Genomic DNA, 57,671 nt, shown 5'->3' with positions numbered 1-57,671 from the left:
TGATTTGCGTGTACAAAAATGTAAACTCAGGAAATCCATTTGATATTGGTGAAAAATACATAGGATTAGGTCAGGATATATTCTTTGCGGGTTATCCATATGGAATGATACCTGACATATCGGTCGACAATTCTTATACTAAGCCACTGCCATTTGTAAAAAAAGCTTCTTTATCTGCTCTTGAATATAAAGATAGTACTCTTATTATATGGGGCGATGGACATAATAATCCAGGATTCTCAGGTGGTCCTGTGTTTAATATGATCCTAAAAGACGGTCAACTTAGGACTCAGTTAATTGGAGTTATATCTGGATATAGAATCCAGCAAGATGTGGTTCATATTAATGAGGCAAAGACCCAATACTATACAAAAGAAAACTCTGGGATTCTGAAAGCCACCAGCATATCAAGTCTAGAGAGAATCGTTGATATGATAGAATAAGTTATCAAGTTCTGAAGATTTTATATGTCGTTAATATCTAGTTAATTAAACTATGGCTAATTTGAACCAATCCGATAATAACAGTTCAAAATGGAAATTTAATGTTCCCAGACTTCTTCGCCGTAAAAGAAAAAAACGTGACAAATTTCTTGAAGCATTTGAGGAATGGAACAATTTAAGTTCCGGTGAACAGGAAGAAAGGCGGCAATTAGCTGATTTAATTGAACGAAATAGTTTTAAATGGTATAAAGTATCGCCTGATACAAAAGCCACAATCAGGGCAAATGGATTATTATCTATCTTGTTAATCGTAATTACCTCCATTACCGTTATACAGCAATGCTCAACAAATAACCTTCAAAAGGAGAGTATTCATGTAATGTTGAAGCAAGATTCTACTAATCAACAAAACCTGAAGCTATTGCAAAAAGAGTTTGATTTAAATTATCGCCCATTTTTAAACATTGTCGCTTTTGCAATGAGTTCTGATACAACGGTTTATTTTGGAGTTAATAATTATGGTAAACTACCTGCCTATTACGTGATTAAATCAATAAGATTTATTTCTGATAAAGCAAAAAAAATTAGTAATATAAATGTTGATACAAGTGGCTCAATTATTTATCCAACTACAGAGAAAACTCCTTTTTTGGTATACATTGATAAAGATCTTTCAAAACAATTTTATTTTAACAATGATTGGATATGTGAAATAGTAATTGAATACAATTCTCTTCATGCAAAAAATGACGAATTAACTTACTATTATAAACATACCTTATATGTTCAGAAAAGTATAAACTCCAAAGAATCATTTTTCTTTCCGATAAAATCGATTGACGCTAACTGATCTTTTTATTTTCCTTTCAATCATTTTCTCTTTTCCATCATTATTTTGTCCTATAATACCTATTTATGTGAACTACATCATCTGTTCAATTCTTTTGTACATTTGAGGTAATAAAATAACCATCCTGTAAAATCACATCAGATTTCAACTAATGAACAAGCAATCTTCCTTTCAAATTCCAGAAAATGTATATAACCGAATCATACTCGTCGGAAATGGCTTTGATCTTGCACTTGGGTTAAATACTCGGTACTCAGATTTCTTACTTTACTACCTGAAAAAAAATTGTGAAACTCAGTTGCTTGATTATCCGTCAGGTAATGAATTATTCTCAATAGACGAACGATTTACCAATGCTCCAGGTTATTATGGCAGCTTATACAATCATATTAAAGATGAAGAAAACATTGATTCTGTTGTTAAGTTTTTACAAGATCATCTTGCAGTTTCATTTCACAGTGAACTACTAAGAACTTTAATTAAACACCATCAAAGAGGGAGATGGGTTGATATTGAAAGTGTTTATTATACATTGCTAAATAAATATCATTCTGGAACTGGAAGAGATAAAATAAGGCAACTTAATCAATCAATGGATGTATTATTAGAACATCTTAATGCATATATTATAGAGGTTCAAAAAGGAGTAACAGAAGATCATTATGATCACTTTCGGAATTTGGCTATTGCATTGAGTGGATCAATACCAATTAGTCTTCGAAATCTTATAAAAATTCAGAAGAATAACACTTTACCGTCATCGATACTGTTTTTAAATTTTAACTATACTAATACGATTACTAAATTTATAAATATCGCTGGATATCAATTTCGGAACATTGATACTTATGAAATCTTTATCCACGGTTCGGTTGGAAGTGATGATAATCCAATAATATTTGGATATGGTGATGATACCGGAGAAGAATACAAAGCTTTGGAAAACTCTAATAATCCGGAATATCTTAGAATGATAAAATCTTTCAAATATCCGCAGACAAATAACTACCATAATCTACTAAATTTTCTTGAACAAAGTGATTTCGAAGTCTTTGTACTTGGTCACTCCTGTGGATTGTCTGATCGGACATTATTAAAAACAATTTTCGAACATGAGAATTGCATCGCAATTCAGCTATATAATTACAATGGGAAAGATGAGTTCTTTTATAAAAGTATCGAAGTTTCACGACATTTTGATAACAAGATGTTGATGCGTGAGCGACTGCTCCCATATTCAGAATTAGCCAAAATACCTCAGAATACCTAGTTGTGAAAATTAATCAAAAAGTGTTCTATGTTAAACTGGACATTTTGTGGACCTTTCAGACAAAAGTAGACAAGGTAGACAAGTTTAAACTATTAGTATTTATTGATAGTTCAGCTATGCTTGAGAGTCCTGCTCTTCCCACACCTTACTTAAAATCGCGACTGATCTTTATCGGTTGCGATTTTTTTGTCTCCATGCAAAACATCCGACGCAAATTTCCCGTAGTGCGCATGAATACCGGCAGATATTCTAATACTGGGCTCTTTAATCATTTGTACTGTTTAATAAACAACTTTCTGGATTTCATAACTATCATTTGTTTTAATCGTATACAAAGCGCTGAATTGTCAACTGACTCCGTGTTTATTTGAATTTTTCGAGAGTACAAACTATAATAACATTCATTATGAAAAAGATTGTTTACCTGGTGATTGTTCTGTTGTTAAGTATAAACACAATGGCGCAGGAAGCAGATAGAAAAGGCTATATCGGAATAATGATTGGCCCTTCGTTTCCTTATGGTGACTTTGCGGGTAGTGGACAGTTTTATGAGGGGTATGCTAAAACGGGTGCGAACGTCAGTCTTTTAAATTTTGGATATAAACTTTGGAACAATCTGGGGATTACGGCGGGGTGGTTCGGTATTGCCAATCCGATCGATTATTTTGGTACAGACGGAATGTGGGGCGCTGGAGCATTAATGGTCGGCCCGCTTTATTCTATCCCGCTAAACGAAAAATTTGAACTTGATTTTAAAGGTATGTTTGGTTATGTTCTGTTAACCCGGAAATTTGATTATTCCGAAAGAGACGAAGCTACCGGCACGGGCTTTGAAGCCGGAATAATGTTGCGGTACAATTTTGCCCAAAACTGGAGTTTTATGACAAATTTGGAAACGTTTAACACGAAGCTTGATATTCAGCCGGACAAGGATCCCGGAGTATCGCTCCTTAATTTATCGTTTGGTATTGCTTACCGGTTAAGGTAAAGCATTTGTGACCCTAATTTGCCAGCTCAAACAGCAGCTTAACTTCCGGATCGAGTTCCAGTTTTGTCACTTTTTTTTGAACCGGAATTGAGATAAAATTTCATTTTAAATTGAGGTTCACCCGAACCTTTCCGTGGAATTTTAAAATCGTTTTCCACTCGAAAAACGTAATGGTATCAATTTAATCAGATTTCACGATATCCGACACCACAGGATGCAGTTTTGTATAAGTTCCATAGTTTTGATGTTCTCAAAAAGCTAACAGCCATGCTATCAGACCGAAAGTTGTGGGAGAGTTTTTTATCCGGTGATGGGAATTCCTTTAAAATGATCTATGAAAGATCGATTCAGGATCTGTTTGCCTATGGAAGGAGTTTTTGTTCGGATGAAGAAATTGTGAAGGATTGTATTCATGATTTGTTTATTGAAATTTACAATACACGAACCAGACTTAGTTCAACGGATAAGATATTGCCCTATTTAATGGTTGTGCTCAAAAGGATTATTATTCGAAAGCTGCGCAAAGATGCACCAAGTAATAGTCTGAATATTGAGTATTTACCTTTTGTCCTGGAAATACGCGAAGAGGAGGAAGATATCGCTGTGGAGGAAACTCTGCAAAGTCTTAGAAATGCCCTTCGAGAGTTGACTCCCAGACAAAGAGAAGCCATTCATTTAAAATACGTAGCAGGATTAAGTTACGATGAATTGGCAAAGGTGATGGATTTGAATTATCAAACTTCACGAAATTTAGTATCCAGAGCTATCCTAAAGTTGAGGGTAATATTAAATAAGGAAGAGTTAGTGGTTCTTCTCGTTTTAACCATCGGTGGCGGCAAAAAGAGGTAAGCGCCGTGCAATTATTAGATTCTCTTTTTATTTCCCAACTCTACACCCGATAGTATTCATTTCCTGATTATTTCAGTAGCCCGATTCTCCTCTCGAAAAAAAAATCAATTTAAATGGTTACAAAATTGATTATTTCTCCATTGTATTATAAAACTAGCTTGATGGAAACTAAACTGCCTGGAAATTTTCAAGAATTAATTACTAACTCATACTTTATTGAATGGGTTAAGAATCCAACTCCCGAATCAGATCAATTTTGGCAGCATTTTTTGATGAGGAATCCTTTGATTAACAATGAATTCGAAAAAGCCCGGTTAGTTATATCTAAATTTCAGCGGCAAAAAAAGGTGATTGATGAAGACAGTGTTCGTGAGATTTGGAATAACATCGAAGCTGATTTGGATAAAAAGCCGCTTAGAAAGAAGCTGATTAATTCGTGGACAATAGCTGCTACAATAATCCTGATTCTCGGTCTGGCAGGTATATTTTACCTGGAGACAAAAACAAGCGAAATAGATTATGAACAACTTGCAGCAAAGGTGCTAAGTCAGGATGGTGTAACCTTGTTTTTGTCGGATGGGCAAACCAAAATGTTCACCAGCAAACAACCGTCTTTTGACTGCTTGGAAACCGGGGCTATCAGAGTCGATTCTTCATTGGTAATGGAAGAACTTTCTGGCAGCACAGAAGGATCAACCCAGCGGTTTAACCAGTTGGCAGTTCCTTATGGAAAGCGATCAAAGCTATTTTTATCGGATGGAACGAAGGTTATTCTGAACTCCGGAAGCCACATAATATTTCCTGTTGTTTTTTCAGGAGAAAAACGTGAGGTATATCTGAAAGGCGAAGCTTATTTTATGGTGGCTCATAATCAGGAACTCCCTTTTTATGTAAAAACCGACCAAATGTCGGTAAAAGTGCTGGGTACCGAGTTTAATGTTAGTGCTTATCCTGAGGAGAATAACCATGCAGTTGTTCTGGTGACGGGAAGTGTTGAAACCCAAATTAAGAAAGACAGACTTACGATGGAGAAGGGGGAGAAACTGACACTCAATAAATCCGGAAATTACATAGAACGAGAATTTGTCGATGTCCGTGAATTTATTTCGTGGAAAGACGAATGGTTGTATTGCAACAACGAGTCTATTGATCGAATTGCCGCCAAACTCTCAAGATATTATAACTTAACTATTTCCTTTCATGATAAGAAAGCAAAAATGCTGACAATGACTGGTAAGCTGGACTTGAGGTCTGATTATCATCGTGTTTTGGATGTTATTTGTTTTTCAGCTCCGGTGAGTTATTCCGACGAAAATGAAGAAATAATCATTAAACTAAAATAAACCTAAATGAGAAAAACCTAGAAAAATAGGGCAGGTTTACTGGTACTATTCCTGCCCTTGTTTTAACCCGACTTTAGAATTGAAATTAAAGCTAATTAAAACTACAAGCAAACTTATGAAAAAAAACAAGCATTGGATTTCCTGTATAGGAAGCCAAAGAAAATTATTGCTGGCTATGAAACTATGTCTGCTATTTCTCCTGATTTCAACATCAACACTTCTGGGGAAAAGTGTGTATTCACAAAGTACGACTTTGTCTTTGCATCTGAAAGATGCATCGTTTAAAGATTTTGTGGATGCAGTTGAAAGTCAAAGTGAATTTATCTTCGTTTATTACGATGGAATTTCTGATTTTAACGGAATAACCATCAGTGCAAAAAACAAGTCGATTGAAAAAATTCTCGACGAGGTTTTTGAATCCACGAATAAAACCTACAAAATACTTGACCGGCAAATTGTTATCGGAAAGAAAGAAACAAATGACAAGTTGACAACTCCTACCGTATTTCCACAGGAAAAAGCGGTTAAGGGAAAGGTGGTTGACAGTGAAAATAGACCATTGCCGGGCGTTACAATAACCATTGTAGGAACAACTAAAGGTGTGATTACCGATAGCGATGGTACCTTCTCAATAGAAGTTAAGCCAACCGATAAACTGGTCTTTTCATTTATTGGAATGGAAAGCCAGATTATTGAGGTTGGTGATCAAACAAAGATAGATATAGTATTGAAAGACACATCCCAGGAACTTGAAGATGTTACTGTGGTTGCTTTCGGAAGGCAAAAGAAGGAGAGCGTAATCGGCGCCATTTCTACTGTGAACCCAAAAGATTTAAAAGTACCTTCGAGTAACCTGACCACGGCGCTCGCCGGTAATATGGCAGGGGTAATCGCCTATCAGCGGAGCGGCGAACCCGGACAGGATAATGCCGACTTCTTTGTACGTGGTATCACAACTTTTGGTACCAATACCAACCCATTAATATTAATTGACGGCGTAGAACTCACATCAACCGATCTCGCCCGCCTGCGTCCTGACGACATTGAAAGTTTTTCAATACTGAAAGATGCTACCGCAACTGCATTATACGGCGCCCGCGGTGCGAATGGAGTTATTTTGGTAACAACTAAACAGGGAAAGGTTGGGCCCGCAAAAATTTCATTCCGTGCCGAAAATTCTCTGTCAGCTCCCACGCAAACCGTTAAAATAGCCGACCCGGTAACCTACATGAAAATGCATAACGAAGCGATCCTTACCCGGGATCCTTTAGGGACCATCTTGTATTCGCAGGAAAAGATAGAGAATACTGAGGCCGGCAAGTATCCGCTTATTTATCCCGCAAACGACTGGAAAGAAATGTTGTTTAAAAATTATACCATGAACCAGCGTTTTAACCTGAATGTCAGTGGCGGCGGCGGGGTTGCGCGTTATTATGTTGCCGGGTCGTTTAACCGCGACAACGGGATACTGAAAGTTGATCAACGCAATAATTTCAACAACAACATAGCCATTAATAATTACGATTTGCGTTCGAATGTAAATATTGACGTAACCAAAACTACAGAATTGATTTTACGTTTGAGTGCTAATTTCGAAGATTACAGGGGCCCCTTGCAGGGAGGGACCGAGATGTACAATTTAATGGTGCATTCCAATCCGGTGCTTTTCCCTGCTTATTACCCTGCTGATGATGAATTCCAGTATGCAAAACATATTTTATTCGGTAACTATAACAATAGTAAAACCAATCCCTATGCTGAAATGGTTCGTGGGTACAAGGAAAAGTCGCGCTCGCAGATATTGGCACAGGTAGAACTGAAACAGGATTTGGCTTTCATTACCCAGGGGCTGTCTGCCAGGGGTATGTTGAATGTCAGCCGTTTATCTCAATTTGCTGTCAACAGGTCATATAATCCGTTTTATTATGAAATCAGGAACTATAACCGACTGACCGGGGATTACAAATTGATTGAAACACACATAGGTACCGAATATTTAGGATACTCTGAATTGCCCGGGGACAGAGAACAAAATTCCTCGTTTTATTTTGAAGGAAGTTTGAACCATGTGCGTGATTTCGGGAAACATAACATCAGCAATCTATTGGTATTCCAGGCGCGGGAGACCTTAAACGCAAACACAGGTTCGTTACAATTGTCGCTCCCCTCCAGGAATTTAGGTTTGTCTGGGCGTTCAACCTATTCGTACAACTCCCGTTATTTTGCCGAATTTAACTTTGGATATAACGGAAGCGAACGTTTTGATAAAAAAAACCGTTTCGGCTTTTTCCCGTCGGTAGGCGCTGCGTGGCTCATATCCAACGAAGAATTCTGGGAAAATATGAAACCCGTTGTCAACAACCTGAAACTGCGCTATTCCTACGGTTTAATCGGGAACGACCAGATAGGCAGCGCTTACGACCGGTTCTTTTATCTCTCGGAAGTGAATATGGATGATAGCGGAAGGGCAGCTGTTTTCGGAGAGGAATACAACACGAGATATAACGGAATCACTATAAACCGTTATGCCAATCCGTATATATCATGGGAAAAATCGTATAAACAAAATTTTGCCCTCGAAATAGGTTTGTGGAACGAACTGAATATTATTGCCGAGTATTTTACGGAGAAAAGAGACAATATTTTGATGACCAGGTCAAGTATTCCCAACACAATGGGTCTGACGGCAACCCCAAGGGCAAATGTAGGCGAAGCGTCGGGCAAAGGTGTAGATATGACATTGGAATACCAGAAAAGCTGGAACAACAGTTTTTGGACATCGGCACGTGCAAATTTTACTTACGCCGCCAGCCGGTATGATGTGTATGAAGAACCGGAATACAACGAACCCTGGCGCTCAAGGGTGGGCATGTCGTTAAACCAGGTAACCGGGTATATTGCCGAAAGGCTTTTTGTGGACGATGAAGAAGCGGCCAGTGCGCCACCGCAATTAATAGGTACTTCACAATATGGCGGAGGCGACATCAAATACCTGGATGTAAACCGCGATGGTAAAATTACCGAAGCCGACAGGGTTCCTTTAGGCTATCCTACAGTTCCTGAAATTGTTTATGGATTTGGGGTTTCAACGGGATTTAAAGGATTTGATTTTTCGGTATTTTTCCAGGGGGCGGCCCGACAATCGTTTTGGATTAGTGCCGGCAGTACGGCGCCCTTTATCAATGACGCCCAAATTCTCCAGGACTATGCCGACAGCTATTGGTCTGAAGAAAATCAAGATGTGTATGCGCTATGGCCAAGGTTAAGCCCGACATTAAACTCAAATAATATTGCAACAAGTACCTGGTTTATGCGCAATGGCAGTTTTCTGCGCCTTAAACAGATGGAGCTTGGTTATACAGTACCCAAACGAGTCACTGAAAAAATAAAAATGGAAAATCTCAGGTTCTATGTCAGCGGAACCAATCTGCTTCTTTTCAGCAAATTTAAAATGTGGGACGTGGAAATGGCCGGTAACGGATTGGGATATCCTAACCAGAGAGTGTTTAGCTTTGGAGTAAACCTTTCTTTTAACTAACTAAGAATAAGTAACATGAAAAAAATAAAGATAATATTAGTTGTTGCAATAATGAGCTTAACGGCTTGCAGTGATTGGTTGGACGTGGTGCCTGACGGTGTTGCTACCCTGGATATGGCATTCAATTCGAGAGCGCAAGCCATTAAATATTTGTCAACCTGCTATTCGTACATGCCGAAAAATGGAGGCTCGAGCGACCCTGCCACATTAGGTGGCGACGATATATGGACCAGGAGGACCACTCATTTTTCCAACCGTTTCTCCCTTGCCGGTCTTGACATAAGCGAGGGTAACCAAAACGCTACCAGCCCGGTGCTTTCGAGATGGGCAAATATGTACCAGGCGTTACGCGTTTGCAATACTTTTTTGGAAAATGTCGATTTGGTCCCCGACCTGCAAGCCTGGGAGCGTGAACAGTGGACTGCCGAGGTAAAAGTTTTAAAGGCTTATTACCATTTCAGCCTGGTACAGATGTATGGCCCGGTACCCCTGATCCGTGAAAATATGTCGGTGGATGCGGATGTATATTCTGTAAAGGTAGAACGCGAACCGGTTGACGAATGTTTCGATTATATTGTGCAGTTACTGGACGAAGCCTGCGAAGGCGACATACTTCCCACGATTGTGCTCGATCCGGCAAGCGATTATGGGCGCATTACCAAGCCCATTGCCCTTTCGCTGAAGGCAAAAGTACTGGTAACGGCAGCAAGTCCTTTGTTCAACGGTAATAACGATCAGGCAACATTGATGAATCATGACGGCACCCCCCTGTTTAATACAACATTCATACCCGAAAAATGGGATTCGGCAATGGCCGCATGCAAAGCAGCCATTGATATTTGCCAAGAGGCAGGAATCATGCTATATACATATGAAGACGCGGCCGGCAGGTTCAACGATACAACCGTGCTGAACGTAACCCTTCGGAATGCTTTTAACCTGCGTTCGAACAGTGAAATAATCTGGGCAAACACGCAAATGATTTCAATTCCTTCCAGTGGTGGAATGATACATGCATCAATGCCTAAGTTGAACCCGAGTTATATCAATAGCAATGACATTTGTAAATGGTTGGGTATGCCAATCAAAATTGCTGAAATGTTTTATACTGCGAATGGAGTACCGTTTGAAGAAGATAAGACGCGAAATATTGGAGATAAATACAATTTAAGAACGGCACAGGCAAAGGACAGGCTTTATATTCGGCAGGGAAGAACCACTGTAGATATGCATTTCGACCGTGAACCCCGTTTTTATGCATGGGTAGGATTCGATGGTGGTGTGTGGTTCGGTGCAGGTCAATATAATGATAAGGACGCTTCATCGTTGAGATATCTTGGATTTAAAATAGGTGAAACAGATGGTACCGAAGGACAGGGTCTCTGGACAGGCTATATTCCTAAAAAATTCATTCCTTATGAAGCCCAACTTAACGCGATTAACAGTATTTCTTCACCAAGTTATGCATGGCCTGTCATGCGGTTAAGCGATCTATACCTTTTATATGCCGAAGCAATAAACGAAGCCGAAGGACCTAACGGGGCCAATAGTGCCGAACTGTTCCAGTATATCGACCTGGTTCGCGCCCGAGCCGGTTTAAAAGGAGTGAAGGAATCGTGGGATACATATACCAACAACCAAAAGTATAATACCCAGGCTGGTATGCGTGAAATTGTACAAAAGGAACGCTTGATTGAACTTTCATTCGAAGGACAACGGTTCTGGGATATACGTCGGTGGAAAACTGCCCCAACGGAGTACCATACCCCCCTGCAAGGATGGAACATGATGGTATCCATTATTGATGGAACAGAAGAAGAAGTTAACAGAATGATGTACCAACCGCAGCTTTTGTTAGAACAGACGTTCGGCATTCGTGATTATTTCTGGCCTATCAGGACCAGCGATATTGAAACGAATCCAAACTTAGTACAAAATATTGGATGGTAACAATTAAAATATTACATCATGAAAAAGAGAATTATATATATCATTATTTTACTAATGTCGATTATCGGGATTAGTTGCGAGGAAGAGGGACGTATTGATTTTATTGACGATACCGCACCTGCACCCGGTCAGGTAACAAATGTAACCGTAGACAACAAACCGGGAGGGGCAGTATTGAGATATACATTACCTTTAGATAAGAACTTGCTTTATGTAAGAGCCGAATATGAAATAAAACCGGGTGTGGTACGCGAAACAAAATCGTCGTATGTAAAAGATTCCTTAGTTTTAGAAGGGTTCGGCGCCCCGGATATTTATGATGTTAAACTGTATTCTGTAGGAAAAAACGAAAAAGCCTCTGAACCACTTGTCGTGCAAATCAACCCAACGACAGCGCCTGTGCAACTGGCAACCAAAAAGTTCAGAGATACTTTCGGAGGAGTAGCTATCGATTTCGAAAATCCGGAAAAAGCAAACCTGGCAATAGTATTGATGGCAGATACGGCGAATTTGGGTTATATGAGTGAGTTAATTACCTATTATACCGCCATGCCAAAAGGAACTTTCACTTATCGCGGTATTGATGGATTAGATCCCGTAGAACAAGAATTTTCGATGTATATTCGGGACAGATGGGGTAATTACTCCGATACCATAACTGCGAAGGTGACACCGTGGTTTGAAGAGTATATTCCTAAAAGCACCTGGAGCAATTATACCCTGACCGGCGATATACCTCCGGTGAATTCTAGTTACCCAATAACAAGAATATGGGATGAAAATTACGATCAGGATGGATTTCATGGTATGGAAACCCAAATGCTTCCTCATACCCTCACCTGGGATTTGAGGAAAACCGTCAAATTAAGTCGTTTAAAATATTGGCCTCGCAATCATTCAGATGACAGATGGAAGAGAGGACATGCTAAGGTATTTGAAATATGGGGCTCTAATTCGCCCAATCCAACCGGAGAGATGGACGACAGTTGGATACCACTCGGACGATTTGAGAGTCTGAAACCGTCCGGCTCCGGAACCCAAATTACCCAGGAAGACATTGCTTTTGCACAGGAAGGTATTGAATTTGAATTTGGCGTGAGCGATTTTGCCCCGAACCCTTTTACTCCTGTCAGGTATATCAGGTTCAGGACCATATCCACCTATGCCAATGCCTCATTTTCAACTGTTCATATTTTGGAATTGAGTTTCTGGGGAGAATTAGTTAATTAAAAATTACATTATTAAAATAATTTATGATGAAGAATATAATATTTGTCATTCTTATTGGGGTCATTTTAGGATTCTCTTCATGCGATAGCCAGACGGATATTTACGAAAAATATATCGTTCCCAACGGATTGATATACCCGGGGCCTGCACAGGATCCGATTGTATATCCCGGTGATAATCGTATCAAAATATCGTGGTTGAGAGGTACCGATCCCAGGGTCCAGAAAGCAAGAATATTCTGGAATAATTACACCGACTCGGTTGAATTGTCTGTAGCTGCAGACATTGACACTGTCAATTATGTTATTGCCCCGATTGCTGAAAATACCTATTCATTTATGATTCACACTTATGACGATGAAGGAAATAAGTCTATTCCGGTTGAAGTGTTGGGTACGGTGTATGGCGATAATTACAGAGGCATGTTGGCAAACCGTTTGTTGAAAAGTACATATTACGACGGACAAGATCTTAAACTGAACTGGGGAACAGCAGAAAGTTCTGAAGTAGGCATCCATGTGAACTGGACTGATACAGATGGCGCCAGTCAAAGCGTGGATGCCGGGCCATCGGATACCGAAACGCTGCTTCCATACTTCGACATTGACGAGCCCTTGTCTTACAGCACTACGTATAAACCCGACACGCTGGCAATAGATGTATTTCAGGCAACTACGGTTCAAACAATGATTGACCCGGAAGTAGAAGTTCCCAAAGCTACCTGGGCTTCCAATATGCTGCCGGGGGATATGGGAATGAACAATAGTTTTCCTCTAACAAATTTTTGGGACGGAAACACAACCAATTTCATGCACTCGGAAAATCCAGTAACCCTGCCTTGTACGTTTACATGGGATTTAGGTTTAATGGTAAAGCTGAGCAAGATGAAGCTGTGGCCGCGTAACAATAATGACGACCGTTGGAGCAAAGGGCATCCGAGGATATTTGAAATATACGGCTCATTAAACCCAAATCCGGATGGCAGCCTGGATGATAGCTGGACACTTTTGGGCAAATTTGAATGTGTGCAACCGTCAGGAAACGGGATTAAAGATCCTTGGGAAGCCCCTACTTCGGAAGACATAGCGCTATCCGACAGAGGGTTAGATTTTGAATTTGTGCCGGGCGACGGGGTTGATCCCGATGCAACGGTAAGGTATATCCGGTTCAGAAGCCTCGAAAACTTCAATCCGACCCAGCCCCCACGTGTTTTGCTTGCCGAAATCAGTTTTTGGGGAACGTTAGTGAAGTAAACAGTTTTATGAATTTTCTCCTATAATAGCCTGGTTTCTCAAATATGTAGGTGTGTCAGGCGCTGTAAATAATATGGTATTAGGAGGAATTAATATCTACGGATTTTAGATGATTGGTTTTAGTGATAGTGATTTTTTAAATTCGGTTGATGTTCGTAAAACGCCTTGATTATATACCAACTATTACCTTTACAATAAAGGTAGAACAACTCTACTGATTAATTAAAAGCGCCTAAGTTCAGGCGCTTTTTTTGCCCTTTTCAATGGGGTTTCTCAGTCGTTGGAGAGTCTTTCCAACTTGTTCAGCCAATTTGATATAGACGAGTGTGGATTTTGATTATAACATATGGTTCGCTTATCCGCAGAAATGTAAATAGCTCTAATTTGCCCGATCAAACAGCAGCTTAACTTCCGGATCGAGTTCCAGTTTTGTCACTTTTTTTTGAACCGGAATTAAGAACGAATTTGATTTCTTGTCGACGTTTACCTGGACAATCTCCTGGGTGTTGTCTTTATAAACAACCCGTACTTCCAGCGGAAATACGAACACTGCCTGTTGCTCTATTTGTGCAACCTTAAGTTCAACTGAGCGGTTATTCTCCTGGTGCCAGCTCCATTTTATCTCCGGATGTCCGGCCTGCCGCAACCATTGGTCAAAAAAATGCTGAAGATTTTCTCCGGAAACCTCTTCCATTACTTTTCTGAAATCGGAAGTAAGGGCAGTTTTGTTTTGATATTCTCCGTAGTATTTTTTTAGTCCGGCAAAAAAGACATCATTGCCCAGTTTGTGGCGCAGCATGTGTAAAAACCAACCTGCTTTTTGGTACGAATTGGCATTTAACAGCTTTATGTATTCGGTAACCGTGGTGTCGATGATTGGTGCCGGAGAACGGTGAAAATAGGCGATCACCCGCTCCCTGTCCTTTTTCAATCCCTCCCGAAACATTTCATCCCCATAAAAGTGCTGATTATAAACATGGGTGAGGTATGTGGCAAAACCTTCGCTCAGCCAGACGTGGTGCCAGTTCTGTTCGGTGGCAGAATTACCAAACCACTGATGTGCCAATTCGTGTGCAAACAGGTCTTCCTGGCTTCTGTCGGAGATGGCGCTATTTTCGTTGTAAAAAATACAACTGGCATTTTCCATTCCTCCGTACCGTGTTTTGGATTGAACATGTGCGAGTTTTTCATACGAATAAGGTCCGATCAATTCAGAGAAGTATTCGAGCGCTTTTGTTCCGTAGCGGTAGTTTGCAAAACCTTTTTCCTTGTTTTCCCTGAAAACCCACGAACTAACCGGGATTTGGTTCCAGATGGTGTCGTTACCCACTGCAAAATCGGCTGCTCCAAATACCATCACTTTTGTCGACAAAGGGATACTTTCTTTCCAGTGGGTGAGTTTTTGCTGATTACCGAGTTCTTTCTCCTCAAACAGATAACCATTAGAGACAACTTTGTAATGATCGGGGGCATTTACAAGAAACTCGAGTGTTGCTTTATCTGAAGGATGATCGATGGTTGGCAGCCAGAAGTGGGCACGGTTGGGCCAGTTATCACCAAAAAAAGTGCGGTCTCCGTACCGATTTTGAGCAATGATCAGTCCGTCGGCAGGTACTCCCGAATATTCAATGGTCAATTCAAACGATTCTCCGGCTTTTATTGCTTTTCCGGTTTTAATGATCAGTTGCTGTGTGGTTTGTGAAAATTCAAGTCCTTCCGTTTTAGAATAGACTTTTTTCACTTTCATGCCTTTCCCGGTGGCGGGATCAAATGCATTCAGATCGAGTTCAATTTCGTTGGCCGCTTTAAGAAAATGAATGAGAACAGTTGTTTTTCCAATTATTTCGTCGTTATCATCATTAATCGAAATTTCAAAACGATAGTGTTGCACGTCGAGACTTTCAAATCGTTGCTGATGATTTTGAGCCTTTGCAACAAAAAAACAAAAGGCAAAACAGAGCGAAATCAGGGTCGATAAAGTACGCATGTTACCAGACTGTTTTTAAAATTCCTCCATCCACAGCAAGACTTACCCCGGTGATGTACGAGGCAGCCGGAGAAAGCAGAAAAGCGCCTGCTTTGCCAAATTCTTCGATGGTTCCATATCTTCCGAGTGGGATACTGGCTTCAAACTTTTGTTTTATTTCGTGAACTGCGACTCCCGATTTTTCCGAAATATTTTGATCGAGAGCTTTTACACGGTCAGTATCAATTCGACCGGGAACGAGGTTGTTTACCCGGATATTTTCATGCGCCAGTTCGTTGGCCAGACTTTTTACCAAGCTCGTTACTCCCGAGCGAAAAACATTGGAAAGCAGCAGTCCGTTGATGGGTTCTTTTACTGATAGCGAAGTAATAGTGAGAATTGAACCGCCACTGCCCACGCGCATAGTTGGAAGTACGCCGCGAATCAAACGCACCGCACTCATGAGCGTCAGGTTAAAAGCGGCTTCCCAGTGTTGGTCGTCAAAATCGTCAAAATTTCCGGGAGGCGGACCACCTGCATTTGCCACCAGTCCGTCGATTCGTTCAAAAGCTGCTGCAACATCTAATACCCAGTTCCGAATCGAATCCGGATTGGCCATGTCTGCCACAGAAGTATAAACGTTGGCATCTGTTTCAGAACGGAGCTTTTCAGCTGCTTTTTCCACATCAGCTTTCGTGCGGCTGGCAATGCAAACCGTGGCTCCGTTTCGTGCCAACTCGCGGGCAATCCCAAATCCAAGACCTTTGCTCGAAGCAGCCACCATAAAAACTTTATCTTGTATCTGTAAATCCATTTTTGTGAGTTTAAAGTTCAGATTTCAATGTTCAAAGAAAGTTGACAGTCTCAGTCTCAATTTTTTTAATTTCAGTCATTCAATCCTAAAAATAGGTAAAAAGCAAAAAGCGATAGGCAACACAGTTTAAAGTAAAAAAAGGCTTGCAGCTAATTAAAGCATTTTAGCATTCAGTCCCTCAGTCCTTCATTCTTTCATACTTTGTTAACGCATACGTCGCAAAAGAGGCCAGCCAGTGTGCCCCGGCATATTCTCCCGAATCCATTTTTTCGTAACTGTAATTAAAGTGCGAAACGCCCAGATCAATCATTTTTTGATTGTTTAAGCCTTTCCCCATTTCAAAAAGGCACCAGGCACGGCTAAAATTTAAGCCGTCGAGATGAGCCAGTTTGCCATCGCTGCGGTCGGTTACTTCTGCGATTTGCAAGTATTTGGCCGGATTCTTTTCAAAACCGGGAAGAAACTTTTTCATCCATTTCTCAAAATCCTTTTTGGGCATTATTTTCTGCATAAGTGAGGCCTCCTGCAGACAGGGCGACAGAAAATCGAAACCACCGGGTTCCCAGGTAAGCGGACATTCGCAATCGTCGCTGTAATATTCCATCGCTTTTTTCCGGATCTCTTCAGCCAGCTGCGGATGATATTTTTGTGCCCAATCGTAAGCGAACGACATTCCGAAGGCAATGTTGCTGTGTTCGCCAATACGGATCGGATATCTCAGTTTATCAAGGAATTCAACAAATTTGTCTGCTAATAAGTCTACAAGAGGAGAGAGGTTTTCCTGCATTTCTTTGGCCTCAGGGGTATCCCAGTTTCGTAATGCCTCGTCGAGTTTTAGTAGCCAGGCCCAGCCGTAAGTGCGCTCATAGGTTGCATTTTGCCCGTCGTTGAAATATTCAATTTCTTTCAGAATATTGTCGCGGGTAAGGTTTTTCTGAAGTTTTCCGATGATTTCATCCCGGTACTCAAAATCGGGAAAACGGGAGAGGAGCGTAACCAGTGTCCAGTGTCCGTGAACCGAAGAATGCCAGTCGAAACACCCGTAAAAGGCCGGGTGAATTTCGCGCGGCGGCAGCAAAAAACTATCGTCACCCAACACACCGTTGGGTTTATTCGGATATTCCTGATCGATGCATTCGTAAGCGAAATGATACAGGTATTCGGCTTTCTTTTTGTCGAATTCAAGAGATGATTGTGCCGCCATTGTCAATGTAAAAAACGTGAGAATAATACAGGAAATATAGAATTTCATGGGCATTTAAATTTGCCATTGAAAATAGGACTAATTCGCGAAAACCGAAATCATTTCCTGTATTTGTGATTCATTCTGGTTTTACGGCCCCAATGGCCTTTATTTCTTCCGGGTAAAAATGGCAACAATGGCGGATGTAAACAAGCCCATAAGCGGAGCGGACATAACACTTTGTATCATATAAGATCGCAGGTTAAAGGCAGCTTCCGCTTGTTCCCGGCTCATTTCCCCTTTTTCAATCACATAGGCGATCATGTTTTTGAAATAATCCGGAGTGATAACTTCCACCGTAATGTATTGAGCAAAGGGAGTGAGTATGATGATTCCCAGAGTAAGAATCAGGCCCGAGATAAAACCCTGAATCCAGTTCATTTTTCCGCCGAAGTCTTTCTTGCGTTTCTCGAGCAAGGCAAAGACGTAAACCAAAACAGCTACGATAACAAAAAAATTGGTAACGATGTAGTGATATTCAATGTTTGTACTGTGAAGTCCAGTGAATCGTTCGGCCACCATCCACAGCAACATGACGAGCGTAAAAATGATGGACCATTTTATTTCGGTTCTGAAATTTTCCATAAGAATCCGTTTTTGTTTGTGTTGAACCTGTCTTAAAATTAATCAATGCGTGGCATAAATTGCATAATTCTTTTGTTTACGACTGACTCTCCCTCTTTTCCCTCGTTTTACAAAGAGAGGGACGATTGTGTCCGTCAGCTGACGGATCGCAATCAGGGTGAGTATTTTAAAGAATACAATAAATGCCAACTTTTGGCACCTGATTAAACCACGGTACAAATTACAACAGAAATGTTCAGAAACATCAGTATTTGTTCTTTTTATGCTCTTTCAGCACCGCTTTGATCATTTTCCCAAACTCTTTTCCTTTTTGTCTTTTTTCATGAATAGTGCTCGAGAAATGCTGCTGTTCACGTTTTAGTTTCAGATAATTTTGATAGGTTTCTTCCGAAAGATCACCGTTTTCAACCGCATCAAGAACGGCACATCTCTTTTCGCTGGTGTGCGTGCAATCGCTGTATCTGCACGAATCTGACAATTCAGTAATCTGATCATAGGTGAGGTCGATCCCCGAACTTTCGTCGGTCATACCCAATTCCCGCATTCCCGGCGTATCAATTACAATACTTCCGTTGTCAAGCACAAACAATTCGCGGTGCGTGGTGGTGTGCCTTCCTTTTTGTGTAGATGTACTAATAGCAGCAGTTTGCAGTTTCTCTTCGTTGGAAAGATGATTGATGATGGTCGATTTCCCAACACCCGAAGAGCCAACAAAACAGTACGTGACATTGGGTTGCATGGTTTCTTCCAGGATGTTGTAACCCGTCCCATTTTCACTGCTGATGGTTATCATCTTCACATTTGGCAGGCGTTTCCTGATCAAATCAGTGAGTGAATCGATTTCTGTTTGGGAAATCAGGTCGACCTTGGTCAGAAGAATCATCGGTTCAATTTTACCTGCGTAGCAAAGGGCAAGGTATCGTTCAAGACGATTGATGTTGAAATCGTGGCCCACCGACTGCACAATAAAAGCCACATCGATGTTGCTTGCGATAAATTGTATGTCGGCTTGTTTGCCCACTGCCTGCCTTGAAAGCGACGAATACCTTGGAAATACTTCAAGGATGATTGCGTTCTGTGCATCCATTGGGGTAATTCTCACCCAATCACCAACGGCAGGGAAGTCGGCGCGCGACCGGGCAGAAAAACGGATGTTTCCCGTAATCTCAGCCTGGTACACGCCAGTTTCAGTTTGAACGATGTAACGTTCTTTGTGTTCTATAATCACACGTGCCAGTTCTGATGGATCAATGTTCCCGATTAAACCGGCAACTTTTTCTGAAAAGCCAGGTAATTTCATGATTTTGCCTCCTATACTTTTCTGAGTTTCCATTTACCTCTTCTAAACAGGATCAAAGCTAAAACCGTCAGGAACGATTCGGCAATGACAATAGACCAGCTGGCACCGGTTAAACCCAGGTTTAAGGTTATTGCCAGGAAATAAGCCAGTGGAATTTCAAACAGCCAAAAGCTGAAGAAATTAACTTTCGTGGGTGTTAAAGTGTCGCCGCTTCCATTAAAAGCCTGTGTAAGAACCATCCCCAGTGCATAAAACAGGAATCCAAAACTAATGATTCTCAGAGACATGGTTCCGTTTTCGAATACCGCTCCTGCATCGACAAATACCGATATCCAGAAACTTGGAAACAGGGCAAACAAAGTTCCGATGGCTCCCATAAAAATCATGTTTACATAGCCGGTAATCCATACCGAACGTTCTGCTCTTTCCGGATGTTCAGCACCGAGGTTTTGGCCAACAAGCGTTGATGCCGCGTTGCTTAAACCCCAGGCCAGTAAAATTGGGAAGACTACAATGCGAATGGCAATGGTGTATCCGGCAATTGCTTCCGGGCCTGAAACGGCAATAATCCGCATCAGCAAAACCCAGCTCGAAGTGGCAATCAGGTTCTGAAGAATTCCTCCTCCCGAAATTTTCAAAAGTTTTAGCATTACCGAAACTTTTATTTTCAGGCTGTCCCAATATAATTTAATACGGTATTTACCGCTCCACAAAAGATAAAACTGGTAAATAACTGCCAGTCCGCGACCTGTTGTGGTGGCAATGGCGGCTCCCTGAACTCCAAGTTCGGGGAAAGGACCGTAGCCAAATATCAACAAAGGATCAAGAATAATATTGATAATATTGGCCAGCCACATAACGCGCATAGAAATGGCAGCATCGCCCGAGCTACGGAAAACGGCATTAATAATAAAGAGCAGCATAATGATGAGATTACCTCCAAACATGATGGTCGGGTACAGGTAGCCTTCATTTATAACCTCGTCGGTGGCGCCCATTAGCCGCAGGAAATCTTTGGCAAACAGCATTCCGGGTACGGCAATAAATATTGAAATTATGGCGCCCAGCAGAATTGCCTGGAAAGCTACCACTCCGGCTTCTTTCTTTTTCTTTTCGCCGATACGGCGTGAAACAAGTGCAGTAGTGGCGGTTGCCAATCCCATTCCAACCGCGTAAATAATGGTCATGGTTGATTCGGTAAGACCAACGGTGGCAACGGCATTGGCCCCCAAACGCGACACGAAGAAAATATCGACGATGGCAAAAACCGATTCCATTAACATTTCAAGTACCATGGGAACCGCCAGGATAAAAATGGCTTTTCCTAGACTTGTTTCAGTAAAGTCCCGCTCAGTACCGGCGATGGCTTCTTTAATATCCTGCCAAAGGGTTTTATAATCTAAATCTTTGATACGACGCAAAGACACAAGAGTTGTTTTGATTTGTGACATTTGAAAAATAGATGAAATAAAATACTAATAATATTGAATACTCTCTCTCAACCTGCTCAGAACGGCAGGTATGCAGCGGCGATAGATGTGACAGTAGTATTCATCGAAGTATTTTTTCTATTTGTTCGATAAAGATAGGTTGTAAATTCACAAAATGCAACCCCAAAATGTAATCTGTTCGAATAAAATATTTTAGCACTTTGGAAGTGCGTCGAAATGCGCCAGTCCCCCTTCTGATGTTTCGCGGTATTTACTTTGCAGGTCGATACCGGTGTTGTACATGGTTTCCACCACTTCGTCAAAACTGATCCGGTGACGTCCATCGGTGAGCAAAGCGTAGTTGTTATGCGAAACAGCACGCTCGGCGGCAAAAGCATTTCTTTCGATGCAGGGGATCTGAACCAGTCCTGCAACCGGGTCGCAGGTTAGACCAAGGTGATGTTCCAAACCCATTTCCGCCGAATATTCAATCTGGTTGATGCTGCCGCCCATCATTTGGGTCGCAGCTCCCGATGCCATCGCACAGGCAGTGCCCACTTCTCCCTGGCAACCTACTTCGGCACCCGAAATGGAAGCATTGGTTTTTACAATATTCCCAATCAGGCCTGCTGTCGCCAGCGCACGCAAGATCGTTTTTTTGTCCGTTTTATGTACTTTGCTGAAATAATGCAACACTGCAGGTAGCACTCCGCAAGCTCCGCATGTAGGCGCTGCCACTATTTTTCCTCCCGAAGCATTTTCTTCCGATACCGCCAATGCGTAAGAAAAAAGCTGTGAACGACGCTTGAACGGCGTAGCGAAGTTTTGTCCTTTTAGGTTAAATGATGCTGCCTTTCGGGGCAGTCGAAGTCCGCCGGGTAAATTGCCGTCGGTTGCCAAGCCTCTTTTTATACTGGCGAGCATCACTTCCCAAACTTCCTCCAGGAAATTCCAGATGTCTTTCCCTTCGTATTCCTCTACATACTCCCAGAATTGCTTTTCGTTTCTGCTGCACCAGGCCAGGATTTCATCCATCGAGCGGTGCGGGTAAATATTGGTGGTTTCCGATTCAGTAAAATCATCGATTAAAGCACCGCCGCCAACGCTGTAACAGGTCCATTCATCCAAAACCGTATTGGCAGCATCAAAAGCCGTGAATTTAAGTGCATTTGGATGACGTGGCAAAAAGGTTTTAGGTTCCCACAAAATCTGGAGTTCCCGTCCGGCAAAGGTTTGTTCGATCACGTAATCGGTGAGGTGACCTTTTCCGGTGGCGGCCAGACTTCCGTATAGCACCGCTTCGTAACGACTGGCTTCGGGGTTTTTATCCAAAAATTTAACCGCTGCTTTCTTTGGCCCCATTGTGTGGCTGCTCGACGGTCCGTGGCCTATTTTGTATATTTCTTTAATCGATTCCATGCTTTTTCAAAAGTTCTGCAAATGAAATTGACTATTTTGAGAATTCCAATGACTTAAACTTTAAAAAGTATTCATTTTTTTGAATATAATTTTAGCTTGACTGGTTTTTATCTTGCTAACTGACTGGTGCTTTTGATATTCAAAGGGTTTGTCGTAAAAGCTGATGGTAAAGCAATTCGTTTTCTTCATCAAACACACAAAATATAATTTCATCTAATTGATGATTTTCATTTACGAATTGCCGAACGGTTTGAATGGCAATTTGCGCCGCTTCCTGTTTTGGGTAGCCATAAATTCCTGTGCTGATATTCGGGAAGGCAATACTTTTCAATTGATATTTCAATGCAATTTCAAGGCTTTTTTGATAACAGGAAGCTAATTTTTCCGCTTCGTTGTACCGACCGTCATTATACACCGGGCCAACCGTGTGGATCACAAATTTTGCCGGTAGTTGGTAGCCCCCGGTGATTTTGGCATCGCCGGTGTCACATCCGTTTAAGGTGCGGCATTCGTCCAGCAGTTCTTTTCCTGCAGCACGATGAATGGCGCCATCCACACCTCCGCCGCCCAGCAGTGCTTTATTGGCCGCGTTTACAATTGCATCAACCTCTAGTTTTGTTATATCTCCCCGGTGCAGGCTAATTCTGGTCATTGCTTTAAATTTCCCACTAAATTACAAAACCCTTAAAAGCCCAGAAAGCGTTTGGTATTAACATTTGCAATCAATTCAAATTCGTCGCCAAAGGCAGCTTTAAAATCTTCGAAATACTGTTTTAAAGTTGGCCCGAAAAATTGTGTGAGGTAAAAATCGGAACCGTACAGAATCTTCGATTTTTCGTAGTCGCTCAGTTTATCAAAAAAGTGGTTCTTAAAGGTTTTCAATTCTTCCTTGATCGAGAAAGTTAGTTTTTGATCTTCGGGCGATTCAATCAGCATTCCTTCCGAAAAACAGGAAAGATCGGTGTAAGCGTTTGGATATTCCGGCTTCTTAACCAGATCGAAAATGGCTTTCGACCAGTTGTCGACAAAACCCGCCCGATAAAGGGCATTCCATACTTTTGCACGTTCCGATATGGTCATGTTCTCACGGAGGTACATAGTGTTCTTTTTCTTTTTGTAAGCCGCCAGAACAACTGCTTTATCTTCGGCAGAAAGGGGCACGATGGCGTCTTCAAAAATATCGGCATCCACTTCCTTGAATTTGATGGTGTAATTAACGTACTCCATGATTTGCCCGCTGCCGCCAAAATGTGCAAAATTGATCTTCAGGTTCGGGTATTTTTGAAGTACCAGCTCCCACAATTGCGGGTGATTTAGTTTCTTGGCGCGCTCTTCAATGGCTTCGCTGATGTGCCGGCTAAAAAAGCGGTAATCAAAGCGAAGGGGTTTATCCGGTTTTACGATGTTGTTATTGAGCAGCACATCGCCTCTGACTTCCAAAATAGTGGAGAAACAGGCAAAACCTGCATTGGAGTTATGAACGGTAATCGGAATCTGGTGTTGCTGACAAAGCGCATAAACGCCTTCCTGTCTGTCGGTTCCCATTAGTACCGGATCGGTGGGAGAGAAGCCCGCCGGAGCGTATAGTTTTACCCCGTAAAACAAGGCGTCGTCAGCCAGAATTTTCTCTTTTAGTTTTTCCACCATGTTTACCGAACCTTTGTATTCGCGACGCGGATCAACTCCAAAGAAAGGTTTGATCTGTTCGTATTTGGCTGAAAGGTATTCCAGATCGGCAATTTGCTGATGGTAGTTGGCATTGTCAAAAATCTCGACTTCCTCGTCTGACCTTACTTTGAATTTTTTATGAAAGGCTTTTACCTGTTTCTGGACTTGATAGCATCGGCAAGCTCATCGTTGTCGTATTTACGGCGAACTAACGCCTCAAGAATTGGCAAAACCACAGCCCGTAACAGCCAAAATACACTTTTTATGCGGCGGCGATAACGTTTGTTGTGGTTTTCTTCATCGTCGTTATCATCAGCATACGTCAGGTCGAACATTAACGGAGTGCTGATAACTTGTCCCTGGTAAACTGCATCGAGTGCTTTGTAAACATCCTCACTTGATTCCTGAGTAACATCGGCCAGTACATGGCTGATTTCGTCGATTTTGTATTTGAGCGCGGGTGCAGAAAGTTCTCCATCCACCAGATCGCGGATAGAAAGCAGCGATTGAACCACGTTGACCAGTTTTCTGATAACCACATCTTTATTAAAGATATGGCAGTGAACATCGTAATAAGTTGTCATTTTTTGAATTTGATTTAATGGATTAAACATTCTCAAATTAGGGAAAATGAGAAAGCCAGTCAATAGAGCAGAGCTGTAGTGCGTGTTTCATGTGTCGGGAACAATAACGATTATTCCTGCAGCAATTCCCTGATTCGTTCAGCCACTTTCATGCCCAGTTGCCGGTATCCTTCATTGTTAAAATGAACATTGTGAGGTAATTGTATTTCGTCGAGTCTTGGCTTTGCGAACAGATACAAATCGTTGACCGGGATGTCGTTTTTCAGCATGATTTTACGGGCGATTTTGTTGTATTTTTCCGGCATTCCCGGATCGCGCAAAGGCCCGTCCACGATATCAGGATAGGGTGTTGTGGTGGCAAATATCAGTTGGGCTCCTGTACCTTTCAGGTAATCTACGATTTGTTCCAGGTTTTCTTTGTACTGCTTTAAACCGGCCTGTAAAGGATCGTTCGGATTGCTGCTGTTCTTTCCGGTGGATGGATCCACATGCTTCAGGTCGTGAAGGCCAAAATTAAAATGAATCAGATCCCATTTTTTTTCACCCACCCAACGTTCAATGTTCTGGACCCCTTTTGTTGTACCTTCGCAATTCTCGGGAGAGCCGTTGTCGAGCATCGGGCGCGAAACGCTCGCAATGTCGGGCAGAAAATTTTGGGCGTAGGCCGTGTAACCAATGGATATTGAATCTCCGATGATCAGCACTTGCTTTAGTCTGGGATCCTGAAAATGGATCAGTTTTGGGAAAACTACCACGGGAGAAATGGCCAGGGAGGTTTTCAGAAAGCTTCGTCTGTTGTTCATCTTACTGGTTTATTTTCCTCTAAATTTCGGATAAAATCGATTAAAAATGAAATCAAATGGGTTTACAAAACATTCGGAACCCAAAGGAATTTCAATTCGTTGAAAAACAATTAGGGAAAATGTCTTTTATGGTTAATTTTGAGATGCTTGATTTTATACCTTAAAACCTGACTTATGAAAAATAGCCTATTCCTCTTTTCCCTGATTTTATTTCTTGTTTTTACTGCCTGCGAAACACAGGAAGTAAAATGGCCCGAAGAAACCCAGACTTCGAAACCCTGGACACGATGGTGGTGGATGGATTGTGCGGTTGACAGTACCAACATTTCACGCGAACTGAAAGAACTTGCCGACGCCGGAATTGGGGGAGTGGAAATTACGCCGATTTATGGTGTTAAAGGCGAAGAAGATCGGGTGATCGAATACCTTTCTCCTGAATTTACCGAAGTTTTGAGCTATACCATCGAAGAAGCCGAAAAGTTGGGAATGGGAGTGGATTTGCCTCCCGGGAGTGGCTGGCGATGCGGTGGCCCTTTTGTTCCTATCGAAAAAGGACTGTGGAACCTGAAAATTGAAAAAAATGCTTCCGGTTATGTCGCAAATGCAGTGCAAAACGGCGACAAAGTAAAACGCCCTGCAAAGGGAGGTGAAGGTTTGTCGATCGATACATACAACAAGGAAATTACAGAATGGTATCTCGATGAATTCTGGAAAAGATTGAATATTCCGGAAGGGAAACTTCGCTGTTTTTTTCATGATTCTTTTGAATATACGGGAGACTTCACCCTCGATTTCGAGGCGCAGTTCAAAAAACGACGGGGGTATGACTTAAATGAGGTGTTGTATCTCTTGGCAGACGATACGATTGATCCGGAGTTAACAGCCCGTGTAAAATCGGACTATCGCGAAACGCTGGCGGATTTGGTGCTGGAGTCGTTTATTCAGCCTATGACCGATTGGGCCAACAGCCACCACAGTTTAAACCGGAATCAGGCGCACGGATCGCCCGGTAATTTGCTTGATTTGTACGAAGCCTGCGATATTCCGGAAACGGAGTTTTTCAGAAATGTTCCTGAAGGAGAACCAAGACTGTTCATCCAGAAATTTGCATCGTCGGCTGCACATGTTAGTGGTAAAAAGTTAAGTTCGTCGGAGAGTTATACCTGGCTCGAAGAGCACTGGACGGTAACTCCGACAGAAATGTTGCGGGCTACCAACCGCTTTTTCCTGGCGGGAATCAACCACATGTTTTTTCACGGTACTTGTTACTCGCCCGAAGATGCCGCCTGGCCGGGATGGCTGTTTTATGCCTCTGCCCAGATCAACAACCGAAATCCCTTGTGGCGCGAATTGCCGGTTTTGTTTCAATACATTGGCCGGGTGCAAAGTATGTTGCAGGAGGCAGAACCGGTAAACAATGTTTTGGTTTACTGGCCGTACTACGATGTGGCAGCGGCAGAGGGACGACTGTTTAAGCACCTTGCCGTTGGTTCGCCCACCGAATGGTTTTACGGGCAACCGATAGCGACGCTTTCAAAACGTTTGACAAAGGCCGGTTACAGTTTTGATTATATTTCCGACAAGCAGATTGGCGCCAGTACTTCAGAAAACGGGTCAATCATTACTTCCGGGAATACTCACTACGATGCGATTGTGGTTCCTTCCACACACTACATTCCGCTGGAAACAATGAAACAGCTGATTGCTCTTCAGAAAAACGGTGTAAAAGTTTATTTCGACGGTGAGCTGCCTTTGTCGGTTCCCGGGTACAACCAGTGGAAAGATCGAGAAGCCGAATTGACTACTTTAAAAGAAGAAATTGAAACTAGTCAGGTAGGAGATGCCGTTCAGTTATTGAATGAAAACGGTGTTTCCAATGAGAATGATTTGGCAGGAAAAGGATTTTATTTTCTGAAGATGCAAGACAAGGATGACGATGTTTTGCTGGTCTTTAATGTGGAGAATAAAATGCTCGACGAATGGGTGGAATTGAAAACGGATGCCAATGAGTATGTGTTCATGGATCCGATGAGCGGCGCCATTACAAAGGCTGAAAAGAAAGGAAATAAAATACATTTGCAGCTTCAGCCCGAAGAATCGGTGTTTATAAAATGTTTGCCCGTAAAATCGAATGCAAAACCACATCATTATTTTTCGGCCACGGGAGGACAGAAGGTTATTGATGTGCGCTGGCATTTGTCGTTTGAGTATGGAGGCCCTGTTTATCCGGGAGATATTGATATGATGCAACTTCAATCGTGGACCGAGGTGGGGGATGCCGAAACCAGAAGGTTTGCAGGTACCGTGCGTTATTCTGCCGATTGGGTTTGGGATGGAGAAAGCTCGGCCTGGGTAGACTTGGGAACAGTGTACGATTGTGCCCGGATATCGGTGAACGATAAAGACTTTGGAACTTCGCTGGGGCCAACTTATGTTTGGGAAATTGACAATTTGAAAAAGGGGAGAAACCATATTGTGGTTGAAGTCAGCAATGTTGCTGCCAACCGCATTCGCGATTTGGACAAAAGGGGAGTAGAGTGGAAAAAATTCAAGGACATTAATATTGTGAACAGCAGTTATCTGCCCTTCGATGCATCGGAGTGGCCGGTTCGCGAAGCCGGAATATTGGGGCCGGTTGTTATATATGCAGAATAGCAGTGGACCCCAAAAAATAAGCCCTGATATGCGATCATATCAGGGCTTATTTTTTATGGTGTTTTTCCAATTAATTTCCGGTATTTTGAAATTTGATATCTTTCATTTCAATCGCAAATATGAGCGTTTCATAAGGTCTGATTACCGAGTAGTAACCGGTTGGCCCGTATGCGAGTTCTGAAGGAATAATAAATTCGGCCGACATATTCTTGTTCATCACCGATAATGCGTCATTGAAGCCATCGATCAAATTTTCGCCGGGATATACAAATTCCCATTCTCCGTTTTCGAAGCTGTAATCAGAGGCATCAAATAAAACTCCGTTGGTAAAATAGCCTCGGTAGGTAATCGTAACTGTATCGCCATCCGAGGGTGTCTGACCTTCTCCGGCTTCATCTACAATATAATACACGCCTAAAGCCGTTGTGTCGATATCGAGCCCCTGTTTTTCCATATTAGCGAGTAGTTTATCGAGTTCGGCTTGTTCGATAGCTTTTGTCCTTACTTCTTCTTCCTCATCATTTGTTTTTATACAGGAGGTCAGAGAAACGATAATCATTGTGATCAACGCAAATGTGATGGATTTGATATTCATTTTCATGGATTTTGGTATAAAGTTATTTTCCGGGGCGAATATATCTCTTTTATTCATTAACGCCAACTTGCTGAGGGGCGAGCTTTTCTGAAAAACGAATGAGGAAATGGGAGGGATTTAAAAACAAAAAACTCCGGCGTCCACTCCGGAGTTCAATGTTGTTGTTGCGTTTTCACTTAATTGGGTTTGCAAGCACAAATATATACATAATGGGATATCTGGAATTTTTGTAGATAAGAAAAACAAGGTTCAAATTGCTGATTTTTTGGGTCGTATTTTCTGATTGCAGATTAAGCCAATACACGATTCTTCATCGGGTACTTTATATGGTTTTGTCGGTATGCGAAAGCATCGGATTTATTGTTTGGTTTTGCATGCATAGTGTTTATTTTTCTGGTTGCTGTAATGTGTTGATGTTGAATTGATTATTTTAATCGATTGAGCATCTAAAATCCTTATTGAAATATGTTTCATTTTCAAAACTAAATTGGGATGACATTGTTCCTTTGAAAAAAGTGAACATTTTTTCAATGAAATATACCAACCGTTTAATACACGAAACGTCTCCTTACCTGTTGCAGCACGCACATAATCCGGTAAATTGGCATCCCTGGAGCGAAGCGCTGATTGAGGAAGCGAAGGCGCAGGATAAGCTGATTCTGATCAGTATCGGTTATGCAGCCTGCCATTGGTGCCATGTAATGGAACACGAAAGTTTTGAAGATGAAGAGGTGGCGGAAGTGATGAATGCCCATTTTGTGTGCATTAAAGTGGACCGGGAAGAACGCCCCGATGTGGACCATTACTACATGAGCGCGGTTCAGCTGATGGGAATGCAGGGAGGATGGCCCTTAAATGTAATTGCGCTGCCCGATGGTCGCCCTATTTGGGGAGGAACTTATTTCCCGAAAGAGAACTGGGTGAAAAGCTTAAATTCGGTGGCGGGCTTTTACCGCGAAAACAAAGCGAAAACAAAAGAATACGGAACACAGCTCGAAGAAAGTATCCGGCGTTTGTCGCTTTCAATGGGAGTGGAGGACAACATTTCGGTGAACCGTGAATTGCTGGAGAATGGAGTGGAAGCCTGGAAATCGAGGTTCGACACCGAAGAAGGAGGTCGCATGGGAGCGCCCAAGTTTCCGATGCCGGTGAACCTCGATTTTCTGATGTATTACGGCTGGATAAAAAAGGATGAAACGGTTTTGACTTTTGTAAATACCTGGCTGGAGAAAATGGCTCGGGGGGGTATTTACGATCAGGTAGGGGGCGGATTTGCCCGTTATTCGGTGGATGAATACTGGAAAGTGCCGCACTTCGAGAAAATGCTTTACGATAATGGACAGCTTCTAAGTGTGTATTCGAAGGGTTATCAGTTGTACAAAAATGAAGAATTCAAAACGGTGGTTTACGAGCTGGTTCATTTTCTGGAGCGGGAAATGCTGGATGAGTCGGGAGCGTTTTATTCATCGTTGGATGCCGACAGCGAAGGAGAGGAAGGTCGTTTTTATGTTTGGCGCGAAAGCGAATTGAGTACTCTTCTGGGGGACGAGTATCCGGTGTTTGCGGCGTATTACCATGTGAATGCGAAAGGCTACTGGGAACACGGTAATTACATTCTGTTGCGCGATGGTTCGGATGAAGCGTTTGCTGAGGCGAACGGAATGAGCCTGGAGCACCTGCACTGCATGGTTTCGAAATGGAAATACAAATTGCTGAAAGCGCGATCGAACAGAGTACGTCCCGGGCTGGATGATAAAACACTGACTTCGTGGAATGTGATGGCGGTTCAGGGGCTGGTGGATGCGTACAATTCGTTCAGAGAAAATAATTTCCTGGAACTGGCCCTGAAAAATGCCCGTTTTATTAGTGAACATCAAATGCAAAGCAATGGTAAACTTTACCACAGCTGGAAAAAAGGGAAAAGCACGATCGATGGTTTTTTGGAAGATTATGCTTTTGTGATTCAGGCCTTTCTTTCGTTGTTTGAAACAACAGGAGATATTACCTGGGCCGAACGCGCAGCTAAAATGATGCGCTACGTTAACGATCACTTTTTTGATGAGGAACGCGGACTTTTTTATTTTTCAGAGAAAAACGCAACTACCAGCGTTGGAAACCATTTTCAGAACGAAGACAATGTCATTCCGGCATCCAATTCGGTAATGGCCAATAACCTGCACCGCATGTATTTGTTGTATGGTCGCCCTGAATATTTGACTACGATCAAAACGATGTTAAAATATATCACCCCTAATTTTACAAAATATCCAATGGCCTATGCCCACTGGGGAAACGTGATGTTAAAGCTTACTGAACCGTATTTCGAAGTGGCGGTTTGTGGGATCAATTCCAACATCCTGTTAAAGAAATTGCACAAAGATTATCGCCCCAATACCTTGCTGGCGCATTGTAGCGACGAAAGCGAACTGCCATTATTGAAAGGCCGTTTTGTAAAAGGCGACGATCTGATTTACGTGTGCAGGGAAGGCATGTGTCAGTTACCGGTGAGAAGCTCGGAAGAAGCGATAAATCTTCTGGCGATATGAAAGAAGTTGAATTTCTGATTGTAGGACAAGGACTGGCGGGTACTATGCTGGCCTTCGAATTGCTGGAGCGAAATATCAGTTTTCGCTTGGTCAGTTCAACACAAAAAAGCAAAGCATCGGTGGTGGCAGCCGGGATGATCAACCCACTGGTTTTTAAACGGCTTACCAAAAGCTGGATGGCCGATCAGCTAATGCCGGTGATGCGGAAACGTTACCGCGAGTTGGAGCAAAAGCTTTCCTCCTCGTTTTTTTATGAGAAAAAAATACTGAAACCCTTATCGGAACAGGAAACGCTGCTGTGGAATGAAAAGATGGAGAAGCCCGATTTCGCCACATATATAGAAGCGGTTTTGCCGGATTCGCCCAGTGACGCTGTTGCCGAATCGTATGCCTTTGGCATGGTAAAGGAGTCGGGGTATGTAAACCTGGCTGTTTTTCTGTCGTTAGCCGAACAGTATTTTCGGGAAAAAGATTTGCTGCTGGATGTCGATTTTCAGTTAAATGAAGAAGTTCACACATATTTTGAGGTGGCCGATACCAAAGCTCAAAAAATCGTGTTTTGCGAAGGTTACCACCTGGCACAAAATACCTTGTTTCGCTTTGTAAAAATGAATCCGGCCAAGGGTGAAGTGCTGCAGATTTATGCTCCCGGTTTATCGGAAGAATTTATTTTGAATAAACGCGTGTTTGTTTTGCCTGTCGGGAATCATCGGTTTAAAGTCGGCTCTACTTACGAGTGGGACGATTTGAGCGAGAAAACGACAGAGAAGGGCCGAGACTCGATAGTGGAACGACTGGAAAATCTGGTTACCGCAAAATATTCGATCGAAGAACATTGGGCAGGTGTTCGCCCAACGGTTTCCGACCGACGACCGTTGCTGGGTGTTCATCCTCAGCATAAAAATGTGTTTTCCTTTAACGGACTGGGAACAAAAGGAGTGATGCTGGCCCCCTGGTTTGCCCGGCTGATGGCTGATTATCTGCAAGGGAAAAGCAATACTTTACCAGCCGAGGTTGATCTTAACCGGTTTGTATAAATTAAATCAAGACATAATAAACGGAGCAATTTCTGATGCTGAGATTTTTCGAATCGTTTGTTTATTCTATTTTTACGAGACCTTAACAATTAAATCTTTTTTATGACACGTAAATATTTTCTCCCATTAGCTTTTATTTTTCTTTTGAAAATATCGTTTGCACAAAATCCGGAAATACTGGGAATTCCGGAAATACCCGATATCAAAGATACGCGCAGCGCCGAACCTTTTTTATTTTCAACCTCAACGCTTACTGCACAGGATTTACCCTGGGTGCTGAGTTATGGAGGCAGTTACGGAAATAACCTGAGTCGCGGGTTTGGCTTTAACGGTGTCGATCAGCAATTGGGGGTAAAGGGTTATCTGGGAAACCGGTTTACCATGTTGGCGTATGTTTCGCTTGGTGTTGCCAGTGCCGATAATTCGGTGGTAAGTGCACAGCGGGCCGAAATTATTCGCGACCTGATCGGCGGCAAAAAAACAGACGGAATACGTTTGGGATTCGGTGGCGGATTGAGCCGCGATTATGGCGGTGTATTTTCTATCGTCGGCCGTGCAACCGGCTCGCTCGAAAGCAAACGCTGGAAACTGGCGGGCAACCTGCTACTTGAAAAAGCGCTGTCGAGCGGACGTGATAAAGTAGATGTGCTGACCAGCTGTGGCATTCACTATAAAATTACCGATCATTTTTTTGCCGGTGCCGAAGCCATTGGTGAAGATTTGGAAGGATTGTGGGAAGAGGACGAGGCGGAAGGTGGTGCCCGCATGATGTTTGGCCCTTCGCTGAACGTGGTTCCTGAACGTTCAAGGTTCACTTTTTCGTTGTCGGGCGGACCAGCTGTGTACCTCACCCGCAGTGTTGTTACCAATCCCGATGCTATCCGCGAGCTCCCCGGAGATAACGGAATGACAGTTAGGGCACGGGTGGTCTTTAACCTTTCTGGTTCTTAAGGTTTGTATCAAAATAAAACCCCGAAGGGAAATTCCTCCGGGGCTTATCGCTTGCTATTATTTTCTTAACGCATAAGTTTCATTTGCAGGTAGCTGTACTGAAGAGCAGCCATTTGCGCACGTTGTTCGTTAGTTGAAGCTCCTGCATGTCCTCCTTCCGTGTTTTCGAAATAGTACACTTTGTAACCCATTTCACTCATTTTAGCCACCATTTTACGGGCATGTCCCGGGTGAACCCTGTCGTCGCGGGTCGAGGTGTAAAAGAACACTTCGGGATAGTCCATGCCTTCTTTCACATTTTGGTACGGCGAATATTTTTTAATGTATTCCCATTCCTCCGGAATATCAGGATTTCCATACTCAGCCATCCAGCTGGCACCCGCCAGTAATTTGTTGTAACGTTTCATATCGAGCAGCGGGACGGCACAAACCACCGCATTGTATAAATCGGGCCGTTGGGTGAAACCTACACCCACGAGCAAGCCACCGTTACTTCCGCCGCTGATTCCAAGTTTTTTCGGATTGGTGATTTTTCGCGCAATTAAATCTTCGGCTACGGCAAAATAGTCGTCGTAAATTCGCTGACGGTTTTCCTTGAGACCGGCCTGGTGCCATTTGGGGCCGAATTCGCCACCCCCGCGAATGTTGGCCAGTACGTAAACGCCGCCTTTTTCGAGCCACGATATTCCTGTAATGGCGCTGTAATTCGGGAGTCGCGGAACTTCAAAACCTCCGTAGGCGCTGATCAGTGTAGGATTTTTCCCCGAGAGTTTCATCTCTTTGCTGCTAACCACAAAATAGGGAATCATGGTCCCGTCTTTCGAAGCCACTTCAAATTGCTGAACCTGGTACTTTTCGGTGGGGAACCACGATTTCAGGGCCTTTACCTCGGTAAATTTTCCAGTTGAAGCGTCGCCTTTGTAAAGAGTAGAAGGCGCCAGGAAATTCTCGAAGTAGAAAAAGAAAGTATCGCTTTCATCGTCGGTTGATCCCAATGAAATATTACCGTATTCGGGGGCATTGATCTTCTCTTTCTTCCAGGTTCCGTTGTAGGTGTATTTATAGAGTTCGCTTTTTACATTATTGAGCATATTTACAAGCAGCACATTTTTTGTCGCGCTTGTTTCTGTAATGCTGGAGCGTTCGTCGGGGCGAACAATCAACTGGTACCCGGTGCCGCCTGCGATAAGATCGGCATAAGGAATACTTACCAAATCGCCTTGTTTGAACGAGTTGTCACCAATGTTCCAATCCGATTTGAGGCTCAGCAACACCTGTTTATTAAATATCCCGCTTAATTCGATGTCTTCCGGTAAATCGAGTTTGATTAACTCTCCGTTTTCGATGAAATAATAATAACCGGAGTAAAACGAGGTTCGTTGCGTAATAATCTGGTAGGTTTTGTCTTTGGTCGGAGAAGTATATCCCCAAATGCCCATATCGTCTTCCTTCCCGTCAAAAATAAGTTGAGCGTTTTTAAGGTCGGTGTCACGCTGCCATATTTTCACCTGCCGCGGATATCCCGATGTGGTTACTCCATCGCCAAAATCAGTGGCTACCATCAGGGTGTTTAGATCGATCCAGCTGGCGCCGCCTTTTGCTTCCGGAATGTAAAATCCGTTTTGAAGAAATACTTTGTTAATGGCATCGAATTCGCGAATAACCACTGCATCGCCACCGCCTTTCGAAAGGTTAATCAAAAAACGGTTGTAATCGGGATACAGACCGGTAGCACCTTTGAAAACATATTTTTCACCATCTTTTTCTGAAAGGGCATCGATATCGATTACCGTTTCCCAATGTGGATCACCGCCCAGGTAGCTTTGCAGGGCCGTTCTTCTCCATATGCCACGCGGATGTTCTTCATCCTGCCAGAAATTGTAAACAAGGTTCCCGATAATCGACGGGTTTGCAATCCGGTCGGTCGAATTGTAAATCTCAAGGTCTTTCTCATACATCTCCTGGTAGCCGGGCTGACTCATGAGAACTTTTAGTGTTTTGTCGTTCCATTTCCCGACCCAGTCCAGTGATTTCTGAGCATCCACGTCTTCCAGCCAAAGGTAAGGATCGTTTTGTGCAAAGCCGATTTGCGTCATAATTGCCAGTAAAATAATTAAGAATGTTTGTTTCATATGCTTGTACTATTTGTTGTTCTATTTATTTTTTGAACGTTGCGATCTCTCTAAATGAAAAATACAATTTATCCCATTAAAATACGCTGTACTGTTTTTTTTAGTCATAAAAATTTATTCTTCATTACAATTTTGAGCGATGCTTTGTTTGAAAAATATGTCATTCTATGCTTTTTTATGTGCGATTAAATCGCTTTTCTTTTGCGGAAATCGCGAAATGCTTAATTTCGTTATTCACATCTATAAATTGACATGGGAACTCTGATTTTCTTTTTTGTTGTTTCAATTCTGGTTTCGTTTTTATGTAGTATTTGTGAGGCGGTACTGTTGAGTGTAACGCCTTCGTATATAAGCCGGATGCAAAATGAGAAGCCGGTTTTGGGAAACATTCTGGCACACTTTAAAGACGATATTGATCGTCCGCTTTCGGCTATTTTAACACTCAATACGATTGCGCACACCGTGGGTGCGATCGGAGTAGGAATCGAAGCAGGGAAAATTTTTGGCGCCCATAAAATGGATCTCTATCTTTTTGACCTTACCTACGAGTCGTTGATTGCCGGCGTTATGACACTGGCCATTCTTGTGCTTTCCGAAATCATCCCGAAGACCATCGGAGCTACTTACTGGAAGCAACTCACCGGTTTTACCGTTCAAACACTGCGGATTTTGGTGTTTATACTGGCGCCTTTTATATGGCTCAGTAATCTGCTCACCCGTTCGCTGAAAAGGAAAGGGACAAAAAGTGTGTTTAGCCGCGCCGATGTGGCGGCGATGGCCGATGCTGGTTTGAAAAGCGGAGCTATTGACCAGGAGGAAAAGTCGATTATTCTGAACTTGCTACAGCTTGAAAACCTCAAAATAAAGCAGATCATGACCCCGCGAACCGTTGTGTTAAGCCTTGATGAGGATCGAAACCTGGGAGATATTTATGTGGAACACAATCCGTTTCAATTCTCCAGGATCCCGGTTTACCACGAAACGCCCGACAACATTACCGGAATGGTGCTGAAAGATGTGATCCTGGAAAACCTTGCTGAAGACAAACATGCCATGAGACTGGCTGATATCAGGCGTGATGTCATATTTGTACAAGACAACTGGTCGGTGGCACGTTTGCTTGATACGCTGATTCTGGAGCGGCAACACCTGGTTATGGTAGCCGACGAGTTTGGAACCATAGTGGGGCTCGTGACCATGGAAGACGTTATTGAAACGCTTTTTGGGCTTGAAATCGTGGATGAATCGGATAAAGTGGAGGATCTTCAGAAACTGGCACGTTCCAATTGGATCAAGCGAGTTAAGCGGGATAAACCACAAAAATAATCACCCCGTTTTTATGGTTGGATAAATAATTCGGGTAAGTATAATCTATTCATTTCGATAACGGAAGGGAAGAGCCTTTATATTTTTCGACAAACAATAATACATTATGTTTGTTTGTTATTCCTTATATTTAAGGTAATACACCATTTAAACAGAAAACACATGAAACAACTACTTTCCATTTTATTACTGGTTCCGTTTTTTTCGTTCGCCCAGGAGAAAAAAGATTCGCTGTGGACAACCAGCGGAAGTACCACTTTGAATTTTTCGCAGGTTTCGTTGAGTAACTGGGCTGCCGGGGGAAAAAGTTCGATGTCGGCCATTGGCATGATAAACTATGCGGCCAATTATAAAAAAGACAATTTGAGTTGGGACAATACTTTTGATTTTCGTTACGGTTTTTTGAAAGAGAAAGATGTTAAAGTCAGAAAATCGGATGATATCATCGACGTTAGTTCTAAATTAGGATTTAATGCCGGGGGAAACTGGAATTATTCGGGTCTTGTAAATTTTAAATCTCAATTTGCCAAGGGGTATAAATACGACAATAATAATATTCCGGTTGAGGTAATTTCAAAATTTATGGCGCCGGCCTACCTGAAGACCGGTATTGGTATGGATTACAAGAACGATCATCTTTCGGTGTTGTTGGCTCCTGTATCAGGTAAGTTTACTTTTGTTTTGGACGATTCGCTATCGGCTCAGGGGGCTTTTGGGGTGGAAGAGAACAAAAACTTTCGGGCGGAACTCGGTGCTACCGCAAAATTTGAATACAAGCGTGATATCATGAAAAATGTGACCTTGAACACTTCGCTCGATTTATTCTCGAATTACCTGAAAGAAACGAAGAATGTGGATCTTGACTGGAAAGTTCAGATTAATATGAAAGTGAATGATTATTTGTCAGCCAACCTGATCACGCATTTGATTTACGATAACGATACCAAGATAAAAGACCCGGATACCGGAATTGCAAGTCCGCGGCTACAGTTTATGGAATCGTTTGGAGTTGGACTCACATTTAGATTCTGATAAATTACGAAGGGCTTGATCAATGAATCAGGCCCTTTTTATTTTTACTTCTCTGAAGTCGTTATTGTTGAATGAGATTGATCCGGAAATTTAAACCGGGAGACGAATACTTCCCGTTAAATTTCAAAAAAGAATGTAGTCCCTTTTTCGGGCGTGCTGTTGTATCCTACTTTTCCTTTCAGGTATTTTTCCCCAAAAAGTTTCATACTGTAGGTTCCTATACCGCGTCCACCTCCTTTGGTCGAGTAAAAGCGTTTAAATAACTGTGCCTGAATGTCACGGGGGATACAACTGCAGTTGTGTATTGAAAACTGAATTTTATCGTGGTGTTTTACACACTTTAAAGAGATACAATCGTTGGGCACATTCACCTCCAGCGCGTTTTTAATCATATTTCCCAATATGCGTTTCAGCAAAACTTTATCGGTAACCAACGTAAGCTTTTCCGAATCAGGATCAAGCAGTATCGGTTTTCCACGATTAGTCTGGTGGTTTTTGTATAATTTTTTTAGTTCCTGTAAAACTTCGAGTGTATCGACGGTACTATGTTGCGGTACCAAATCTCCTTTTTCAGCGGAAACAATTTCCCGCTGCATTTGAATTTCCTCAATCAGGTTGTTGGCAGCCCACTGTATGGTGTCAGCAATGTCTTTGATATCGGTCAGGTCGTCCATTTCCTTCAGAATGGCGGATAACCCGGAAATACCACCGGCGCTGTTCAGCAGGTCGTGAATAAAGACTCGTTCCAGCGATTCGCGTCGTTTTTCATTACTGATATCTGTGATCGAAAAAATGATCAGCTCTTCTCCATCGAGTTGAAACGGACTTGCCGTTACCCTAAGATCAATCGCATCATTTTCGATGGTCATTATTTTGCATTCTTCGGTTGCTTTTATCCCTCTTTTCGAAAAAAGGATGGCATTAAGAGCACCGCACGATTTGCAAAATTCCGAAGTTCCACATCCCTCATAAGCCTGAACGGCATTCGTACAATTAAATGCATTCCCGGGTTTTTTAAATATAACATCAGGAGGGAGGTTGAGCACACCGATAAACCGAAGATAGCTTTCGTTGGCGTATAAAATTTCGTGTTGCCGGTTCAGGATCAAAACCATTTGAGTGACGGATTCTGCAAAATCCATCAATTGTCTGTTTTCTCTTATCAAGCCGGTTAAGTTATTCGTTCGCTCACTGGGCATATTTGTACAAGTAATTTGCTTAATCAGGATAGTAATTCAATGATTTAATAACCTTTATGGTTAAACGCGGTGGAAGATACCATAGAATGAGATAAAATCAAAATTCAAATATTAGGTAATCATCATTTGCACAAATTTTTACTGCTTTTTGGCAAAACGTTCAGATCGCCATCGCAATTAAGTTGCTGGTATGCAAATGGTTCTGTTTTTGTTTGTTTTTTGATTTTTGTTATGATCAAAAGATTATTTGAATTGATCCTTAATAAGTTTTGTATTGTCGTTGTCCATCAATAGGTTGCGCTTGTTCTTGTCGTATTTCGAAAAGGCTCTGTCAAACAATTTGTATGGGATATCTGTCTTTTTTGCACTCTTGCTTGCCACGATAGTCGTACCGGTAATATCTTCGATAGCTGCCTTAAACAACGGGTCGTTTTTGTCTCCCAGCGGGTAAGCGTTAAGCAGATCGTCGTCAACGAGAATATCGGGAATAAAACCATCTTTGAAATCAGTAACGCCCAGGGCGTTGGCATAGCGCAACACAATGGGTTGGAGGCCCCAGTTGTTAAACTCGGAATAATAGCTTTCTTTTTCGTAATAATCTTCCGGTTTTAGTGTAATCGAGGCGGTGTATTTTCCATAGGTGGTATCTCCCACAATTGTAACCGGTATGTAGGCATTTAATCCGGTAATGGTTAACTCCGAAGCAGAAGCGGTTTTGTAGCCGGTCAGGATGTGGATATTATCCAGGTCGAGTTTTACCGGAACGGAGTCGACGAAATTTACTTGTATTTGGCTTGTAAATTGTTTGTATTCAAAGTAATCCTGGTATTTGTCGTTCCATTGAAAGGTCACCAGTTTGTCGTTGTTGTTCACATACTCGATGGGGGCCAGTGAACTGCACAGGTGTTGTGCTGCCGATACCGTTCCTCCCGGATTGTAGCGAAGGTCGAGCACCAGATCAGTGATATTTTGCTCTAATAAGCCCTGAAGCGCCGTGTCAATAGCATCGTTGTACTCTGCGATATATTGGGCATAAAACAGGTATCCGATCTTATGCCCGCTTTCTTCAACAACTGCTGTTTTTAGTACCGGGTTTAATTGTAATTCAAGAGCGGTCATACTCACGCTGCTTCCCGGCGAAATTCCATCATTGCTTAATATTCCTAAGGTAACTTTAATGCTTTCGGCATAAACAAGGTCGGTGTAGTTACTTAGGGTAATATCGCCATCGTTAAGAAGCGCAATAATGTCTCCGCGTTTTAATCCGGCATTGGCAGCAGGAGTATTGGGATAAACATATTCTACAATCGCAAAAAGATTTCCTGTGTTGGAAAAGATACCAAAAGCCAGCGACCAGCCAAATGAAGTTTCGATTCCCTGGAAGCTGTTTTCCAGGGCCTCAACGTCATCCGTTATGTACGACCACTTATCATCTTCATACAAGAGCTTGCTGAAGTATTTTTTTGAATCATCTTCCTTGGTGTAATCGATGTCAGGAAGTTCATCGTACCAAAGGTATACATCAGACATAACGTCGAAGATAAACTTGTTGACATTTAAGGTGTGCTCAGGAATCGATGAACCCGGATCGGGCACTTCTCCTTCGTTACAGCCAAATAAAATGGTTAATACTAAAGCCGCAAGGAATGTGATTTTATTTCTGTTCCTGTATTTGTTGTTTAAAGTACTCATGCTCTGCTTGTTTACATCCCAATATTGCTTGTTTAGTCTTAAAACCAACAATTGGCAACTTCGGTTCATTTTATTGTATTAATACCGCTGGTTACTGTTGATTCCCTACCTGGTTTTGCTCTTTTTTTTCTTCCGGATATTCAATTCTTACATGGTAAATGTTCAAAAGCTTTTGAAGCAGAACTTCTTTTACTGTGGTAATATCGCGAAAGGTGAGGTTGGAATTATCCAGTTGTTTGTCTTCAATTTTTTGGTCGATCATACGATCAATCAATTCTTTTAGGTTGGCGTGTGTTTTTTCCTTCATGCTGCGCGAAGCGGCTTCAATACCGTCAACCAGCATTACAACCGCTGCTTCTTTTGACCGGGGAAGCGGCCCCGGGTAAATAAATTTCTTTTCATCCACATTTTCCTCCGGATGGTCTTCTTTGTGTTTCAGGTAAAAGTATTTGGCTTTGGTTGTTCCGTGGTGAGTGGCAATAAATTCAACAATGGGTGCGGGTAATTTATGTTTTTGAGCCATTTTAACTCCGTTGTGAACATGATCGATAATTACCTCCGCACTTTTCAGATGATCCAACTGATCGTGGGGATTCATTCCCATGGCCTGGTTTTCAATAAAATAAGTTGGTTTGGCAATTTTCCCTATGTCGTGATACAGGGCGCCGGCTCTTACCAGGAAAGGATTACCGCCAATTTTTAAAATCACTTCTTCGGCCAGGTTGGCAATTTGCATCGAATGCTGAAAAGTTCCGGGCGCTTCTTCCGACAGTTTTCGCAGCAAAGGCTGGTTACTGTCAGAGAGTTCAATCAGTGTAACATCGGAAACAAATCCAAAAACTTTTTCAAAAATATAGATCAGGATATATACCAGCATGATCAGTACACTGCTGATGGCAAACCACTGGGTAATTGAGTAATTAAACAATACAAAAGTGCCCTCGTGAATCAGGTTTAAGGCGGTAAAGACCGTGGTGTAAGTAAGAAAAACCCACAATGCGGCCAATGCCAGGTGCACACGCCGGTGCATTTTATTTAAGCTGAATACTGCAACAATTCCTGCAGAAACCTGTAGTAGAATGAATTCGTAATTGTTGGGTGCGTAAAATCCGATAAGCAGCGTTGAAATAACGAGCGTAAAAATTGCGGTTCGCGAATCAAAAAAGGTACGGACAACAATGGGCAGAATCGCAAAAGGCACCATGTAAATGTGTAGGGTCGGTAACGAACCAATGACATTGGCAATTAACACCATTGCTGTGATCATCATCAGAAGGAACAGCAATTTATTCATGTGCTCGATAATGTCGCGCCGGTAAATAAGCAGGAAGACAAAAATCAAGGCCAGGAGCGATACAATCAACAGGCTTTTCCCGATAGAAACCATGTAGTAATTAACATTTTTGCCCCGTTCTTTTTCGTAGCTGGCTTTTAGCGATTCAAGTAACTGGAATTTATTGCTGTCCACTACTTCGCCTTCCAGGATAATTCGTTCTCCCAGGCGAACCATGCCGCGTGTAAGCGAAATATTCTGCGTTACTTCATCAATCTCCTTTTGGGTTGTTTCTGCATCGTAACTCAGGTTGGCGCTGATGTATCGCTCGAACGGATGACTGTTTAACCAGCGCAAGGTGCTATTTCCGGTCGCCAGTTGTCGTTTAAACCGTATGATGGTATTGTAGGCTGATTTTTCGGAGAACAAAGAAGCTGTGTCGGTGCGGGTTACATTAGGCCCGATCCGTTTGCGTATGGCTGGTTTTCCCGCTATTTCGTTATACGAATCAAGAGAAAACTGCAAAACTCCTGCACTGTAAATTCTGTCGAGTTCATTGCAAAGATTTGTGATGATTTGCTTTTGCCGAAGTGTTAACGTGTCTTTTGTTAAGTAGAAGTCGTCTTTTAAACGCTGTATGTTATCACGGGCGACAGAAGTATCACAAACAAAATAGGGAATTACATTTTTTAGCTGCTCCTGTTTTTCATCCTCCAGTTCTTTGTCGGTTTTTAAAATCGCAAAATCAAACGGAGCCACCAGGTTTTCATGTTTCCACGGAAAACCTTTCTGGTATTCGTATTTGAATTTCGGTTCTCCGGGCAGGATAAAATAAAGAGCGACTGCAGTAAGTACAAACATTAATACCTGCAGAATAACTTTTGTATAATTTTTAAGTCTTTGGTAAAATTTATTCATAACGATGGTTCACGGTAAAAGTAGTTCAATTTATAATAATTGTTCAGACAGTGTTGCGCTGGCATCAAATTTAGTATGAAAAATACATGATTTCATCACAAGCGGTGCCCATTTTTTAATAGTTTTGTGCTGAAACAGGTGTGATTCCCGCCTTTGTGTAAAAAACTGAAATTATAGAACGCTGATGACCCACGGTATTTCCAATTTAAGCATTATCCCTGTGAGAAGGGAGCCTTCAGAAAAGAGTGAAATGGTGACACAGATCCTTTTTGGCGAACACTTTGAAATGAGGGAGCAAATGGTGGGTTGGACCAATGTAAAATTGGCTTATGACGGTTATGACGGATGGGTGGATAGCAAAATGATAACACCGATCACGGTTCGTACATTGAACAAAATTGAGAACAGCGCATCGGCCATAACTTCGGATATTATTACCATTGTCCCGGTGAGTGATGAACAAAACCTGATGTTAGTTGCCGGAAGCACGCTGCCGGTTTGGAGGCCTTACCTGAAGCAGTTTTCGGTAACGCGAGATACTTACCTGGCAACCGGAGAGGTACTTTACGGAGATGTAAAAGATCCTAGAGAAATTGTCATCCAGCAAGCGCTAAAATATTTCAATGCTCCGTATTTGTGGGGAGGAAGAACGCCTTTTGGAGTTGATTGCAGCGGATTAACTCAGATCATTTACAAAATGATTGGTATTCAACTTCCACGTGATGCCAGTCAGCAGGTGAAAATTGGAACTGCCATGAGCTTTGTTGACGAAGCTGAACCGGGCGATCTGGCGTTTTTTGATGATGACGAAGGTAACATTGTTCATGTTGGAATTATCTGGAAACGAAATAAAATAATTCATGCTTCGGGGCAGGTTCGTATTGATAATGTCGATCAATTTGGTATCTTCAACATCGATACGAAACGGTATACGCACAAAATGCGTGTCATGAAAAAGATCATCAAACAAAATGGAACGGATTGAATTCTTAATTTACCTGGCGATTTTTGTAGCCGTCGTGTTTCTGATTTTAAGGTATTGGAAAACCGGCCGGAAAAATGATTGATTACAGCTTACCTTCCATTCAAAACTTATACTGAAATGTATTCATATTCCTATCCTCGTGCCGCCTTGACGGTAGATGCCATTGTGTTTGTAAGGGAAAACAACGTTACCTGGGTACTTTTAATTGAGCGGGGCAGAGAACCCTTTGCAAATAAGTGGGCTTTGCCGGGTGGTTTTATTGATATGGACGAAACCCTGGAACAGGCCTGCATTCGGGAATTGCAAGAGGAAACCGGTTTGAAAGTGGAAGCCATGCAACAATTTCGTGCATACGATTCCATCGACCGCGATCCTCGTCATCGTACTATTTCAGTGGTACATTCGGTGCAGCTTGATGAAAAAAAGCCTGTTACCGGCAGCGACGATGCCAGCCGTGCCGACTGGTTTTTAATCAGCGAACTTCCGGCTTTGGCTTTTGACCACGCACAAATTCTAAACGATTTCTTTTCGCTGAAATAAAGATCCCAGTTAATGACTGTCGATCGAATGCAGCATCAGGAAGGAATGCATCAGAATTTTGTGAATTTCACTTAAATATTCGTTTACTGCTTTTGTGCTACCCGGCAGCGAGAAAACAAGTGTTTTGTTTTTTACTCCTGCGATCGACCGGCTGAGCAACGCACTGGGTTTTTCTGCCCCGTATTTCAGGCGGATCATATCCATAATACCGGGAATCTCCAGATCGATAAAAGAAGAAAAAACTTTGGGAGCAATATCCCGTGGGCCAATTCCGGTACTTCCGGTGGTATAAATAATGTCAAAACCTTGTTCCAGTGCAGTCTGTAACTCGCTTTCTAGCCGGTCTGGTTCATCGGGTATTACCGTTCTGTCGGTTTCACACCAATAGCCTTTGCCGGTAAACCAATCCCTGGTCAGTTTCTCGATAAGCGGACCGCTTTTGTCTTTATAAATTCCTTCATAGGCACGGTCGCTGAGGGTAATTACTTTTATCCGAAATGTTTTGGGAACATACTTCAATGTGTCATTTTCCTTCAATTTCCCGGGTTGAATTACCCTGCAAAAAATACCTTCGGTGGGCATCACACAATTTCCGGTAAGCTGAAAGATTTCGCAGTTGGTACCGTGGCACTTTTTGCCTATTTGTGTCACTTCAAGAACAACATCTCCGGACACAAACCGGTCGAAGGGTAAGGTTTTATGCACCTCAAAACCAAAAGTGGTAATGTTCTCGGCAAACTCCCCAAATTCAATTTTGCGGCCCAGTTCACTTTCAAAACGCTCGATACTTTCTGCAGCCAAGAGGCTCACCTGGCGGTGCCATTTTCCTGCGTGGGCATCTCCTTCAATTCCTTCAGACGTTAATAGAATCTCTTTTCGGGGCGTTTTAATTGTTCCCTTTTGTTCCGAGATATTCAATGATTTTATGGTGCAAAATTTTTGGTCCATTTTGGTTTTTTAATTCAGTAACACATTTGTTTTCGGAAGGTTATAGATCTTCTTTTTCCTTGGATTCAAGTTTAATGCCGCTCAAAACCATTTGTTTGTCGACAGCCTTACACATATCGTAAATAGTGAGGAGGGCAACATTAACAGCGGTTAAGGCTTCCATTTCCACTCCGGTTTGTCCGATGCAGCGAGTCAGGCTTTTTACTTCAACGCCCTTTTCTGTAACGCGGGTTTTTACTTCCACTTTGGTGAGTTGCAGCGCGTGACAAAGCGGAATCAAGCGTGAAGTTTCCTTGGCCGCCTGAATTCCTGCAATTTCTGCAATTGTCAGTACATCGCCTTTTTTGATCAGGTTTTCCCGTATGAGTTTTATGGTTTCGGGTTGAAGCTGAATAAAACCCGATGCGCGGGCCGTGCGAACTTGCAATGGTTTGTGTCCGACATCCACCATGTTGGCTTTACCTTCGTCGTTGATATGTGATAATTGGCTCATATTTTATCCTCCAATATTTGAAAAATCGTGAGTGGAACTACTTACCCCTTTTTCCGGTTTAAACTGAACCGCCTTTTGGTAAGCTTCTTCGATTCCCAGTTCGCGTGTGTTGTAACGTAGATCGGAATGCAGGCAGGGAACGATAAAACCATCAGCGGTAAGCCGCAAACGGTTGCAAATGTTGCAGACTCCACCATCACCGCCATCTACTGCATAAAATTCGCCGGTGCGCAGGTCCATTTGCCGGATAAAGCGCAACTTCAGGTTTCTGTTTTTGCAAAATTCCCTGACGGCCTGTTCATCCTGTTCATTTTCTCCCGGAATACGGACAAAGTTTATTTTAACCGGTAAAAGCCCGGCTTCCAAAGCTGCATCAATTCCTTTCAAAACGTCATCGAGGTTTCCCAGGCGGGTTATTTTTTTGAATTTTTCAGGATCTAATGTATCCAGACTAATGTTGACGCGGGTCAGTCCGGCTTCTTTTAATTGCCGGGCATATTTTGGTAGAAGAACACCATTGGTTGTCATACCGATTTCGTCGATCTCAGGAATTTCAGCGAGCATTTTTACCAGCTCCGGCAAATCTTTGCGAACCAGTGGTTCACCGCCGGTTAAGCGGATTTTTTTAATGCCCAACCGGGTTCCAACTTTTACAATGTCGGCAATTTCCCGGAAACTCAGAATTTCTTCGTGCGGTTTCCACGGAACACCTTCAGCCGGCATGCAGTACTCGCAGCGAAAGTTACAGCGATCGGTCACTGAGATGCGCAGGTATGTGATATGTCGGTTAAAGCGGTCTAACATAAACAGTTTCGCCTTTATTAATCGTGTTTGTTCCCAACGGTATTTCCATTAAGGCTGTAGCCGAAATAAGTGCATTGATATGTGCCGAGCCGTGAAAAGGTATTTCTTCAATCAAACCTTCTTCATTGAAAAAAACAGGTACAATGGCCAGCCGGTCTGCTTTTTTTCGTTGGAAATCAAAATTCAGTTTCGCCAGAATTCGGGTAGGAGCGTAGTTGGCTCCCATCAGTTGGTAAATAGCTGGTTTCGCCAGTAATTCGAACTGCACCAGTGATGAGACCGGGTTTCCGGATAGTCCGATAACAAATTTATTTCCCTTTTGCGAGAAGGTCATCGGATTGCCAGGTTTAAAGCCTGTGCGGTCCCAAAATATTTTGAATCCCTGTTCCTTTAAAATTTCAGGAATAAAATCGAAATCGCCCACTGAAGCACCACCTGTAAATATTACGATGTCAGAGTTTCCCAGTGCTTCGTTGAACGTTTGCGTTAGTAGTTCATAATCGTCTTTCAGCTGGAGGTTCTGCACCACTTCGAGGTTCATTTTTCGAAGTTGTGTGATCACCTGGCTCGAATTGCTGTTTCTGATCTGACCCGGTTGTGGCTTTTCTTCAGGTTTCACCAGTTCGCTACCTGTAGCAATCACTGTTATTTTCGGGCGCACCGAAACTTTTACTTTTGCATATCCTGCCCCGGCCAACACCGCCATTTGCGGAACACTTACCATTGTTCCTTCTTTTATCAAAATGTCTCCCTGGCGGTAGTTTTCCCCAATGTAACAAATGTTTCGGGCTGTTCGTGGATTGATGCAGCGAACCGTTTTTTCATTGATTGCTTCCGAATCTTCCACTTTAAAAACACAATCGCAACCATCGGGAACAGCAGCGCCTGTCATAATTTTTGAGCATTGATTACGACCTACTTGTTGGGTTGGCATCATTCCTGCCTGGATTACTTCCAGTACTTCCAGTTCATTAGCAATATCATCGATATGACAGGCATAGCCATCCATTGCCGATTTGTGAAAGGGCGGCATATTCATATCTGCCCGCACATCTTCGCGCAACACCCTGTTGTAAGCATCTTCCAAAGCAATTTCTTCGGTCTCGAATACTTTTGGAAGTTGTTTTATTGTTGATAGTATTTCGTCAAACTTATTCATGTTTTAGCTTAAACTCGTGGTCTGAAAATTCTATTCTGTTTATATCGAGATCAAAATTTTTTCCCGTGTTGTGAACGAAAACCGGTTTGTAGTCCAATAAATGCTTCTTTTGAATTTCCCTGTCTTCCAAATTCACAAAGAGAAAAAGTCCCGGTTTCACGTATTTATGTAATCCGCCCGATTCACAAACAATGGCGTCGTCGGGTAAAAAAGGTAAAAGGTGTGTCAGCGATTCACCCAGTGCATCCTTTTTTGTCATTACAAAAAGAACACGTTGGGCGCCGGCCTGAAGCATCAGTGAACTGTCTTTTTGCGTGTGATGTTTTTCTTCAAGAATAACAATATCGTTGTTTTTGAAAAGAATATCTTCCTTGTTGTGCAAGTGAAAATGTGGCGTAATTTTTAGTCCACACACGGTTGTTTGCTTCGAAAGCTGGTTGATAATACTGCAGGTAAGAAAGGTTTTTCCTACGTTACGTCCGTTGCCTGCAATCAGCAGCAGGTTGGGCAATGCAATTTTATTATCGACAGAGGAAATGATCATTCGCTCCTTTTTACCAAATTAACTTAAAAATATTGTGGAAAGCAAAGAGTTACACAACAGCAGATGTGTAAAAGACTCGTCTCCTTTCCAATTTATTCCCAATTCCGGGGAATGCGGGAGGATGACCTGTTTCCGGGACATCCCATCGGCCCAGACGCCATGACTTTGTTTTAGGCGCAAAGGCTCGGAGATCAATTGTGCTGCAAATATAATAAAGAATATAGATAATTAGATATGTCGTGGCCGGTGTGCAGAGAAACATATACTTGATTATTCCTGACAATTTGATTATCAATGAACCATATAGGCTTGAAGAGAAAATTCGGTCCTTTCATAAGTAAAGAAATAGAATGGCAAATAGCTATATTTGAATTCAATTTGATTTGGAAGAATATGAAGTTTCGATATATCTTTTTTTTACTTGTTTTGGGCTTGGCATTTGAAGGCCGGGCGCAGCTTGATTCGGTCAGAACACTTCCTGTTCCCGAGCATTCGCATGTTTTGGAAATCGATACTTTCCCGGGTAAAAATCAATTGCAACGTGATTTTTTACGCTTGGAAAGACCGCAAGAGCTTACCGGATTGCTTAATAATTTGACGGTGTCTCCCAAAACATTTCTAAAAAGCGCGTCGGAATATTTAAAGCTGGATAGTATTGTGGTATCAGACTGGCAGGATGAAACACAAACAGTAGAAAATACCGAAAAAATGCGTTTCGACGCTAACGCTGACGGGAGTGAAATGATACTTCGTTATTACAGTTGGAATACCGAAAACTGGCGTTGGAAGACCGAGCAGGCGAACTACTATTTTTTTGGAACGAACGGACGATTGGATTCGACCGAATACCAGGAATATGTAGTTGGAAATTACAAGCGATATATTCAAACGCAATACATTTATGAAAACGAGCTTCTTCGGTATACTCAAAGACGCCAAAAGATTGATGAGATTGAAACATGGGAAGAACTGGACCGGACAAAGTACACCTATGATTCTATCGGGCAGCTTACCCATGTTTATTCACAGAAACGTGATCCTTTCGACGATAGGTGGGCCACCTATTTTTACATTGAATATACGCGTGATACTCTAGGAAATGTGGTTCAGGAAACCGGTTACGATTATGAAGATTACGACGGTATTTCAACCCGGAAATATTACCTCACCTACGATTACAACGATTCCAACCGGTTGGTAATCATCACCGAGTTTGTGAAAGGCTGGCAGGAAGGACAGTTTGTTGAAGATCGTAAGCAGGAAAATAGTTACGATGAAAATGGTCAATTGAAAAGTGAAACATACTATAATTGGGAATACGATTCTGATGGATGGTTGGAGGATACCAGGTTGGTTTACGATCATACTGTAAGTGGAGGAGAGCTTCAAACGGTGGTTAGTCAGGATTGGAACGGGCAGTGGTTGGACAAAAGAAAGGCGCTTTATCTGACGAATCATTTTTATACGATCGATGAGGTGCTGCATGCCGATTTTCTGGATGCTTTTGTGCCGATGGTAGTAATCGACAGTATTGTATGTGAACGCATTGAAAAGTCGATTCTACAAAATAATGCATGGACCGATGCCGGATTGACTGCCTATTATTTTTCCACCGATTGGCCTACCGGAACGAATGATATTGAGACTTCAACTGTGCGCGTTTATCCAAATCCTGTTTCTGATTTTTTGAACATCGAAACCGGTTTTCAGGATGTGGCTTCTTGTGTGTTGTATGATTTGGCTGGAAGAGTTGTTCACCAAACTCAAATCACAAGCCGCTTAACGATGGATGTTTCCCGGTTGACTTCAGGATTTTATATCCTGGAAGTACGGCACGACAACGAAACGGTTTATTCGGGAAAACTGATAAAAAAATAAGACCACCCCAATACAAGATCAGAGTGGTCTTCCTTATATGAAATCCTATATTTTATTCTTCCAGCTCTTCAGCAGGTGTCGGCTTTGCTTTTTCCGCCATATAGGCCGCAACTACCACGATGACAACCACTACAATTGCAATGTAGACTCCCGATGGAATAGGGGCGGGTTCGCCTTGTGCATACGAATGCAGTCCTGACAAATAGTAGTTCACACCAAAATAAGTCATCAAAACTGAGCTGATGCCAAGCACAGCGGCAGTACTCATCGCAAAATTACCTCTCATACCCGGAATACGGTGCATGTGTGTTATAAACGTGTAAACGATTACGGTTACCAGCGCCCAGGTTTCTTTGGGATCCCAACCCCAGTAACGGCCCCAGCTTTCGTTGGCCCAAACACCTCCCAAAAACGAACCTACCGTCAGCATCAGAACACCAATGATGAGGGCAATCTGAATGATATTAACCAGTTCACGAATGGTAAGATTGATGCGTTGTGCATTGTTTTTATTCTTAAAGATCATCAGGATCAGGTTAAGGAACCCGAGTAGTGCGCTGATGCCCAGAAATCCGTAGCTGGCAGTGATAATGGCCACATGAACGATCAGCCAGTATGATTGCAACACGGGAACCAGGTTCGTAATCTCCGGACTCATCCAGCTCATTCCGGCTACCATCAGCGTTAAACCAGCCAGAACCGAAGTCAGCGAAAGCGTGATCTCTGATCGTTTGGCAAAAATAAGTCCGCCCAAACAAGTTGCCCAACTAATAAACACCATCGATTCGTAACCGTTGCTCCAGGGGGCATGTTCCGAAATGTACCAGCGAATGCCAAGACCGGCCGATTCTGCCACAAATAATATGAAAATGAAAATCAAGGCCAGGTTTTTCAGCCATTTGATCTGAATCTTCGGATTAAACAGGGTAATCAGCTGTAAAACCAGAAGGATAAGACCCGTAAACATGAATATCTTTGACAGCTTTCCAAATATGTTGAGCTTGTTGTACAGCACTTCCAGTTTAACCTTGGTTGACGACGGAGAAATTTTGGCCCCGTACTTTTCCTGGTAGGTTTTCAGATTGCTGAGCAGCTGGCTGGCCGTTGCCCAATCGTTACTAACAACCGAACCGAAGTAGCTATCGATGGTCTGTTTGGCAAATGCAGCTTGTTCGGCGGTCATTTCGCTAGTTTCGTTTACCGATACCCATTTGTGGTTGTCGTCGCCGGGAATCGGGAAAACATTCAGAAAATCCTGGTTAAAAACACGCATCAGAATGTTTACGCGTTCATCAACGTTCATTACTTCCTTGTCGAGTTTGTTTCGTTGATTGCTCTTTTTCGCATAAGCTTCCTGAACCATCGTGTTCAGTTTGTAGCCGCCCATTTCGCGGGGAGCCACGATGGAATTAAAGCTGGCATATTTACCTTGTTCACCCAGCATTTTCCGAAGCTCAGGATTGGCTACTTTAATGATTGGAATGTTTTTCCATTTTTCGGGATTGGCCTGCATATCCAGAAAAACTTCAGTTGGCGTCAATCCTTCCCAACTGGTTTTCTTGGCTACTTTCCTTAAAATTTCAGAGGCAATGGTCGAAACCGGTTCTACACGTCCTTTGCGGCTTTGCACCAACAATTCGTCAAAGGCTTTCACATGGTCTTTGTTCATGTTGGTAGTAGCCGTTTGAGAATGCGCTGAGACAGAAAGTAGCATTCCGACAATCAATGTAACCATCAATTTTTTGCGCTCGGCTCTGAGTTTTGCCGAGGCTTTTAACAGGCTTTTAAAGCGGCTGTTTTTGTTGAAAAGGGTAAGCAGCATGCCAATGGCCATAATCAGGTATCCGAAATAAGTTACCGATGTTCCGGCTTTATCGCTGTTTACCGAAAGGATGGTACCTTCTTCATCGGTATCGTACGACGACTGGAAAAAGCGGAATCCTTTGTGTTTCAGAATATTGTTCATGAAAATGCGGTAGGGCATTTCAAAGCTTCCGTCTTTCAGTACGACTTCACTGGCGTACGATGACGGACTGTTGGATCCGGGATAACGTTCCAATTGAAAATCTTTCAAATAAATAGAGAAGGGGAGTTGAATGATCTTTGATCCGTATGAAATGGATACTTCAGTTCCGTTGATCTGTGTTGTATAAAAGTCTCCCACCGTTCCGTTTTGTCCGTATACCACAAGTTCTTTGCTTTCTTGTCCCGAAGTGATGGTTACTTTCATCGCGTCTTTTGTGGGCATTCCACGTTGTGCCTGCTGATAAACCAATTGCGTTTTTCCTTTTTGTAAAAACTGTTTCATTGCAAAATTCAGGTCTTTGAACGTGTATACCTTTTGGTTATTGATGGCTATCGCTGAGTCGGCAGGAATAAGCTCAGGTGATGTTGCACTCATTTCGGAGGCCAGCAACGAATCGGATGAAGTCAAAAGCATGTTTCCGTCTACCATTTTAAGTTGAAGGTCGACTTTTGAGTTTGCTTCAAAACCGATGGCAGTCGGGCCAAAGTATTTTACATCGCCTTGGTGCAAGCTAAAATCAGTGCGGGATCCGTTATAAATTGCGATCAGGGAAACAATGGGCTGACCGTTGGGATCTACCACCAGATTCTCAGCGGCAGAAGGCATAAAAATCTCATTTTTAACATGAATGGTTTGTCCTCCGATTTCGATGTTTTCCGAAAATGCATTAGCGGTATAGGGTGAAAATTTAATTTCTTTCTCGGTCTCAACTGTTTCATTGCCCGATGTTGCCTTAATGGTTACATAGTTGGCTTCTGAAACAATAAAGTCGGATGATTCTCCTTCGCGGATGTGCATCGAACCTTCAAAACCATAGTAACGGGTAATGGCTGCCCCGATCAGAATAACAATAAATGAAAGATGAAAAAGTAGCACAGTCCATTTTTTTCGGCTCACCAATTTGTATTTAAAAACGCTGCCAATCAGGTTTATACTGAGAATTGTCAGCAGGATTTCAAACCAGGTGGAATTGTAGATGAGTATTTTTGCGGTTATTGTTCCGTAGTCGTTTTCAATAAACGTAGCATAAGCTATGCCGATAGCAAAAATGACCAGAAGTATTCCGGTAAAAAACATTGAAAAGATAAATGAAAGAAACTTTTTCATGATAATATTTTGGATTTATTAGAGGAGCTGAATATAGTTAAAAGCATTTTATTCAAGCCATTTCATTCTACAATTGGTTTGGTGAGCAGGTATTAAAAAAATTCCTTTGTTCCGGAAAACAAAGGAATTTTCAAGAATAAAGTTAAAACAAACCTTTATTTGGTTGTTGGATCGTCGTGAGCAATAACTTTTACAAATTCAGCGTAATTCCAAGGTTTTTTAGCTGCCACGTGACCTGCTGGTTTTTCACCAAGATGACAAGCCTTGCAGGTAGCTTCGTTAGGCTCGGTCATACCTTTGGAAAGCGCCATCTCTTTGTTTTTCATTATGGCAGCCGTTTTATACATGCTACCTGGGCCATGGCACGATTCGCAAGAAACACCATCCTGAACGGTAAGACCTGCTAATAACGATTTGTCTACGCTTCCTGCGGTTGAATGACATTTCAAACAGGTTGGATCATTAGCTTCGTCACCTTTCAGCGATTTCATGGCGTTGGCGTGCTTACTTGCTGCCCATTGGTTGAATTGTTCGCCTTTCTCAGGTTTGTTGTGACACATCTTGCACTTTGCGGCGCCGATGTATTTGTACGTCTGAGCAAATGAAACAGAACTGATAAAAAGGGCCAGTCCCATCAATAACAATAATTTTTTTACCATAACATTACTATTTAAATGATTAACTCAATATTTCAAATCACATGCCATTTGGTTTTATGAATGGCTGTTTTAGCTTATTTATATTCATTACTAATATAGTGCAGAATGACAAGAGGAGCAAAGTTCTTCCTGCCAAACATCACCAATATCAACGGGATGTTCAAATGTCAACGGATTTTGCGAATTGGCATAAGTCAACGTATCGGCAGTGCCTTGAGCAACAATATTATGACACAGGTTACAATCCTTTGAAATAACTTCGCCGCTGTCGGCCGTATGACGATTGTTGTGACAACGGTAGCATCCGTCTGATTCCATATGGCCAATGTTGTTGGGGTATTCTTTCCAACTGGCTTTCATATACGGAAATATGTTGTTGGCATAGCCATTCTGAATTTCCTGAATCGCCTTCGCAATTTCTTCTTTTTTAGATTCTGCTATTTCCGGGTAGCTCGAATCGAACCACTCGTTAACCTGAGTTTTTATGGCGAAGAAAGCGCTGTCTTTGGTTGGATAGTCCTGGTACAAAGCCAGCATCGCAGCCATTTTAATGGCCGGAAGTTCTGTGGATATTTTCCCTTCGGCCATCGATTTGTCGATGAAATTCTGAGGAGCATTGTAATTGTGCGACGGACGGTTGTGGCAATCCAGACAATCCATTGTCCTGGTTTCCAGTGAATCCAGCTGGGCTTCTGACAAGTAGTTATCGCTGTCGGTGTAAATCTTTACTTCTCCGGTTTTTGTATTGGTATATTTCACCCACGGAATGACTTGCCTTTTCTCGTCCACTGCTTTGTATTCAATTTTTACGTCGGGACTGATATGCTGGTGAATTCCTTTTTCAAGTCCATTGGCTGTTTCACGGGTACTTGTTTTTACCTGAAGGTGAATGATTTCTTCGGTATTCTCTTCGTCGGTAAGAAACGAATGTTTCATTCGCAGTTTCCGGTCATAAAATTTTTCGGGCCAGTGACATTGTTCGCAGGTTTCCTGTGCAGGACGTAAGTTGGCAATAGGTGTTGGAATTGGCTGCGGATATTTTTTGGCCATCACCGAATATACCTGGTACAAGCCCGAAAGCTTACTTTTCACGTACCAGCTGGCTCCCGAACCAACGTGGCATTCTACACAGGCTACTCTTTCGTGCGACGAGCCGTGATACGTGGTGTATTCCGGTTCCATTACCTGGTGACACAGTTTTCCGCAAAATTCAACCGACTCGGTTAAGTGAAATGCTTCGTAACTTCCAATGGAAGAAATAATAAGCAGGAAAACAGTCCCCACAATAAATATGATGGACGCATTTCGGGTGGCAATGTTGTTAAAGTCGATAATGGGCCAGTTTACCTGTTTCCCTTCTTTCTCGGCTTTTCTTGCTCTTCGTTTGTAAATACGCATCCCGATTGGGATCATAATTAGCCCGGTGATCATAAATCCCGGGAGGACAATGTATATAAACAGCCCAATGTAAGAGCCCCCAAATCCGAAGAAATAATTCAGGATCATTAAGGAAAGGATGGAAGCCAGGTTGAAAACAGCCAGCAAAGCCCCCGCTATTGAAATCCAGTTCTTGATCGATGATGGTAGTTTCATAATCCTTTAGTTTTAATGAGCTTAGCAATGTATTTTGTCGACGCAATTTGGCGAAATTCAACTAAACTTTCAATACTCCGCAATAATTTAAAAGACTTCTATATACCGGAAAATATTGTGAAATTATGTTAGTAAATGTTGCCTTTGTTTTGTCGTCAATAACTCATGCTAATGTTGTTAATACTGTATTTTAATCAATTTCGTTTCTTATTTTTTATAAGTCACAAATCACATTTTTCAAAAGTCGTTTTTTAATGAAAAATCAGGGAATAAATGATCAATCCAATCAAAACCACACCGGTAAAAAGCGCAACAAAGCCAAAAATTTTGATCCAAAGCATCTTTTGCGGAGAAAATTCTTTTTCCACCAGCACATCTTTCAGCTTACCCGATTTCTCCAATTGTTCGTATTCATGCGGTCTGTCAGCCTTGTACTCTTCTGCCGGAACATAACCGGTAAAGATTACAGTGTCCATCGGGAATGACTCCGGACGAAGATGGGTATTAAAGAAATGAATCGAGAAAATAAAGCCAACGGCTAGCAAAGCTTCATCGCTGTGAATGATCTGAGCAACGTTGATCAGCCAACCCGGAAGTATCCGCGTAAAGATTTCGGGGAACCAAAGCATTAACCCCGTCGATCCGATTACCATTACTCCCCAGAAAACAGCAAAATAGTCGAACTTTTCCCAATAAGTCCAGCGTCCGTAGTTTGGACGGGGACCAACCCCGGTGAACCATTTGATTGATGCCCAAAAGTCCTTGATGTCTTTTCGGTTAAACATCAGTGAATTACTGCTGAATATAAACTTACTTACTTTTATTCCCTTTTGATATTTGATTTTAAGTAACGACACTACGTGGAAAATAAAATAGCCGAACGTAATGATGGCTGCAAAGCGGTGGATCGATCCGGCAACATGCGCGCCGCCAATCAACCCTGACAAAAATTTAGCCCAGGGCATATAGGCAAACTTCAGTATCATTCCGGTAAGGGCCAGAAGAATAAAGCTGCAAATCACAAAAATATGGGTGATCCTGTTCTTTTTTGAAAACCGCCGGATATACCATTGCTTCCCCACCGGTTTGGGATGACTTTCGCGTTTGATAAGTGTTCCCAGCGAGCGAGGCAGCCACAGTAAGGTATGTAAGCCAAAGAAGGCAAAAACACTCAGCAACAAGGCAGTCATGGCCCAGAAGGTGTAATATAACCATGGGAACTTACTTCGGTCGTAATGCGTGGCGTGCGTGAGATAACCGGTAAACTTCATGTTGGCATCCGTATGGCATTTCTGGCAGGTGGCAACAATGTTTCTCGGATTTATAGTGGATTTCGGATTGTCCATCGGGTAGATGTTGTGGGCGCCATGACAGTCGGAACAACGCGCAGCTTGCAAGTATCCCAATTGATGTACCTTTCCGTGATAAGTTTCCAGGTAAGTTTCAGCTAAATCTTTGTGACATTGTCCACACTGGTCGGTGATTTCAGACATAAATTTGTCCTGGTGAACTTCCGAAATATGATGCGCCGTGTGGCAGGTTTCGCAGGTCGGGAACTTTAACTCGCCGGTATTGTTCTGATGGCCGTGTTCACTGGCAATATATTCGTCGTAGATCCCTTTGTGGCATTTTCCACAGGTTTTGGCCAGGTTGGCCGGATTGACCGACGAACGCTCGTCGTTTTCTTTCAACATAAAATGCGTAGTGTGGCAATCGGTGCAAACGGCGACCGATAAAAGCCCTTTTTCTTCAAGGCTGCGACCGTGTACACTCGTTGAATAATCGGCAAAAGCATCCCTTTCTTTTAAATCGGTTCCGTCCAGCGCTTTGCCGTTGTTTTTATGACAGTCGCCGCAAAGTTTTGGAATAGACGAACGAAATACCGGCGAAGTTTCATCGTCGTTCTTTTTTACCAAATGCGTTCCGTGGCAAGTGGTACAATAGGGCGCATTTTCGTGTTTCGAAACATAAGCGGTTCCATGGCCGCTGTCGAAGTAAATTTCGGCTTCTTCAGCATGACAGTTGGAGCAGTCGACCTTGCCAGCTGTTTCGC

General features: G+C 42.4%; 44 protein-coding genes and 1 riboswitch (2 of these 45 cut by a window edge). Of the genes, 19 read left to right on the top strand and 25 right to left on the bottom strand.

The genetic code is table 11. From position 1 onward, the window contains the following. The 10 genes from MR764_RS11810 to MR764_RS11765 form a co-directional block, all read left to right on the top strand. A protein-coding gene (locus MR764_RS11810) for a serine protease (protein ID WP_247979626.1) crosses the window boundary here: on the top strand, positions 1 to 443 show its 3' portion. 205 nt of this gene lie to the left of the window's left edge; 443 of the gene's 648 nt are visible here — the last part of the coding sequence; its start codon lies off the left edge, out of view; the stop codon is at positions 441 to 443. A gap of 52 nt (positions 444 to 495) precedes the next feature. Continuing rightward, positions 496 to 1,293: a hypothetical protein gene (locus tag MR764_RS11805; protein ID WP_247979625.1), complete on the top strand. Its 798-nt coding sequence runs from the start codon at positions 496 to 498 to the stop codon at positions 1,291 to 1,293. A gap of 151 nt (positions 1,294 to 1,444) precedes the next feature. Then, positions 1,445 to 2,563, top strand: coding sequence for an AbiH family protein (locus tag MR764_RS11800; RefSeq protein ID WP_247979624.1), 1,119 nt, complete (start codon positions 1,445 to 1,447; stop codon positions 2,561 to 2,563). 406 nt (positions 2,564 to 2,969) lie between these two features. Next, entirely contained in the window at positions 2,970 to 3,551 is a 582-nt protein-coding gene (locus MR764_RS11795; protein ID WP_247979623.1) for an outer membrane beta-barrel protein, read from the top strand. 267 nt (positions 3,552 to 3,818) lie between these two features. Continuing rightward, complete coding sequence (locus MR764_RS11790) at positions 3,819 to 4,400, top strand: sigma-70 family RNA polymerase sigma factor (RefSeq protein WP_247979622.1); 582 nt, start codon at positions 3,819 to 3,821, stop codon at positions 4,398 to 4,400. 161 nt (positions 4,401 to 4,561) lie between these two features. Further along, a complete protein-coding gene (locus tag MR764_RS11785; RefSeq protein ID WP_247979621.1) occupies positions 4,562 to 5,743 on the top strand; it encodes a FecR domain-containing protein in 1,182 nt (393 codons plus the stop codon). Positions 5,744 to 5,918: 175 nt separating this feature from the next. Further along, positions 5,919 to 9,281 (top strand): TonB-dependent receptor, encoded by a 3,363-nt coding sequence (locus tag MR764_RS11780; RefSeq protein ID WP_247979620.1) that lies wholly within the window; start codon positions 5,919 to 5,921, stop codon positions 9,279 to 9,281. 15 nt (positions 9,282 to 9,296) lie between these two features. Continuing rightward, positions 9,297 to 11,231 carry a RagB/SusD family nutrient uptake outer membrane protein gene (locus MR764_RS11775; RefSeq protein WP_247979619.1) on the top strand — a complete coding sequence of 645 codons (1,935 nt, stop codon included), beginning with the start codon at positions 9,297 to 9,299 and terminating at the stop codon, positions 11,229 to 11,231. Between the two features lie 18 nt (positions 11,232 to 11,249). Next, positions 11,250 to 12,461 carry a DUF4959 domain-containing protein gene (locus MR764_RS11770; protein WP_247979618.1) on the top strand — a complete coding sequence of 404 codons (1,212 nt, stop codon included), beginning with the start codon at positions 11,250 to 11,252 and terminating at the stop codon, positions 12,459 to 12,461. A 26-nt stretch (positions 12,462 to 12,487) separates the two neighbouring features. After that, complete coding sequence (locus MR764_RS11765) at positions 12,488 to 13,714, top strand: DUF4998 domain-containing protein (protein WP_247979617.1); 1,227 nt, start codon at positions 12,488 to 12,490, stop codon at positions 13,712 to 13,714. Positions 13,715 to 14,093: 379 nt separating this feature from the next. Here the strand turns inward: MR764_RS11765 and MR764_RS11760 are convergent, their stop codons facing one another. From MR764_RS11760 to MR764_RS11710, 11 genes are all read right to left on the bottom strand, one after another. Then, the gene (locus MR764_RS11760; RefSeq protein ID WP_247979616.1) at positions 14,094 to 15,701 is read right to left on the bottom strand and encodes a M1 family metallopeptidase; all 1,608 of its coding nucleotides are present in this window, start codon (positions 15,699 to 15,701) and stop codon (positions 14,094 to 14,096) included. A gap of 1 nt (position 15,702) precedes the next feature. Then, positions 15,703 to 16,494 carry an SDR family oxidoreductase gene (locus MR764_RS11755; protein WP_247979615.1) on the bottom strand — a complete coding sequence of 264 codons (792 nt, stop codon included), beginning with the start codon at positions 16,492 to 16,494 and terminating at the stop codon, positions 15,703 to 15,705. Positions 16,495 to 16,672: 178 nt separating this feature from the next. Continuing rightward, a complete protein-coding gene (locus MR764_RS11750) occupies positions 16,673 to 17,746 on the bottom strand; it encodes a DUF2891 domain-containing protein (protein WP_247979614.1) in 1,074 nt (357 codons plus the stop codon). A 99-nt stretch (positions 17,747 to 17,845) separates the two neighbouring features. After that, positions 17,846 to 18,322, bottom strand: coding sequence for a DUF4199 domain-containing protein (locus tag MR764_RS11745; RefSeq protein WP_247979613.1), 477 nt, complete (start codon positions 18,320 to 18,322; stop codon positions 17,846 to 17,848). A 244-nt stretch (positions 18,323 to 18,566) separates the two neighbouring features. Beyond that, complete coding sequence (rsgA, locus tag MR764_RS11740) at positions 18,567 to 19,655, bottom strand: ribosome small subunit-dependent GTPase A (RefSeq protein WP_247979612.1); 1,089 nt, start codon at positions 19,653 to 19,655, stop codon at positions 18,567 to 18,569. Next, positions 19,634 to 21,073, bottom strand: a complete 1,440-nt coding sequence (locus MR764_RS11735) for an MATE family efflux transporter (protein ID WP_247979611.1) — start codon at positions 21,071 to 21,073, stop codon at positions 19,634 to 19,636. Before MR764_RS11735 ends, rsgA begins: the two co-directional genes overlap by 22 nt. 192 nt (positions 21,074 to 21,265) lie before the next feature. Beyond that, positions 21,266 to 22,471 (bottom strand): L-serine ammonia-lyase, encoded by a 1,206-nt coding sequence (locus MR764_RS11730; RefSeq protein WP_247979610.1) that lies wholly within the window; start codon positions 22,469 to 22,471, stop codon positions 21,266 to 21,268. A 139-nt stretch (positions 22,472 to 22,610) separates the two neighbouring features. Further along, on the bottom strand, positions 22,611 to 23,123 hold the full coding sequence (locus tag MR764_RS11725) for an O-acetyl-ADP-ribose deacetylase (RefSeq protein ID WP_247979609.1): 513 nt from the start codon (positions 23,121 to 23,123) through the stop codon (positions 22,611 to 22,613). Between the two features lie 32 nt (positions 23,124 to 23,155). Beyond that, the gene (locus MR764_RS11720; protein ID WP_247979608.1) at positions 23,156 to 24,118 is read right to left on the bottom strand and encodes an amidohydrolase family protein; all 963 of its coding nucleotides are present in this window, start codon (positions 24,116 to 24,118) and stop codon (positions 23,156 to 23,158) included. 170 nt (positions 24,119 to 24,288) lie between these two features. Next, on the bottom strand, positions 24,289 to 24,723 hold the full coding sequence (locus tag MR764_RS11715; protein WP_247979607.1) for a hypothetical protein: 435 nt from the start codon (positions 24,721 to 24,723) through the stop codon (positions 24,289 to 24,291). A 110-nt stretch (positions 24,724 to 24,833) separates the two neighbouring features. Then, positions 24,834 to 25,526: an SGNH/GDSL hydrolase family protein gene (locus MR764_RS11710; RefSeq protein WP_247979606.1), complete on the bottom strand. Its 693-nt coding sequence runs from the start codon at positions 25,524 to 25,526 to the stop codon at positions 24,834 to 24,836. Between the two features lie 174 nt (positions 25,527 to 25,700). On the opposite strand from MR764_RS11710, the gene MR764_RS11705 reads away from it, so the two are divergent. Beyond that, positions 25,701 to 28,181 (top strand): glycosyl hydrolase, encoded by a 2,481-nt coding sequence (locus tag MR764_RS11705; RefSeq protein ID WP_247979605.1) that lies wholly within the window; start codon positions 25,701 to 25,703, stop codon positions 28,179 to 28,181. Between the two features lie 70 nt (positions 28,182 to 28,251). On the opposite strand, the gene MR764_RS11700 is transcribed toward MR764_RS11705, so the two are convergent. Next, positions 28,252 to 28,776: an FKBP-type peptidyl-prolyl cis-trans isomerase gene (locus MR764_RS11700; RefSeq protein WP_247979604.1), complete on the bottom strand. Its 525-nt coding sequence runs from the start codon at positions 28,774 to 28,776 to the stop codon at positions 28,252 to 28,254. A 530-nt stretch (positions 28,777 to 29,306) separates the two neighbouring features. Between MR764_RS11700 and MR764_RS11695 the strand changes: the two genes are divergently transcribed. The 3 genes from MR764_RS11695 to MR764_RS11685 all read left to right on the top strand — a co-directional run bounded on the left by MR764_RS11695 (position 29,307) and on the right by MR764_RS11685 (position 33,310). Beyond that, positions 29,307 to 31,322 carry a thioredoxin domain-containing protein gene (locus tag MR764_RS11695; protein ID WP_247979603.1) on the top strand — a complete coding sequence of 672 codons (2,016 nt, stop codon included), beginning with the start codon at positions 29,307 to 29,309 and terminating at the stop codon, positions 31,320 to 31,322. After that, positions 31,319 to 32,359: an FAD-binding oxidoreductase gene (locus tag MR764_RS11690; RefSeq protein WP_247979602.1), complete on the top strand. Its 1,041-nt coding sequence runs from the start codon at positions 31,319 to 31,321 to the stop codon at positions 32,357 to 32,359. Before MR764_RS11695 ends, MR764_RS11690 begins: the two co-directional genes overlap by 4 nt. 102 nt (positions 32,360 to 32,461) lie before the next feature. Further along, complete coding sequence (locus MR764_RS11685; protein WP_247979601.1) at positions 32,462 to 33,310, top strand: hypothetical protein; 849 nt, start codon at positions 32,462 to 32,464, stop codon at positions 33,308 to 33,310. Positions 33,311 to 33,375: 65 nt separating this feature from the next. Here the strand turns inward: MR764_RS11685 and MR764_RS11680 are convergent, their stop codons facing one another. After that, the gene (locus tag MR764_RS11680; protein ID WP_247979600.1) at positions 33,376 to 35,442 is read right to left on the bottom strand and encodes a prolyl oligopeptidase family serine peptidase; all 2,067 of its coding nucleotides are present in this window, start codon (positions 35,440 to 35,442) and stop codon (positions 33,376 to 33,378) included. Positions 35,443 to 35,694: 252 nt separating this feature from the next. Between MR764_RS11680 and MR764_RS11675 the strand changes: the two genes are divergently transcribed. Together MR764_RS11675 and MR764_RS11670 are read left to right on the top strand one after the other, a co-directional pair. Beyond that, entirely contained in the window at positions 35,695 to 36,768 is a 1,074-nt protein-coding gene (locus MR764_RS11675; RefSeq protein WP_247979599.1) for a hemolysin family protein, read from the top strand. Positions 36,769 to 36,930: 162 nt separating this feature from the next. Continuing rightward, complete coding sequence (locus MR764_RS11670; RefSeq protein WP_247979598.1) at positions 36,931 to 37,800, top strand: DUF3078 domain-containing protein; 870 nt, start codon at positions 36,931 to 36,933, stop codon at positions 37,798 to 37,800. Positions 37,801 to 37,916: 116 nt separating this feature from the next. Here the strand turns inward: MR764_RS11670 and MR764_RS11665 are convergent, their stop codons facing one another. The 3 genes from MR764_RS11665 to MR764_RS11655 all read right to left on the bottom strand — a co-directional run bounded on the left by MR764_RS11665 (position 37,917) and on the right by MR764_RS11655 (position 42,882). Continuing rightward, positions 37,917 to 38,942, bottom strand: a complete 1,026-nt coding sequence (locus MR764_RS11665; protein WP_247979597.1) for a HAMP domain-containing sensor histidine kinase — start codon at positions 38,940 to 38,942, stop codon at positions 37,917 to 37,919. A 300-nt stretch (positions 38,943 to 39,242) separates the two neighbouring features. Next, positions 39,243 to 40,691, bottom strand: coding sequence for a S41 family peptidase (locus tag MR764_RS11660; RefSeq protein ID WP_247979596.1), 1,449 nt, complete (start codon positions 40,689 to 40,691; stop codon positions 39,243 to 39,245). A 91-nt stretch (positions 40,692 to 40,782) separates the two neighbouring features. Further along, positions 40,783 to 42,882 (bottom strand): HDIG domain-containing metalloprotein, encoded by a 2,100-nt coding sequence (locus MR764_RS11655; protein WP_247979595.1) that lies wholly within the window; start codon positions 42,880 to 42,882, stop codon positions 40,783 to 40,785. A gap of 184 nt (positions 42,883 to 43,066) precedes the next feature. Here MR764_RS11655 and MR764_RS11650 point away from each other — a divergent pair, with 184 nt between their 5' ends. Further along, complete coding sequence (locus MR764_RS11650) at positions 43,067 to 43,867, top strand: C40 family peptidase (RefSeq protein WP_282189212.1); 801 nt, start codon at positions 43,067 to 43,069, stop codon at positions 43,865 to 43,867. A gap of 117 nt (positions 43,868 to 43,984) precedes the next feature. After that, entirely contained in the window at positions 43,985 to 44,407 is a 423-nt protein-coding gene (locus tag MR764_RS11645; RefSeq protein WP_247979593.1) for an NUDIX hydrolase, read from the top strand. Between the two features lie 9 nt (positions 44,408 to 44,416). On the opposite strand, the gene MR764_RS11640 is transcribed toward MR764_RS11645, so the two are convergent. The 5 genes from MR764_RS11640 to MR764_RS11620 are packed head-to-tail and all read right to left on the bottom strand — an operon-like array spanning position 44,417 to position 48,355. Beyond that, positions 44,417 to 45,355: an MOSC domain-containing protein gene (locus MR764_RS11640; protein WP_247979592.1), complete on the bottom strand. Its 939-nt coding sequence runs from the start codon at positions 45,353 to 45,355 to the stop codon at positions 44,417 to 44,419. Between the two features lie 40 nt (positions 45,356 to 45,395). Further along, positions 45,396 to 45,848: a cyclic pyranopterin monophosphate synthase MoaC gene (moaC, locus tag MR764_RS11635; RefSeq protein WP_247979591.1), complete on the bottom strand. Its 453-nt coding sequence runs from the start codon at positions 45,846 to 45,848 to the stop codon at positions 45,396 to 45,398. Between the two features lie 3 nt (positions 45,849 to 45,851). Next, positions 45,852 to 46,652 carry a GTP 3',8-cyclase MoaA gene (gene moaA, locus MR764_RS11630; RefSeq protein WP_247979590.1) on the bottom strand — a complete coding sequence of 267 codons (801 nt, stop codon included), beginning with the start codon at positions 46,650 to 46,652 and terminating at the stop codon, positions 45,852 to 45,854. Beyond that, complete coding sequence (locus tag MR764_RS11625; RefSeq protein WP_247979589.1) at positions 46,636 to 47,811, bottom strand: molybdopterin molybdotransferase MoeA; 1,176 nt, start codon at positions 47,809 to 47,811, stop codon at positions 46,636 to 46,638. Before MR764_RS11625 ends, moaA begins: the two co-directional genes overlap by 17 nt. Continuing rightward, complete coding sequence (locus tag MR764_RS11620) at positions 47,804 to 48,355, bottom strand: hypothetical protein (protein WP_247979588.1); 552 nt, start codon at positions 48,353 to 48,355, stop codon at positions 47,804 to 47,806. Before MR764_RS11620 ends, MR764_RS11625 begins: the two co-directional genes overlap by 8 nt. Before the next feature lie 64 nt (positions 48,356 to 48,419). Continuing rightward, a riboswitch (molybdenum cofactor riboswitch) is annotated at positions 48,420 to 48,557 on the bottom strand. Positions 48,558 to 48,748: 191 nt separating this feature from the next. On the opposite strand from MR764_RS11620, the gene MR764_RS11615 reads away from it, so the two are divergent. Continuing rightward, the gene (locus MR764_RS11615; RefSeq protein ID WP_247979587.1) at positions 48,749 to 50,233 is read left to right on the top strand and encodes a T9SS type A sorting domain-containing protein; all 1,485 of its coding nucleotides are present in this window, start codon (positions 48,749 to 48,751) and stop codon (positions 50,231 to 50,233) included. A 52-nt stretch (positions 50,234 to 50,285) separates the two neighbouring features. On the opposite strand, the gene ccsA is transcribed toward MR764_RS11615, so the two are convergent. From ccsA to MR764_RS11595, 4 genes are all read right to left on the bottom strand, one after another. Continuing rightward, complete coding sequence (gene ccsA / locus MR764_RS11610) at positions 50,286 to 53,366, bottom strand: cytochrome c biogenesis protein CcsA (protein ID WP_247979586.1); 3,081 nt, start codon at positions 53,364 to 53,366, stop codon at positions 50,286 to 50,288. Positions 53,367 to 53,521: 155 nt separating this feature from the next. Continuing rightward, positions 53,522 to 54,025 (bottom strand): cytochrome c family protein, encoded by a 504-nt coding sequence (locus MR764_RS11605; RefSeq protein ID WP_247979585.1) that lies wholly within the window; start codon positions 54,023 to 54,025, stop codon positions 53,522 to 53,524. A gap of 90 nt (positions 54,026 to 54,115) precedes the next feature. Continuing rightward, the gene (locus MR764_RS11600; RefSeq protein WP_247979584.1) at positions 54,116 to 55,618 is read right to left on the bottom strand and encodes a NapC/NirT family cytochrome c; all 1,503 of its coding nucleotides are present in this window, start codon (positions 55,616 to 55,618) and stop codon (positions 54,116 to 54,118) included. Positions 55,619 to 55,869: 251 nt separating this feature from the next. After that, on the bottom strand, positions 55,870 to 57,671 hold the 3' portion of the coding sequence (locus MR764_RS11595; protein WP_247979583.1) for a cytochrome c3 family protein. Its footprint extends 1,048 nt past the window's final position; only the last 1,802 of its 2,850 coding nucleotides appear in the window; its start codon lies off the right edge, out of view; its stop codon occupies positions 55,870 to 55,872.

The organism is Maribellus sp. YY47 (assembly GCF_023111095.1).
In the GTDB taxonomy this organism is placed as follows: domain Bacteria; phylum Bacteroidota; class Bacteroidia; order Bacteroidales; family Prolixibacteraceae; genus Draconibacterium.
Note: the sequence above shows the minus strand (reverse complement) of the source record. Positions and strands in the feature narration are given on the sequence as shown.

Bases quoted from the DNA above. Each gene is read 5' to 3' on its own strand.
- MR764_RS11805 (WP_247979625.1), top strand. From the start codon at position 496: ATGGCTAATTTGAACCAATCCGATAATAACAGTTCAAAATGGAAATTT.
- MR764_RS11745 (WP_247979613.1), bottom strand. From the start codon at position 18,322: ATGGAAAATTTCAGAACCGAAATAAAATGGTCCATCATTTTTACGCTC.
- MR764_RS11785 (WP_247979621.1), top strand. From the start codon at position 4,562: ATGGAAACTAAACTGCCTGGAAATTTTCAAGAATTAATTACTAACTCA.
- MR764_RS11670 (WP_247979598.1), top strand. From the start codon at position 36,931: ATGAAACAACTACTTTCCATTTTATTACTGGTTCCGTTTTTTTCGTTC.
- MR764_RS11660 (WP_247979596.1), bottom strand. From the start codon at position 40,691: ATGAGTACTTTAAACAACAAATACAGGAACAGAAATAAAATCACATTC.
- MR764_RS11755 (WP_247979615.1), bottom strand. From the start codon at position 16,494: ATGGATTTACAGATACAAGATAAAGTTTTTATGGTGGCTGCTTCGAGC.
- MR764_RS11720 (WP_247979608.1), bottom strand. From the start codon at position 24,118: ATGGTGGAAAAACTAAAAGAGAAAATTCTGGCTGACGACGCCTTGTTT.
- ccsA (WP_247979586.1), bottom strand. From the start codon at position 53,366: ATGAAAAAGTTTCTTTCATTTATCTTTTCAATGTTTTTTACCGGAATA.
- MR764_RS11750 (WP_247979614.1), bottom strand. From the start codon at position 17,746: ATGAAATTCTATATTTCCTGTATTATTCTCACGTTTTTTACATTGACA.
- MR764_RS11800 (WP_247979624.1), top strand. From the start codon at position 1,445: ATGAACAAGCAATCTTCCTTTCAAATTCCAGAAAATGTATATAACCGA.
- MR764_RS11725 (WP_247979609.1), bottom strand. From the start codon at position 23,123: ATGACCAGAATTAGCCTGCACCGGGGAGATATAACAAAACTAGAGGTT.
- MR764_RS11700 (WP_247979604.1), bottom strand. From the start codon at position 28,776: ATGAATATCAAATCCATCACATTTGCGTTGATCACAATGATTATCGTT.
- MR764_RS11690 (WP_247979602.1), top strand. From the start codon at position 31,319: ATGAAAGAAGTTGAATTTCTGATTGTAGGACAAGGACTGGCGGGTACT.
- MR764_RS11760 (WP_247979616.1), bottom strand. From the start codon at position 15,701: ATGCGTACTTTATCGACCCTGATTTCGCTCTGTTTTGCCTTTTGTTTT.
- MR764_RS11615 (WP_247979587.1), top strand. From the start codon at position 48,749: ATGAAGTTTCGATATATCTTTTTTTTACTTGTTTTGGGCTTGGCATTT.
- MR764_RS11715 (WP_247979607.1), bottom strand. From the start codon at position 24,723: ATGACAACTTATTACGATGTTCACTGCCATATCTTTAATAAAGATGTG.
- MR764_RS11655 (WP_247979595.1), bottom strand. From the start codon at position 42,882: ATGAATAAATTTTACCAAAGACTTAAAAATTATACAAAAGTTATTCTG.
- moaA (WP_247979590.1), bottom strand. From the start codon at position 46,652: ATGTTAGACCGCTTTAACCGACATATCACATACCTGCGCATCTCAGTG.
- MR764_RS11625 (WP_247979589.1), bottom strand. From the start codon at position 47,811: ATGAATAAGTTTGACGAAATACTATCAACAATAAAACAACTTCCAAAA.
- MR764_RS11645 (WP_247979593.1), top strand. From the start codon at position 43,985: ATGTATTCATATTCCTATCCTCGTGCCGCCTTGACGGTAGATGCCATT.
- MR764_RS11695 (WP_247979603.1), top strand. From the start codon at position 29,307: ATGAAATATACCAACCGTTTAATACACGAAACGTCTCCTTACCTGTTG.
- MR764_RS11620 (WP_247979588.1), bottom strand. From the start codon at position 48,355: ATGATCATTTCCTCTGTCGATAATAAAATTGCATTGCCCAACCTGCTG.
- moaC (WP_247979591.1), bottom strand. From the start codon at position 45,848: ATGAGCCAATTATCACATATCAACGACGAAGGTAAAGCCAACATGGTG.
- rsgA (WP_247979612.1), bottom strand. From the start codon at position 19,655: ATGGAAACTCAGAAAAGTATAGGAGGCAAAATCATGAAATTACCTGGC.
- MR764_RS11705 (WP_247979605.1), top strand. From the start codon at position 25,701: ATGAAAAATAGCCTATTCCTCTTTTCCCTGATTTTATTTCTTGTTTTT.
- MR764_RS11775 (WP_247979619.1), top strand. From the start codon at position 9,297: ATGAAAAAAATAAAGATAATATTAGTTGTTGCAATAATGAGCTTAACG.
- MR764_RS11770 (WP_247979618.1), top strand. From the start codon at position 11,250: ATGAAAAAGAGAATTATATATATCATTATTTTACTAATGTCGATTATC.
- MR764_RS11680 (WP_247979600.1), bottom strand. From the start codon at position 35,442: ATGAAACAAACATTCTTAATTATTTTACTGGCAATTATGACGCAAATC.
- MR764_RS11685 (WP_247979601.1), top strand. From the start codon at position 32,462: ATGACACGTAAATATTTTCTCCCATTAGCTTTTATTTTTCTTTTGAAA.
- MR764_RS11640 (WP_247979592.1), bottom strand. From the start codon at position 45,355: ATGGACCAAAAATTTTGCACCATAAAATCATTGAATATCTCGGAACAA.
- MR764_RS11795 (WP_247979623.1), top strand. From the start codon at position 2,970: ATGAAAAAGATTGTTTACCTGGTGATTGTTCTGTTGTTAAGTATAAAC.
- MR764_RS11675 (WP_247979599.1), top strand. From the start codon at position 35,695: ATGGGAACTCTGATTTTCTTTTTTGTTGTTTCAATTCTGGTTTCGTTT.
- MR764_RS11710 (WP_247979606.1), bottom strand. From the start codon at position 25,526: ATGAACAACAGACGAAGCTTTCTGAAAACCTCCCTGGCCATTTCTCCC.
- MR764_RS11605 (WP_247979585.1), bottom strand. From the start codon at position 54,025: ATGGTAAAAAAATTATTGTTATTGATGGGACTGGCCCTTTTTATCAGT.
- MR764_RS11600 (WP_247979584.1), bottom strand. From the start codon at position 55,618: ATGAAACTACCATCATCGATCAAGAACTGGATTTCAATAGCGGGGGCT.
- MR764_RS11650 (WP_282189212.1), top strand. From the start codon at position 43,067: ATGACCCACGGTATTTCCAATTTAAGCATTATCCCTGTGAGAAGGGAG.
- MR764_RS11790 (WP_247979622.1), top strand. From the start codon at position 3,819: ATGCTATCAGACCGAAAGTTGTGGGAGAGTTTTTTATCCGGTGATGGG.
- MR764_RS11765 (WP_247979617.1), top strand. From the start codon at position 12,488: ATGAAGAATATAATATTTGTCATTCTTATTGGGGTCATTTTAGGATTC.
- MR764_RS11665 (WP_247979597.1), bottom strand. From the start codon at position 38,942: ATGGATTTTGCAGAATCCGTCACTCAAATGGTTTTGATCCTGAACCGG.
- MR764_RS11730 (WP_247979610.1), bottom strand. From the start codon at position 22,471: ATGGAATCGATTAAAGAAATATACAAAATAGGCCACGGACCGTCGAGC.
- MR764_RS11780 (WP_247979620.1), top strand. From the start codon at position 5,919: ATGAAACTATGTCTGCTATTTCTCCTGATTTCAACATCAACACTTCTG.
- MR764_RS11735 (WP_247979611.1), bottom strand. From the start codon at position 21,073: ATGTCACAAATCAAAACAACTCTTGTGTCTTTGCGTCGTATCAAAGAT.